Here is a 57,274-nt window from a genome sequence, read left to right as displayed (position 1 = left end):
ACTCACGTATTGCACTGGAGGGGGATCGGCGTTCGCCGTTCGGGACCGTAGGCTTGGCCGAGCGGCCTTGAGCGTGTCCCGAACGGTGAACGCCGATCCCCCGACCAACCACCCTACGTGAGCTTCCAGGAGAGACGATGCTGGTCGCTGGGGCCGTGTTGGGCGATGGCGTCGCGGTGGGCCTGGGTGCCGTATCCCTTGTTGTGCTGCCACTCGTAAGGTTCGTACTTGGGGTCGGATTCGGCGAGTTCGACCATGAGATGGTCTCGGGTGACCTTGGCGATCACGGCGGCGGTGGCCACGACGGCGCAGTGACGATCGCCCTTGACCTTGGTCGTCACCTGCGCGGGGATGGGGACGTCCGGCGCGTCGAAGGTGTTGAGCGCCTTGGTGATGTAGTCGCTCGGCCCATCGAGGATCGCGCCGACGCGGATGGGGCGGGCGAGTCCCAACTTGCGCTCGACATCGGCCAGCGCGCGCAGGGCGGCCACGCCCAGCGCGTACGAGATGCCCCAGTCGTCGATTTCGGTGTTGAAGGCGGAGCCGACGGCGTATGCGGCGGCCCAGTCGGTGAGCTCGTCGTAGATGGCCTCACGACGATGCTCGGTCAGGAGCTTCGAATCGGCGACGCCCGCGGGAACGTCGATGGCCCCGCTGTCGAGATCGTGCGACCGGATCGCGGCGCAGCCGACCATGGCCGGTCCGGCGAGCGCGCCGCGGCCGACCTCGTCGAAGCCGCAGATCAGGTCGTAGCCCTGTGCGGCGAGGTCGCGTTCGAGATCGAGCGTGGGGGTGATCATGCGGCGTTACCGGCCGAACCGTCCGAACCGGCGTCGGGCACGTTGGAGAAGACCTCGTGGTGGGCGTCGAGTCCACTGATGCGGCTGAGGGGCCAGTATCGGGCGATGCCGACGCCGACGACGTCGCTCATCGGCACGAGACCCTTGTCGCCGTCGTCCTGATGGTAGCGGGAGTCGGCGGAGTTGGCGCGATTGTCGCCCATGACGAAGATGTGGTTCGCGCTGACCGTCACGCTGAACGGGAAGGCGCTGGGGTCGACTCCGGCCTTGAGGTAGGCGGTTTCGTTGACGGCGACGCCGTTGACCTTGATCGGCTGGCCGGCACCTTCGCATTCGACGGTATCGCCGGGCAGGCCGATGACGCGTTTGATGAGGTAGTCGCCGGCCAGCGGATTGCCGGACTGTTCGCCCGCGAGCCAGTTGGCGGGGTCGTGGAAGACGACGACGTCGCCGCGTTTGAGCCCGAAGGGCCTGGGCGAGAGTTTGGATGTGACGACGCGGTCGCCGGGTTCGATGGTGCTTTCCATCGAACGCGAGGGAATCTCGTAGAAGCCGACGAGCAGGACGCGGATGAGGATGACGACGAGGATCGGGATGCCGCACCAGATGAGCGTGTCGCGCCAGGAGAAGTTGTCGTCGTGCTCCTCCCTGCGTCTGCCACCGCCTCGGCCGCCGTTTCCGCCGGCGCCTACGGCCGGGTCGACCGGCTGTTCGCTGACGCCGACGACTTCGGCGGTGACGGGCATGTCGGACGGATCGACGCCGTGATTGGCCACGTCGAACGTGTACTGGTCGCGTTCGTCGGATTCGTTGGATGCCATGGTTCCCTTCCTGCTCGTCCATGTACTGCCCACATGCCCATGTGCATGCCGCCCATGCGCTCGGACCAATCATAGTGCGTGGGTATGGAAACGGCCCGGAAACCGGAAGGCTTCCAGGCCGATTTTCACGTGAGTGATATCACTTGGCGCGACGCTCGACGATACGAGCGGCCTTGCCGCGCAGGGCGCGCAGGTAGTAGAGCTTGGCGCGGCGGACGCGACCCAGACGCACGACCTTGATGGAGTCGATGGACGGGGAGTGCAGCGGGAAGCGGCGCTCAACACCGGTGCCGAAGCTGATCTTGCGGACGACGAAGGTCTCGCGCACGCCGGAACCCTTACGGGCGATGACCACGCCAGTGAAGGTCTGGATACGGGAGTTGTTGCCTTCCTTGATCTTGACGTTCACGTCGACGGTGTCGCCCGGACGGAAGGTCGGGATCTCCTCGGCCGGCTTCATGTGCTTGGCGTCAAAAGCGTCAATGGCGTTAACCATGGTGTTTCCTTAGGTGCCGCCGCATATCGGCCACCGGTTGGGGGCATGCGCTTCATGGCCGTTCCCCGGGCATCCCGCCCGATGCGACTCCACGCACGCCGATTCGTTCCCTCGCCGGTTCGCCGACGAAGGGGGTGTCAATCCGCCGGGAGACGCGCCTTGCGGCGGCCCGGCTGGACTTCCTGGGCGAAACGGGTTTATGCGGTGACCCGTCTCACGACACAGCAATCGTCAAGATTATCCCTCGGGCGGGACAGGCGACGAACCCCGGAAGGCGGCCCCGCGATCCGACGAATCACCCCAGTCCATTCCACGAGCCGGACGGCGATCGCCCGGGAGCCGGACGCGCGCATCCGCGCCCGGCACCGCTCCCCTACCATCGTCCATCGGTCATCGGCCCGGAAAAGGAAAGGGGCCGGAAAGGAAGGCGATCGACGATGGTCGACAACGTGATCTTCGACTTGTGCGGGGTGCTGGTCGACTGGCGTCCAAGGCTTGCGCTGGAGGGGCTCTTCCCGGCGGACGAGATCGACGGCATGTTCGCCGAGGACGATCATTGCGGGTTCATGTACTTCGACGACCTGCATGACAGGGGCACGGACTACGTCGACCTGCTGCCCGACTACGAGAACGAGTACGGTCCGCGGCTCGCCGCGATGATGCGCGCCTACGCGGACCACGTCGATCGCACGCTGACCGGTCCCATGCCCGGCATGCCGCAACTGGTCGCCGATCTGAGACGACGGGGCGTGCGCGTATGGGGGCTGACCAACTGGGGGCGCGACACCTGGCCGATCATGGCCGGCCGCCTCCCGCAGCTCATCGGCATGCTGGATGGCGTCGTCGTCTCCGGGCGCGACGGCGACGGCGCCGCCAAGCCGGACCGGGAGTTCTTCGATCTCGCACTCGCGCGGTTCGGCGTTCAGCGCACGTCCACGCTGTTCGTGGACGATTCGTCGTACAACGTGGACGGCGCCACGGCCGCGGGATTGCAGGCGTTTCGCTTCACCTGCGCGGATGAGACACGACGCTGGCTGGCCGACCACGCCCTTCTCTGATTCCACGAGCCGGACATCGCCCTGCCACGAGCCGGACCACCCCCTTCCACGAGCCGGACGGCGGCAACCGGCCGCACACGCCTCCTCTAGTATCGGATGACGATTTCAATAGTCCATATATTGGACTTGCTGAATTCACATACCAAACAAACACAAACACACAATCACATATGTCTTCACCGTCGCAGGACGGCGTGGCGCGGCGCATAACTGAGTGCCCGCGACCCCACGAAACAGCAATCAGGGTGGTGGAGGGTAATCATGGGCACGTTTTCCTTGACGGCCAACAACGAGATCGGACGGAAGGCGGTATGGAGGGCCGTCGCGCTGGGACAGCTGGAATTCCCGCAGGTCAGCGAACCGTACGCCGGTGCGTTCGACGACGATTTCTGGCCGAGCAGGCACGAGGAATACAACCGTCTCGAATGGGACGAGATGGACTGGCGGTCCATCCGCGAACAGATGGATCGGGCGAGCGACCAGCTTCAGCAGCATCCCGAGGCGTCGCCCGAACTCGAATTCGACGTGCCGTCGATACGCGAACGCACGTTCCTGGAGATGTGGTTCGGCTACGGCGATCCGAGCGTGGAGGCCTCGGCCGACGACACCCATTACCGGGTCGGCTACGGGCAGCATCGCATCTGCGCGTACGCCGACTATCCGATGAACGCCCGCGACCGAGACCTGATGCGGATCCCCGCATCCGGATTCCTCCCGACCGGCCCGCTCTCGCCGAACACCAGAATCCCCGTGCTGACGCACTGAATCATCCGCGATTCCCCCACGGGCGCGACACGAGCTTCAACCAAAACGAAGACAAGCAACAACAGGACAGGACGGCAGCGCCATGAAAACGAACAGAGCATACCCACGAGCCGTGATCACCGAGAAGGGCGCACGCGCGCTCGAAAGCGGGCATCCATGGGTATACGAGGGTGAGATCAGGCGGTTCGCGCTACCGTCAGGTGAGGCTTGGGACAACAATGGATCGCTCAAACCCGGCGCGTGGGAAGCGCTCGACGCGAACGCCAGCGGCAACACCAGCGGAACCGCCGAGACCGAAGGCGATTCCGGCACCACCCGCCCGAAACGCGACGACTTCCGCGAGCGCCGTCGCCGCAAGGAGCTGCTCAACGCGCCCCGGACCGAGGATGAGATCATCCCGCTCGACGCCCTGCCGGACGGCTCGATCGTCGACGTCGTGAACCTCAAGGGAACCTATCTAGGCACCGGCCTGCTGTCGCGTCACAGCCGCATCCGCGTGCGTCTGGTGACCCGCAACGCCAACGACGACTTCTCGCCGGCGTTCTGGGAGCGCAAGATCCGCTGGGCGTGGGAGTATCGCAAAACCGTGATGGGCGACGACGACATCACGGCATGCCGTGTGATCTTCTCCGAGGCCGACGAATTCCCCGGGCTGATCGTCGACCGGTTCAACGACGTGCTCGTCACCCAGACCCTGTCAGCCGGCATGGAGCGCCTCAAGCCGGTGATCTTCCCCGCGCTGCTCAGGGTCTTCGCCGAGGACGGGGTGTTGTTGCGCGGCATTTACGAGCGCAACGACGTGTCCACGCGCGCGTTGGAGGGACTGGAGCAGACGACCGGCTGGTGGTCGGCATCGGACACATCCGATTTCGCCCCGACCGTTACCGACATCACCGAAAACGGCGTCAGGTATCACGTCGACTTCGCGAACGGCCAGAAGACGGGGTTCTTCCTCGATCAGAAGTACAACCGCCGCGCCGTGGCGCGACTTGCCCGGGGCCGGCGTGTGCTCGACTGCTGCACGCACACCGGCTCATTCGCCCTCAACGCGGCCCGCGGCGGCGCGCAGTTCGTGCGCGCGGTCGACGTGTCCGAAACCGCCATCGACATGGCGAGGGAGAACGCGCGTCTCAACGGGCCGGACGTCTCCGGCCGCATGGACTTCACCGTCGCGAACATCTTCGATCTGCTGCCCGAGCTGGAGCGCACGCACAATCCCGAGCGATTCGATTTCATCATCCTCGATCCGCCGGCGTTCACCAAGAGCCGCAGCACGATCGGCTCGGCCGCGCGAGGCTATCGGGAGATCAACTACAGGGCGATGCGCATCCTGCCTCGCGGCGGCTATCTGGCGACCTGCTCGTGCTCGCATTTCATGGATCATGAGCATTTCAAGCGCATGCTCACCGAGGCGGCGCGCGATGCGGGCGTGCGTCTTCGTCAGATCGAGGAGCGTCAGCAGGCGCCGGATCATCCGATCGTCTGGAGCATTCCCGAGACCGACTATCTCAAGTGCATGCTGTTCCAAGTGGTGTGATCAGCGCGATGAGCCGCGCGTTGTGTGACCCGTACGGCTTCATCGTGCCGCCATCAACTCGGCGACGGCAGTACGGATGGCTGATTCAGCGGCGAGCGGATCGTCGATCGCGGCCACGGACCGTTCAATCGGGCAGACGCCGGTGTGCGCACGGTTGAGGATCACCGGCACGAGCGTGCCGTAGGAGGCGGCGATGCCCTGCGCCTGCAGGGTGGCCAGCCCGGCCTCGCTCATCGTCTCGCCGTATACGGCGACGACGCCGAGGCGCGCATACAGCAGGGCCGCGCCCTTGCCGACCACGCGGTCGGCGGCCGAATAGCCGAGGAGACTGCGGCCGTCCGCCAGCCATTGCAGCAGCGGGCGCACGCCGCGGCCGAATCCGGTGAGGATCTCGTCGGATTCGCCATTGCGGCCGTGGCGGTCGCCGCGCCCGCCGCCACACCCGCCGCCACACCCGCCGCCACGGTAGGCCACGACCCCGAGCGAGGGGTCGTCCAGCAACATCTTCCTCGCACGTTCCACGTCAGTCGACATGATTTCCCCTTCCCCCTGCATTATTTCCCCTTCCCCCTGCATTTCTTAGGCACATTTTTCACTTCTTAGGCACCTTCCCGTGAGAGACAAGGCCAAAGGCCCGCGGTTTCAAGCCTTTTCCAGTCGCCCCGGCAAGCGCACCTGCCTAAGAAACGAAAAATGTGCCTAAGAAATGCGACGACACCGTTGACAAGAGGTCTCGAATGCCGTGTCAGCGCCTGTGCCCGCGGTCCACGACGGTCATGATCGCGGGGATCGCGATCCACTGCAGGACGAGGCCCGGCAGACCGGTCAGAACCGCGGCCCACACGGAGGCGACGGTCATGGTCGTGTTGCCGAGGAGTGCGACGGCCACGCCGATCGCGAGCGCGTCGACCAGACGGCCGGCGACCTGAGCGCCGAGCAGTTTGACGAGCCATTCGATCGGCGCGGGCAGGGCGGATGCGGCGGAATCGAGCGGCAACCGCACCCCGCGCAGGAGTCCCGCGACCAGACCGTAGGCGGCGAGTTCGATGACCATGAACGGGACCATCGGCGCCATCGGCATGCCGGTGAGCGCGAAGCTCACGACGGGCGCGAGCGCGCCGGTGGCGACGCCGGCGTAGGGGCCGGCCAGCAGGCCGACGAGCAGGACGGGCAGGTGCATCGGCAGCAGCGTCTGGCCGAGGGCCGGGCCGAGGCCGAGCGCGACGCCGCCCAGATGGAAGATCTGCGGCAGAGCGACGGCCGCGATGACGGCGAGCACGGCGGCCAGCGACTGGACCTTGACCGACGGCAGCGCACGGGCGGCGACGCTGGCGACCGTGCGGGTGGATGAAGTGGATTGCATGACAAGCTCCTTATGACGACTGATGGCTGGTCTCCGGCCGGACGGGATTGCGTCCGGACCGGAGACCGGATTTGATTTGTTGCCGGATGACGATGGTCCGATGGCTAGCGGCTCAGCGCGCGTCGAGGTCGATGAGATGGTAGTCGCGCGAGCCCAGCCCCATCTCCACGGCGTGTTCGATGATGTGGATGCCGTGACGGGATTCGATGCGTTCGATGAGCGGCTCCTTGTTGTCGTCGGACACGTAGACCATGTCGACGCACGCCTGGTCGACGGCCACCGGGTCGAGCGAGGCGCAGATGCCGATGTCGTCCATGACGGGCGCGCTCGGGTGTCCGTCGCAGTCGCAGTCGACCGAGAGGTTGTTCATCACGTTGATGAAGAGCATGTTGCCCTTGAGCGCGTTGAACACGGCGGTCGCGGCCTCGGCCATCGCCTCGAGGAAGGCGTCCTGGTCGCCGCTGAACGGCTGGGCGAGGATCTCGTCCTGTCCGGAGTGCAGGCGCTTCTTGCCGCGCGAGGAGGCCATGCCGATCGAGATGTTCTTCAGAGCTCCGCCGAAGCCACCCATCACGTGTCCCTTGAAGTGCGAAAGCACGGCGTAGTAGTCGTAGTTCGGGAAGTGCGATCCGACGATGTCGCCGGTGATGCGCCGGCCGCCTTCGACCGGGATCTCGATCTCGCCCTCCTCGTCCTGGATGTCGCAGGGGGCGATGTCGGTGAACCCGTGCTCCCTGATCGTCTTCCAGTGGTGTTCGGACGTGTCGCGCGTGCCTGCGTAGGCGGTGTTGCATTCGACGATCGTGCCATCGAGCCGCTGGACGAGATCCTTGATGAGGGACGGCTGCAGATAGTGCGTGTTGCCGCCCTCCCCGGAGCTCAGCTTGACGGCGACCTTGCCGTGCGGGCGCGCGCCGAGCGCCTCGTAGACGCGGATCAGTCCGGCGGGGCTGATGTCGCGGGTGAAATAGACCTTTGCGGCCATCGGATAGTCGGTGTGATGCTCAAGCGTCATTGCCATGATGATTGCCTCCTTGCCTTTCCGTTATCCATCGTACAGCTCGATACGGCCCGGAAATGAAACAAACGCCCGGCACCATGCGATGTGGTGCCGGGCGCTTGTCAGTCAGTCAACCGACCGATCGTAGGGATCGGGATCAGAACTCGCGGTTCTCGCGGTAGAACTTGATCAGGCTCTGGGTGGAGGCGTCCTGGGCGGCCAGGGCCTCGTCATCCTTGGAGATGGCCGGGGTGATCTGCTTGGCCAGCTGCTTGCCGAGCTCGACGCCCCACTGATCGTAGGAGTCGAGGCCCCAGACGGTGCCCTCGACGAAGGTGATGTGCTCGTACAGGGCGATGAGCTCGCCGAGCGCGAACGGGGTCAGGGCCACGCCGAAGATCGAGGTGGTCGGACGGTTGCCGGTGAACACGCGGGCCGGGACGATCTCCTCCGGGGTGCCCTCGGCGCGGACCTCCTCGGCGGTCTTGCCGAACGCAAGGGCCTTGGTCTGCGCGAAGTAGTTGCCGAGGAACAGCTCGTGCACGTCCTGGTCGCCGTCCTTGGTCGGGTTCGGGGTGTTGACGAACGCGATGAAGTCGGCCGGGATGAGCTGGGTGCCCTGATGGATCAGCTGGTAGAAGGCGTGCTGGCCGTTGGTGCCCGGCTCGCCCCAGAAGATCTCGCCGGTCTCGGTGGTGACCGGGGTGCCGTCCCAACGCACGGACTTGCCGTTGGACTCCATGGTCAGCTGCTGCAGGTACGCCGGGAAGCGGTGCAGGTACTGGTCGTACGGCAGGACCGCGTGCGAGGCGGCCTTGAAGAAGTTGCGGTACCAGACGTTGAGCATGCCGAGCAGCACGACGACGTTCTTCTCGAACGGGGTGTTGGCGAAGTACTCGTCGATCTCGTGGAAGCCGTGCAGGAACTCCTCGAAGCGGGCCGGTCCGAAGACGACGGCCAGGGAGGTGCCGACGGCGGAGTCGACGGAGTAGCGACCGCCGACCCAGTTCCAGAAGCCGAACGCGTTGGTCGGGTCGATGCCGAACTCTTCGACCTTCTCCAGGTTGGTGGAGACGGCGACGAAGTGCTTCTTGATGGCCTCGGCCTTCTGGGCGTCGTCGTTGGAGTCGATGGCGCCGTTGGCGGCCAGCTCCTCGAGCAGCCAGGTGCGGGCCTCGCGGGCGTTGGTCAGGGTCTCCAGGGTGGTGAAGGTCTTGGAGACGATGATGAACAGCGTGGTCTCCGGGTCCAGGCCCTTGGTCTTCTCGGCCAGGTCGTTCGGGTCGATGTTGGAGATGTAGCGGGCGGAGATGCCGGCGTCCGCGTACGGCTTGAGGGCTTCGTACGCCATGACGGGGCCCAGGTCGGAGCCGCCGATGCCGATGTTGACGACGGTCTCGATCTTGCGGCCGGTGATGCCGGTCCACTTGCCGGAGCGGACGTCGTCGGCGAAGGCGTAGATCTTGTCGAGGACCTCACGCACGTCCTTGACGGTGTCCTGACCGTCGACGATGTACTTGCCCTCATCCTCGACCGGGCGGCGCAGCGCGGTGTGCAGCACGGCGCGATCCTCGGTGTTGTTGATGTGCACGCCGGTGTACATGGCCTTGATGCGCTCGTCGAGCTTGACCTCGCGGGCCAGGTGGACGAACAGCTGGAGGGTCTCCGGCTTGATGAGGTTCTTGGACAGGTCGAAGTGCAGATCGCCGGCGTCGAAGCTCAGCTCCTTGACGCGGTCGCTGTCCTCGGCGAACCACTTCTTGAGGCTGATGCCCTCGGCCTGCAGCTCGTCGTAGTGCTTCTGCAGGGCGACCCACGCCGGGGTCTGGGTGGCGTCAATGGGAGGATTGATGGCCATGGATTCCATTCCTTTCATCATCGATCGAAACGTCGCGCGGGGCCTGCCCGGCGATGCCGGAGTCGGTCACGCGATGTCCCTTATCAAGGAACAGAATACTCACAAAAGCGGACACAATAACACAAAAAGAATAAACGCTAACATATCGGCAACGTAGCAGTGAACGGACGGCGAATCGCCGGGCACGATCCGCCGGCGCGTCATCGCAGGCCTTCGCCCCACTTCCACGATCCGAACCGGCAAATGCAGACGCCCGTAGCCGCGCGCCGCTCGAGTGCATCTCTCCACCACCGCCGCCATCGCCGCAGGCCGCGCGACACGCCGGCCGCCACTCGCGCGACACGTCGATTTTGCGTTTTCCCGACGATGCCCTATACTCTTCTTCTCGTGCATGGATCGCGAATGCTTTCCAAGCACGACGCCACTTTAGCTCAGTCGGTAGAGCGGCTCACTCGTAATGAGCAGGTCGTCAGTTCGATTCTGACAAGTGGCTCCATCACCCCGGATCGCTCGATCCGGGGTTTTGTTTTATCGCAGGCCCGCGCGCACGCGCGCCGCAGGCTGCACGCCGCGATCACACGCCGCACCGCCCGTCCACTCGAAATCAGGGCTTATGATAGATTGTCTCATTGCGCGCGAGTGGCGTAATTGGTAGCCGCGCAGGATTTAGGTTCCTGTGACTTCGGTCGTGTGGGTTCAAGTCCCATCTCGCGCACTGTCTTTTACGAGCTCTCACGAGGTCGTGACACCGTGGCAACCGGCATCGGGACAACACGGAACACGACGATACGCGCCAAGATACACACCAAGACAGAAGACAAGCGGAAGAAGCCATCATGATCGCGCTGCTCAAACCGATCGCGTTCCTGCTCATCATCGCCGCCGCATACCTCGTCAAACGCGCAGGACTGTTCCGTCCGCGCGACTACCGCGTCATGCAGGTCGTCGTCTTCGACTTCACCCTGCCGGCCTCGATCATCGTCTCGTTCGCGACGAACCCGCATCACCTGAGCATGCTGCTCATCTCGCTGTTCGCCTTCGTGTTCGGACTGCTGCCGCTGCTGATCATCTACGCGGCGACGCGGCACCGCCCGGTGGCCGACCGCGCGTTCCTCATGCTCAACTGCTCCGGATTCAACGTGGGCAACTTCTGCTTCCCGGTCATCCAGGCGTTCATGGGCCCGTCAGCGCTGGTGACGGCCGCAATGTTCGACATCGGCAATTCGGTGGTCGTCACCGCCGGATCGAACGTGATGACCACGTCGCTGCTGCACATCGACATGAATCGCACGCTCGCCGAACAGCACGCCGGCTCCGCGCCGACGATGCCGTACACGAAGCCGACCGACCCTGACGCGAGGCGACTCGCCCGCCGCGCGAAGCTCAAGCAGGTCCTCAAGGGCTTCCTCACGTCGGTGCCATTCGACATCTACATGCTGATGATCGTGGTGATGGTCTTCTCGATCCCGATCCCCTCGTTCGTGCCGACGCTGCTGCAGCCGGTCGCGGACGCGAACTCGTTCTGCTCGGTGTTCATGGTCGGCATGCTCATGGATCTGCCGAAGACCCGCAAGGACGTGATGGACGTGCTGCAGGTGCTCGGATGGAGGCTGCCGCTCGGCGTGCTGTTCGCGGCCGCGTGCTGGTTCCTGCTGCCGTTCGACGCGTCGGTGCGCAAGGCGGCGGTCATGCTCTCCCTCGCGCCGACCGCCGTGTTCTCGACGCTGTTCACCGACCGCGTGCTCGGCAACGCGAAGCTCGCCGGGTTCACGCTGTCGATCACGGCGATCATCGCGATCGTGCTGATGACCGCCGTGAACTTCCTGATTCCGGCGTGATCTGCGGGCAGCGCTCCGGACAACGCTAATCGAGGAGGGCCTCGATGGCGGGAACCAGGGCCTTCAAGGCCTTGCCGCGATGCGAGATCGCGTTCTTCTCGGCCGGGGTCATCTCGGCGCTGGTGAGCGGCTCGCCCTCGCAGTCGGGCTCCTCGCTGGTACGACCGGGCTGGTCGTCCGGCACGAAGATCGGATCGTAGCCGAAACCGTGTTCGCCACGCGCCTCACGGATGATGCGACCTGGCATCTCCCCCGTCTCGACCGTCTCGGAGACGATGACGTGATGCGCGGCGAGCGCGGCGTCGGATCCCGCGGCGAGCGTATCGCCGGCGGTCGAGTCGACCTCGTCGCCCGGGACGACGAGCGCGGCGGCGCAGCGGAACCGCGCGGTGCGCTTGTCGTCGGGAATGTCCTCGATCTGGGCGAGCAGCAGCGCGTTGTTGGCCTTGTCGTGGCCGTGCGCGCCGGCCCAGCGGGCGGAAAGGATGCCGGGGGCGGCACCCATCACGTCGACGATCAGACCGGAGTCGTCGGCGATGGCCGGCAGTCCGGTGCGGCGGGCGACGTCGCGTGCCTTGAGCAGCGCGTTCTCCTGGAACGTGACGCCGGTCTCGACCGGGTCGGGCAGGTGGAGCGATCCGGCGGAGACGAGCTCCACCTTCGCGGCGTCGGCGCCGAGATCCTCCTCGAGGATGCGTCGGATTTCGACGAGCTTGCCTTCGTTGTGCGTGGCGACTACGAGCTTCATGGGATGGACGGTCCTTTCTATCAGGTCCTATCAGGTATCGGGCGCGATCAGTCCGCGATCAGTCGAGGGCGAGCGCGGCGCGCTGTGCGGCCTGCAGCTCCTCGTTGCCCTTCTGCGCCAGGTCGAGCAGCGTGTTCAGCTCGGCCCGGTTGAACGGGCGATGTTCGGCGGTGCCCTGGATCTCGATGAAGTTGCCGGAGCCGGTCATTGCGACGTTCATGTCGGTCATCGCCTGACTGTCCTCGACGTACGGCAGGTCGAGCATCGGCGTGCCGTTGATCACGCCGACGGACACGGCGGACACGTAGTCCTTGATCACCTTGTCGGCGGACTTGATGTGGTGGTTGCGTTCGGCCCAGTTGACCGCGTCGACGAGGGCGACGAACGCGCCGGTGACGGACGCGGTGCGCGTGCCGCCGTCGGCCTGCAGCACGTCGCAGTCGAGCTGGATCTGATTCTCACCGAGGGCCTGCATGTCGATGACGCCCCTCAGGCACCGGCCGATCAGGCGGCTGATCTCGTGCGTGCGGCCGCCGATCTTGCCCGCGACCGACTCGCGCGGGGTGCGCTCCTTCGTGGCGCGAGGCAGCATCGAGTATTCGGCGGTGACCCAGCCAAGGCCGGAGTCCTTGCGCCAGCGCGGCACGGTCGGCGTGAACGTGGCGGTGCACATGACGCGCGTGTTGCCGCATTCGATGAGCACGGATCCCTCCGGCGCATCGGTGAAGTGACGGGTGATCCTCACGGGACGCAGTTCGTCGACCTTGCGTCCGTCCTGACGGGTGATGGAGCTGTTGCCCAGCATATCTGTGATTTCGACCATGCACCCCAGCTTACGCCGTGTGCGGCCGGAGAGGATCATCCCACCAGAGGCTTGGGCGGCAGGATCCGGTCGATGACGAACAGCAGAAGACTCAGCGCGAGGAACCCCAACGCGAGTTTGCCGCAGTTGATGCCGAACTGCGCCCATCCGAGGGCCTTCAGGTCGATGAACTGGTACGGGTACGGGTTGCCGCCGGCTGCCGGGCCGGAGGTGGGGAGCAGCGCCGCGCGCACGAGCACGAACGCCAGATAAAGCGGGAAATAGGCGAGCCACGTGAACATGTAGTGCCATTCGAAGCGGCGATGCTGGTCGAAGATCAGGAAGTCGATGCCCGCCATGATCGGGGCGACCCGATGCAGCCACGTGTTCGTCATGAGGCCAAGCACGGCCGGCACGTACGCCGGGTCGTCGGGCGGCATGAGCAGGAACGCGACGAGAGCGGTGACGATCGCGTAGAGCGTCACGCAGCCCTTGAGCCATGCGGGCGGCTCGATGCCCTTGAGGATCGTGGCGGCGCCCGCCCACAGCATCACGAAGCCGAGCACGAATCCGGTCTGGAAGGTGAAATAGGTCCAATATTCAGGCTTGTGCCACGCCTCGTAGGTGCCGACGAAGCACATGGCGGCGATCGCGAGCCGCCACAGTCCGGCGATGAATCTCATGGTCACCAGTCTAGGCGGAGCATGCGAATCGGAGTAGGCTGTTGCCCAGCGAAATCACAGCGAAGCATCCAAACCCAAGGGAGCGATCACATGGACTATTCACCGGCGCTGATGACCGACATGTACGAATACACGATGCTCGACGCATGTCTGAAGGACGGCACCGCGGACCGCAAATGCGTCTTCGAGGTGTTCACCCGCCATCTGCCGATCGGCCGGCGCTACGGCGTGGTCGCCGGCACCGGGCGCATCCTCGACGAGCTCGAGCGCTTCCACCTCGACGACGAGGATCTCAAGTTCCTCGCCGACCGCAAGGTCGTGAGCCCCGAGACGATCAAGTGGCTGGAGAGCTTCCACTTCTCCGGCACGATCAAGGGCTACCGCGAGGGCGAGATGTTCTTCCCGAACTCGCCGATCCTCGAGGTCGAGGGCACGTTCGGCGAATGCACGCTGCTCGAGACGCTCATCCTGTCCGTGCTGAACTATGATTCCGCGGTCGCCTCGGCCGCCTCCCGCATGGCCTCTGCGGCGAAGGACCGCCCCTGCATGGACATGGGCGGACGCCGCACGAACGAGTGGTCGGCCGTCGCGGCAGCACGTGCCGCGGTCGTCGGCGGATTCCAGGGCACCGCGAACCTGCTCGCCGCGCAGATGTACGGCCTCAAGGCGATCGGCACGGCCGCGCACTGCTTCACGCTCGTGCACGACAGCGAGCGTCAGGCGTTCGAATCGCAGATCGCCGCGTTGGGAAGGAACACGACGCTGCTCGTCGACACGTACAACATCGAAGAGGCCGTGAAGACCGCGGTCGAGGTCGCCGGACCGGAGCTCGGCGGCGTGCGCATCGATTCGGGCGATCTCGCGCTCATGGCGCAGCGCGTGCGCAACCAGCTCGACGCGCTCGGCGCGACGAACACGCGCATCACCGTCACCAACGATCTCGACGAGTACGCGCTCGCCGCGCTGCAGACCGCGCCGGTCGACTCGTACGGCGTGGGCACGATGCTCGTCACCGGCTCGGGCGCCCCCACGTGCGCGATGGTGTACAAGCTCACCGAGCGCGAGGGCGCGGACGGCGTGATGGTCCCGGTCATGAAGAAGTCGAAGGACAAGGCCACCGTGCCGGGCCGCAAGGTCGCCTACCGCTCGTACGAGTACGGGCTGGCCGACGTCGAGCATGTGATCTCCGGTTCGGAGGACAAGCTCGCCGCGTTCCGCCCGGAGGAGGGTTGGAAGGATCTCATGGTCGACTTCGTCGATCACGGCGAGATCGACCATGAGTGGCAGGGCCACGACGCGATCCAGCGCGCGCACGACTACCGTGCGAAGGCGCTTGCCGAGCTGCCGATCGCGGCGCAGAGCCTCATGCGCGGCGACCCGGTGATCCCCACCGAAGTCACTGTTCTGTGACTTCGGCCGGGATCCTTCGCGGCTGCCGCCGCGGTGTTCAGCGCTGGGAGATCTCGTCGATCCTGGCGAGCTCTTCGGCGCTGAACGTGGTGTTCTTCAGCGCGCCGATGTTGTCGACGATCTGCTGCGGCTTGGAGGCACCGGCGAGCACGGAGGTGACGGCGTCGTCGTGCAGCAGCCAGGCGAGGCTCATCTCGGCGAGGGTCTGGCCGCGGGCGATCGCGATGTCGTTGAGCTCGCGGATCTGCTGGAGACGCTCCGGGGTGAGGGCGGAGTCCTTGAGGAAGCGCGGGTCGACGGCGATGCGGCTGTCGGCCGGCACGCCGTTCAGGTAGCGGTTGGTCAGCAGACCCTGCTCGAGCGGGCAGAAGGTGATGAGGCCCTTGCCGAGCTTCTTGGCGGTGTCCTTGAGCCCATTCTTTTCGACGGTGCGATCGAAGATGTTGTACTTGTTCTGGTTGATGACGAACGGCACGTGCAGCTCGTCGAGGATCGCGGCGGCCTTCTCCATGGTCTCCCCGTCGTAGTTGGACAGACCCACGTACAGCGCCTTGCCGGAATTGACGATCTGGGCGAGCGCGCCCATCGTCTCCTCGAGCGGGGTCTCCGGGTCCGGACGGTGGTGGTAGAAGATGTCGACGTAGTCGAGGCCGAGACGTTCGAGGGACTGGTCAAGCGAGGCGATCAGGTACTTGCGCGAGCCCCAGTCGCCGTACGGGCCGGCCCACATCTCGTAGCCGGCCTTGGTGGAGATGATGAGCTCGTCGCGGTGGGCCTTGAAGTACTTGTTGAGCAGCAGGCCGCAGTTCTTCTCCGCCTGGCCGGGCTCGGGACCGTAGTTGTTGGCGAGGTCGAAGTGGGTGATGCCGTGGTCGAACGCGGTGAACACCAGCTGCTTCATGTGGTCGAACGGCGTCAGGTCGCCGAAGTTGTGCCAGAAGCCGAGCGAGACGGCCGGCAGCTTGAGGCCGGATTTGCCGCAGCGGTTGTAGGTCATGGTCGCGTAGCGGTCGTCCGCCGGCGTGTATCCGATGATGGGTTCGAGCATCGTTGTTCTCCTTCGGTCGATTCATTCGCCACCATACTCACAGTTCAAGTAGACTTGAATGCAAACAGGCCATGGCCGGACGGCGTGTCGTACGACGCCGCGGCCGCGGGGAAGGACGGACGGGATGAGCGACATGGGTGACGAGCCGATGCGGGACGAATCGACGGGCGGCGAGCCGGCGAACGAACCGAGGACCTACACGATCCGCGAGGTGGCGAGACAGTTCCATATGGAGCCCTCGGCACTGAGATACTACGAGGATCAGGGACTGCTGACGAACGTCAGGCGCAACGCGAGCGGGCAGCGCGAGTACGAGGAGTGCCACATCAACCGTCTGCGCGCGATCTGCTGCTTCAAGAACGCGGGCATGACGATCGGGGATCTCAAGAAGTTCTTCCTCTACGAAAGCAACGAGCCCGAGCACATCGACGAGATCCTCGAACTGCTCGAGTCGCGTCGCGAGGCGCTCGACGAGCAGCGGCGTGCGCTCAACGAGGCCGCATTGCACGTGCAGCGCAAGCTGCACTTCTACGGCGACATCAAGCGCGCGCTCGACGAGCACCGCCCCCTGCCGGACTGGAAGTACTACAAGACCCGCAAATACTCGATCGACTGCTGACGGTCCAACATCCGGCGCAAGCCTCCTCCCCGCACCGAATCCCTTCACCCCGGAATCCTTCACCCCAGGAGCCTTCACCCCGGGAGCCTTCACCCAAGAACTCCTCACCCGCCCCCCCCACACACACCGGAACCCCTCACCTTGGAGACGAAGCCAGCCATTTTGCATCGAGGTCAACTTTCACTCAGCTGTGCCGCTCAATTGTTCCATCTCAACCGCGCCAGCCCAGTCATGTCCCAGTCATGTCACTTATCCGTGCCACTCAACGCAATTATCGGCGATTTTGGCGTTGAGTGGCACGACGATACGTGATTCCCATCTCGCCGCCTTTTTGACATGCTGTCAAAAGGGCCATTTTCCAACGATTCTGCAATAGCCAATATCGCAAGGGCCACCCCTGCTCCCGATGTGTCTGCCACTCAACGTGAAAAAACACCGAAATCGCGTTGAGTGGCACGGTTTTCTGCCACTCAACGAACGTCAACCGATTGACATGCACTGAGTGGCAGGCTCCTCACGCGTCTCATCCCGATCCACCCCGATCGCCGTATCGGATCCTACGGGATCGGACGTTTTCCCGACCCCGCAAGCCCCCATAACGCCGGATCCTACAGGATCGAACGCAAAGGACCCAATCGCCGCCAGGAAACAGGATTATGCGCAGGGTGCTAAAGCTAGAGCTCGCGCGGATTGACGCGGCACTCCTGCGACCATTTGGCCTTGTTCGCATCGTAGTTGGGGTCGGCCATGTCGAGGGGGATCCTGCTGAAGTAGGTGTCCGGACTGGTGGCGTTGAGCTCCGCCTCGATCTGCGCATCGGTCATCGAGTCGTCGACGACGTCGTGCCGGCGCATGCAGTCGATGATCATCGATATGTCGTTCTTGCCGTCCGGATTGGTTTTGTCAATCAGCAGCAAGCCCGCAAGATAGTCGATGCCGGACTCCTTCTCGCACGTGTCGGTATCGCGATGCATGCGGTCGGCCCATGCCTGATCGGTGGTCTGATCAGGGTGATAGATGGTGCTGGTTCCATCGATGGACATGGTGGCGGTGTATCCCTTGTCCGTCATGCAGGAGACATAGCGGTCCGCCGCCTCCTGGACCTCCGCCTCGGCGAGCTTGCCGTCGGAGAGCGCCTGAACTGCGAACTCGCTACCGTCGCGCTTCGCCTGATCGTACGCCCACGAATAGTCCTCCGCATGCGCCCCGGTGAACGTCGGTTCGCTGTTCGATCCGGTACCGCCGTTCCCTCCGCCTCCGCCCGAGGCGAGAGGATTCGAGGCGCATGATGCCAGCGTCATGATCACAATGAGCGTCGCACACGCGACGATCGTCGTACGACGCAGTCGAGAGCTCAGATGATACCGCGCCATGGTCGTCTCCTTCGCCGCTGTCGCCGGTAAGCGCTACACCATCCATCCATCGGATGGTCGTCACATTACGGCATGGACCATCGAACGGCAACGGCATGCGTCATCGCCGTGACTACACGAATCCGTTCATCAAACACTCATCATGTATACAGTATGCAACTGGCCCAAGCACTTCGATATTCGCCATGAAGCAAATGCGAGGAGCCATGGATATGCTGGATGAAGACATATGAAGGTAGGCAGCATGCAGCACTCGAGCAACGCACCAGCATCGGCCTCCGTTGCGCCGATCGCGGTGCTGGACAATGATGCGATCGCGTTGGATGGCCTATGCCGGATCATCGAACGAAATCGCCTCGGGACCGTGGCTTGGCGAGCACAGAACGGTCGCGACGCCGTGCGACTCTGCCTGAATCCCGACACCATGCCCCGTCTGCTGCTGATGGACATGTCCCTCGACGGCATGTCTGGGGTGGATGTGTGCCGACAGATCCGAAGGCGCACTCCCGCGGTGCTGATGCTGGGAGTCACCGCCTTCCCGTTGGATCGCTACTCCCCACGCCTCAAGGAAGCCGGTGCGCAAGGTATCGTGACGAAAAGCGAGGAATCGCAGATCGTCGACGCAGCAAGGACCGTGCTGGGGGGCGGCGTATACCCCAAGGGGTTCGACTCTTCCCGCAATGCCTATATGCGTCTGAAGCACGACAGGAGCCAGAACTTCACTCCTTTATCGGACCGCGAAGAGGAGGTGATGGTCCTGCTCAGCCAAGGATCATCCGTCGCGGATGTCGCAAATAGCATGCACGTTAGCCACGCCACCGCTGCAACGTATCTCAACCGAGCTCGACATAAACTCGGAGCGCAAACGATTCGTCAGGCGATAGCAATGTGGACAGGTGAGTATGAGCAGTGGCACCCAGAGCCCTTCCACAAAGCCGACGCCGAAGTCGGCCGAAGTAAGACATCGCGCTCAGACGCTGCGATGCGGCATCGGTATGCGATCACGTGCAATACGCGCAGCCGTCATACCGATGCCGGCGTCAGTCTCGCATCACCAGCCGCGCATTTCGTCGTAGATGCGCTTGCAGTCGGGGCAGACGGGGTACTTGGACGGGTCGTGCTTGGGGACCCAGACCTTGCCGCACAGGGCGACGACCGGACGGCCCGTCGCCTGCGACTCGGCGATGCGATCGCGCGAGACGTAGTGGGCGAAACGGTCGGCGTCGCCGTCGTCGGCGCGCTTGTTCTCCTCCTTGGTCTCGGGGCGTTCGAGCACCGCGGTGCCGGTCTCGGCATCCGGGTTGGACAGCGGCGAGGACGTGTCGGCGTCGAGATATTCGTCGAGATATGCATCGGCGAGCGCGTTGTTGATCATCATGACGACCTCCTTGTAGGGCATGTTCTGCCTTCCATCATAGTGTTCGCGCAAACGATTGAGGTAACGGCGGCGACGGACGGCGACGAATCGCCGTGGCGCCGGCGCACATCACCGCATCACGCGCATGGGCGCGGTAGTCTAGTGCCTATGACCAAAGCAGTGTGCCCCGGCTCCTATGACCCCGTGACCGCCGGACATCTTGACGTTATCGAACGCAGTGCGCGCTTCTTCGACGAAGTGCATGTGGTGGTGGCGGTGAACGCCGCCAAGACGCCGATGTTCCCCACCGAGACCCGTGTAGACGTGATCCGTCGCGCCCTTGCCAAGGATGGCTGCACGAACGTTGTGGTCTCCTCCACCGACGGGCTGATCACCGATTACTGCAACAAGGTCGGTGCGTCGGTCATCGTCAAGGGCCTGCGTCAGAACGGCGACTATGAGGCCGAGCTCGGCATGGCGCTCGTCAACCGCAAGCTGGGCGGCGTGGAGACGCTGTTCCTGCCCGCCGATCCGGTGCTCGAGCACATCTCCAGCTCGATCGTCAAGGACGTGGCCCGTCACGGCGGCGACGTGACCGGCATGGTGCCCGACTGCGTGGTGCCGATGCTGAACGAGGCGTTGCGTGGGCAGATTTCGCCCGCGCCGTCGACGGACGCGCAGTCCACGGAAAGGAACGCATGATGAGCGATATCACCGATTATTCGAAGCCGGGCGAGCACCCGGAGGGCTACGTCGATCTGACCGCGGGGACGGCGGACGGCGCGAACGCGGCGGACGCGGCTCAGACCGGTACGGCCGCCGGCAACGGCTACGTCGCGCCGGCGGTCGATTTCACCGACATCGCGGGCGCGCCCGAAGCCGCCAGCGATGACACGGTCGACAGCGTGCGTGCGGCTGCGGCCGGCGTCTCCCCCGCACCGCAGTCCGCGACCCAGACCGCGCCGTCCCTGTCCGCGACGATGCCGGCGACGACCCCAAGCCCGACGACTCCCAGCGCGGGCGCGAACGGTGGCGCGGACGCCGACGCCAAGGCAGGCGACGATTCCCGCGTGCTCAAGTCCCCGTTCCCGCTGCCGGATCTGCGCGACGACGACGTCGATGACGATATGGATCAGAGTCGTGAGGAGTTCACGACGGTCTACGACATCATCGACCGACTCGAGTCTGCGCTGAACGAGGCGAAGGGCAGCATCTTCTCCCCCGGTCAGGTGCGCATCGATCGCGACGACTTCTCCGACAACCTGAACGAGCTCAAGAAGATGCTCCCGGTGCAGCTCGAACGCGCCTCCGCGCTGATGCGCGAGGCCGAGCGTCGGCTGGAGGGCGCGCAGACGCAGGCGAACGCGATCGTCGCGTCCGCGCAGAGCCGTGCCGCCGACATCGTCAAGGAGGCCAACGAGCAGGCGCAGTTCCTCGCCGGTCAGGAGAACGTCACCGAACTGGCGCGTCAGAAGGCGCGCACGATCCTCAACACGGCGCAGGCGAAGGCCGATCATCTCACGCATGGCGCGGACGAGTATTCGACGAAGGTCATGGAGACGCTGCGCGCGCAGCTCAACAAGATGGGCGGCGATGTGGACGCGGGCCTCAACGTGCTCTACGAGCGTCGCAAGGCCGCGGCACAGGACCTGCCGCATCTCGACATCAACGATTATCCTGAGGCGCAGTAAGGCAATAAGAAAGGGTTTGCATATTATGGCTCGTCCTGAACTTTCCCCGTGGGCGATTTCGGTGGCGCAGGTCGCCTCCCGCGCCGGGCAGTCCAAGGAGGTGAATGCCGATTTCCCCGCTCCCGGCGGCATCGGCGACGAGGTGATCGGCGTCGATGAGGGTGCGCCGGTGCATGTGGACGGCTCGTTCGACTCGATCGTCGACGGGCTGATCCTCAACGCGCGCGTCACCGCCCCGGTGCATGCCGAATGCACCCGCTGCCTGAAGCCGCTCAAGCGCGACTGGGGCGTGAACGTCACCGCGTTCTTCCCCTACGAGTCCGAAGCGGCCAATAACGCCGGCAAGGACAAGGGCAAGAAGAAGGGCGAGGTCGAGATCATCGCCGGCGAGGAGGAGTCGGAGGACTCCTACCCGCTGCTCGACGGCGGCGCGTTCGCCGACATCGAGGCACTGCTGCGCGACACGCTCGTCGAGGCGCTGCCGCTGCAGCCGCTGTGCCGCGAGGACTGCCTCGGACTGTGCTCGCAGTGCGGCATCGACCTGAACGAGCATCCGGATCATCACCACGAGATCACGGACAGCCGCTTCGACGGACTCGCCGCTCTGAAGGCCCAGCTCGAGGCCGAAGAGAACAGCAACAGCAGGGAGTAGTCGCAGGGGCCCGATTCGGGATTCCGGGATATCACCCGCCGAAGAAACGCCGAGATCCGCTCGGAGTGACATTGTACGGGCATTGCGCTAGAGTACTGAACGCTTAAGCTCAAATGTTCGAACGAAATAGAGGATACTGAAAATGGCACTGCCTAAGTACAAGACCTCGCGCGCCAACACGCACTCGCGTCGCGCGAATTGGAAGGCGACCGCTACGGCCACCGTGAGCTGCCCGAACTGCGGCGCTCCGGCTCTCCCGCACGTGGCCTGCCCGAGCTGCGGTTCCTTCCGCGGCCGCATCTACCGTGAAGCCATCCGCGCCCCTCACGCCAAGTGAGTCGCCGAAACTGATCACGGCATGAACTGCAAGAAAGCCCTGCCATCGACGGGTGGCGGGGCTTTCGCGTAACTATCCCCGACCACATCACCCATCATGACCAATCCCCAGCAGAATCAGCAGAACACCGCAGCCAACACCACCGACGAGAAGGCCTCGCACATCGTGCGCACCGCCGGCCCGTCCAACGCCGCCGCCGAAGCGCTCCTGAAGGAGCTCGACACGACGATCAGCCCCGAGCTGCTCGTCCAGGCGCTCACCCATCGATCCTTCGCGCACGAACACCCCGGCGTCAAGCACTACGAGCGACTCGAGTTCCTCGGCGACGCCGTGCTCGAACTCGTCGCCACCGAGACCCTGTACCGCATCCACCCGGACATGACCGAGGGCCAGCTGGCCAAGATGCGCGCCAAGGCCGTCTCCGAGGAGGCACTGAGCGCGATCGCCCGTGACAAGCTGCACGTCGGCCCGTACATCCTGCTCGGCCACGGCGAGGCGGCGGACGGCGGCGCCGAGAAGAGCTCGATCCTGTGCGACATCGTCGAGTCGCTCATCGGCGCGACGTTCGTCGAACACGGCATCGACGGCGCGCGCAACACCGTCCATCGCCTGATCGACGACACCCTGAAGGAGGTCGCCACCGAGGGCCCGGCGCTCGACTGGAAGACCTCGCTGACCGTCAAGGCGCACAAGATGGGCAAGGAGGAGCCGGTCTACCACATGGCCGTCACCGGCCCGGAGTACGCGCAGGAGTTCATTGCCCGTGTCACGCTCGGCGACGATGAGACGATCATCGGCGTCGGACGCGGCACGAGCAAGCGCAAGGCGCAGCTCGCGGCCGCCGAGGCCGCCTGGCACAAGCTCGACGAGTAGACGTTGCCGTACGGCAAACAGCCCTGCCGTTTGCCGTACGGCAACGTCCCGTCAGAGGGTGCCAAGATAGAATTCCGCCCATTGAGCCATATGGCGCAAACGTCACGTACGCGAATACACTGGAGAAAACACGCGCGAAACCGGCCACGAAACCGGTCTTCGTCGCAATCGAGGCCGACAGGACCGCAGGGCGCGACCACCAGTCGCGGCCGTCCGGCGGCGGCAGGTCGGCGAGAACCAACAGAAGCGAAGTGTGAGAGGATTATGGCTTTACCCACGCCTTTGCAGGCATTCAGCGGCGTGCCCAAAACGCCCGTAAGCGACAAGCAGACCATCGTCGACGGCGAGAAGATGACCGGCGCCCAGGCGCTGGTCCGTTCGCTGGAGGATCTGGGCGTCACCGACGTCTTCGGCATCCCGGGAGGCGCGATCCTGCCCGTCTACCATCAGATCACCGACGATCTGAAGTTCCGTTTCATCCTGATGCGTCACGAGCAGGCCGCGGGTCATGCGGCCGAAGGCTACGCGATCTCCACCGGCAAGGTCGGCGTGTGCATCGTGACCTCCGGCCCGGGCGCCACCAACGTGGTCACCGCCATCGCCGACGCGAACATGGATTCGGTGCCGATGGTCGTCGTCACCGGTCAGGTCGGCGTGCAGGCGATCGGCACGGACGCGTTCCAGGAGGCCGACATCGTCGGCATGACCTACCCGGTCTCCAAGCATTCGTACCTCGTCACCCGCGCGCAGGACATCCCGCGCGTCATGGCCGAGGCGTTCCACGTCGCGTCCACCGGCCGCCCCGGCCCGGTGGTCGTCGACCTGACGAAGACCGCACAGACCGGCGAGATGTACTACTCGTGGCCGCAGCGCATGATCCTGCCCGGCTACAATCCGACGACCAAGGCGCACGGCCGTGTGCTCTCCGACGCCGCCAAGCTGTTCAACCAGTCCTACCGCCCGGTCCTCTACGTGGGCGGCGGCGCGATGCGCTCCGGCGCGAGCAAGCAGGTCAAGGCCCTGGCCGACCTGACCGACTCCCCGATCGTCACCACGCTGCCGGCGCGCGGCATCGTCCCGGACGACGATCCGAAGAACCTCGGCATGCTGGGCATGCACGGTACGATCGCCGCGACCGGCGCCGTGCAGCGCTGCGACCTGCTCGTCGCGATCGGCGCGCGCTTCGACGACCGCGTCACCGGCAAGCTCGACGCGTTCGCGCCGGGTGCCCGCGTGATCCACATCGACATCGATCCGGCCGAGATCGGCAAGAACCGCACGCCGGACGTGCCGATCGTGGGCGACGTGGCCACCGTGCTCGAGGATCTCATCCCCGAGATCGAACGCGCGCAGGCCATCACCCCGAAGCCGAACCGCAAGCCGTGGTGGGATCGCATCAACGGCTGGCGCGCGAAGTACCCGATGACGTGGGACGAGCCGACCGACGGCTCGCTGGCCCCGCAGTGGGTCGTCAAGAAGCTCTCCGAGCTGGCCGATCCGTCGACGATCTGGGTGACCGGCGTCGGACAGCATCAGATGTGGGCGTCGCAGTTCATCGACTTCCACGGCCCGCACGAGTGGATCTCCTCCGGTGGTCTCGGCACGATGGGCTACGGTCTGCCGGCCGCGATCGGCGCGTCCGTGGGTTCGGCGCGCGAGTTCGACGGCAAGAAGCCGGTGTGGCTCATTGATGGCGACGGATCGTTCCAGATGACCAGCGAGGAGCTGGCGGCCGCGTTCTTCGCGCACACGCCGGTCAAGATCGCACTGCTCAACAACTCCGTGTACGGCATGGTCCGCCAGTGGCAGACCCTGTTCTACGATCACCACTACTCGCAGACCAACCTGCTCGACGGTGAGGCGCACGGCGCCGAGGGCGACGCGCAGGCCGCCGCCGGCGAGCTGCCGCTCGAGGTGCCGGACTTCGTCAAGCTGGCCGAGGCGTACGGCTGCGTGGCGATGCGCGTGTTCACCGAGGAGGAGGCCGTCGAGGCGATCCGCAAGGCGAACGAGATCAACGACCGTCCGGTGCTCATCGACTTCCGCGTCTGGAAGGACGCGATGGTCTGGCCGATGGTCGCCGCCGGCAAGTCGAACGACGATGTGACGTACCGCCCCGGTCTGCACCCGTTGAAGGGCGATACCGGCACCGGCCCGATCGAGGACGACGAAGTGGCTACGGCTGGAACCGCCGCCGAGAATGCCGAGAACTCCGAGAACTCCGAGAACGGAAAGGAGAACTGATATGCCCGCCAACTATCCCGCATCCAAGCCGGGCTCCGAGCGTCATACGCTGTCCGTGCTGGTGGAGAACCGCCCGGGCGTGCTGGCGCGCATCGCGGGCCTGTTCGCCCGCCGCGCGTTCAACATCAACTCGCTGTCCGTCTCCCCCACCGAGCGTCCGGACATCTCGCGCGTGACTGTCACCGCCGATGTGGAGGCGGTGCCGCTCGAGCAGATCATCAAGCAGCTCAACAAGCTGCTGCACGTGCTGAAGATCGTCGAACTCGACCCGAACACCACCGTCGAGCGCGAACTCGTGCTCATCAAGGTGGCCGCCGATCAGTCGAACCGTTCCGACGTGCTCGAGATCGTGCGACTGTTCCGCGTGCGCGTCGTCGACGTGAATCCGGAGTCGCTCACCATCGAGGCCACCGGCGCCGAAGGCAAGATCGACGCGCTGCTGGGCCTCTTGGAGCACTACGGCGTGATCGAGCTGGTGCGCTCCGGCGCCGTCGCCGTCACCCGCGGCCCGAAGGCGCTGGCCGAGAAGGTCATCGGTTCGGAGATCACCGGCCGCTGACGCCGGCATCCGGCACACGATAGGGGGCGTTCCTCACCTACAAAGGTGGGGAACGCCCCCTATCGGTATCGGTTGGACCGGTGTCCCGGTCATCAACCCGTGGGGATCACCGGGAATAACGCTTCATCCCACCGGACCGCCCACGTCACCACCCCACATCACCGTTCCATCGCGATGCAATCCCACTCATCGCGCGGTAAACGTCCCATGAAGTAGTGTTTCGCCCATCGCGCGGTGATGCAAAACGGCGGTATTCCGCCATTCCGCAATATCGCCTCACCGCTTCATGGGGATTTCACCGCACGATGGGATACGACACGCGGCCTATATCCGCATGAACGGCCGTGTGAACAGCTCGAGATCGGGGGAAGACAGAAGAAGGCAGGGCTACCGGCCGAGTTGTTCGGACAGGTCCATCCATTCGAGGGTGAGCTCCTCCGACTCGTCGGAGACGGCCTTGAGCTGCTCGTTGAGCTTGTTGAGCCCCTCGTAGTCGCTCGGGTCGTGCGAGGCCATCTGCGCCTCGAGATCAGCCTTCTGTTCCTCCAGCTTGTCGAGTTTGCGCTCGATTGCGGAGACACGCTTCGAGGCGTCGTGGAACGCCTTGCCGGTGAGCTTCGGCGCGGAATCACTGGCAACACCGGAATCACCGGTACCGGAAGCGGAGGACGAGCCGGCAGCGGCGGCGGAAACCGAAGACGACGCATCGGACGCCTGACCGTTCCTACCGGCGGCACCCGCCGAATCCCCGCGTCCCCTCGCCCCGGAACCGGAACCGGAACCCGACCCGGTGCCCGCGATGCCCGCGACCTCCGGAGGCAGTCCCTTGCCGTTCTTGAGCCCCTCGACCATGTCGAGGTAGTCCTGCACGCCGCCGGGCAGATGGCGCACCTTGCCGCCGATCAGCGCGAACTGCTGGTCGGTGACGCGCTCGAGCAGATAGCGGTCGTGGGAGACGACGATGAGCGTGCCCGGCCAGGTGTCGAGCAGATCCTCCATCACGGCGAGCATGTCGGTGTCGAGATCATTGCCGGGCTCGTCCATGATGAGCACGTTCGGCTCGTCGAGCAGGATCAGCAGCAGCTGCATGCGACGCTTCTGACCGCCGGACAGGTCGGCGATCGGGGTCATGAGCTGCGCGGACTCGAAGCCGAGACGCTCCATCAGCTGGCCCGGGGTGACCTCCTTGCCGTCGACGATGTAACTCGGCTTGTAGCGCGACAGCACTTCCTTGATCTTGTACTTGCCGAGCTTCTCGAGCTCGTCGAGGCGCTGCGAGAGCACCGCGAACTTCACGGTCTTGCCGATGTTCACATGGCCTGCGGTGGGGGTGATCGTGCCGTCGATGAGCTTCAGGAGCGTCGACTTGCCGGCGCCGTTCGCACCGACGATGCCGAAACGATCGCCCGGACCGATCAGCCAGGTCACGTCGTCGAGGATCTCGCGCCCGCTCACGGTGACCTTGCGCGCCGCGGACGTGGGCTCCGCCCCGTCCGTCTCGATGCCGCCGCCGATGGTCTCGCCACCGGTGTTCATGCGGCGCACCTCGCGATCGTCGTTGAGCGACAGCGCAGACGAGGCCGACGCCCCGCCTTCCGCCTCGACCCTGGCGCGAGCCTCCTCGGCGGCCGCGACCGCCTCGGGCACGCCGGCGTCGACGAGACGCGGGTCAGTCATGTCGGTAACGGCCACCTCGACCGAACCGTGCACCTGCGGTTCGGCGTACATCGCGTCGACCACATCCACGCGCGACGCGGAGTCGGCGAGCGCGGCGACATCCGGGTCGATGGCGTCGGCGGCCGATACCGTGCCCTGCGCGTGCTCGAAGATCTGAGTGACGTCGACGAGGTCGACGACCTGCTTGCCGAGTCGGGAGGTGGCCATCTGCTTCAGTTCGAGCGTGTTGCGCATCGGAGGCACGTCTGCGATGAGCTCGCGGGCGGCCTTGACGTGGAACTTCTGCTTGGTGGATCGGGCTCGGGCGCCGCGAGAGAGCCACGCGAGCTCCTTGCGGGCGAGGTTGCGGCGCTTGGTCTCGCGCACGTCGGCCTGACGGTCGCGTTCGACGCGCTGGAGCATGTAGGCGGAGTAGCCGCCCTCGAATGGTTCGATGACGCCGTCGTGGACCTCCCACATCGATTCGCACACCTCGTCGAGGAACCAGCGGTCGTGGGTGACGAGCAGCAGCGCGCCCTGTCCCTTGGACCAGCGGTTCTTCAGGTGTTCGGCGAGCCAGTGGATGGTGACGACGTCAAGGTGGTTGGTGGGCTCGTCGAGAGCGAGGATGTCCCAGTCCTTGAGGAGCAGTCGGGCGAGGTCGGCGCGGCGACGCTGGCCGCCGGAGAGTGATCCGATCTTCGCGTCGAGGCTCATGCCGCCGAGGAGCGCCTCGACGATCTCGCGCGAGGAGTTGTCGGACGCCCATTCGTAGTCGGCGCGGCCTTCGAGCGCGGCTTCGCGGATCGTGGCGTCGTCATCGAGCGGATCGCGCTGGTCGAGCATGCCGAAGGTGAGGCCGCCGCGCTTGGTCACGCGGCCGGAGTCGGGTTCCTGCGTGCCGCGGAACAGGTGCAGCAGCGTGGATTTGCCGTCGCCGTTGCGGCCGACGATGCCGATGCGATCGCCTTCGAAGACGCCCTGCGTCACATCGGTGAAGATGGTCTTGGTGGCGAAGGCGAGCGAAACGTGTTCCAGTCCAATATCGTAAGTCGGCATGACTCACCAATGTAGCCTGAGGCCGCAACAGGGGCCGCGGCAGACGTTCCCGGCCGTTTCAGGAGATGACCGGGTCCTTGGGACGTCTTTCCTCCTCGGCCTTGGCGAGGCCCTGCGCGTAGTTGCGGCAGCGCACGGCGAAGCCGGAGAACACCTGTTCGGCGAACGGCTCGAGCAGCGGGTTGCAGCGTTCGAAGTCCTCGCGCAGCTGCGATTTGGAGCCGCCGGCGGCCTTGAGGTCCTTGACCATGCTCGGCTCGGCGAGCCACTCCTCGAGCAGGGATGCGGTGACCTCGAGGTGGAACTGGAGTCCCAGCGCGGATCCGGCGCGGTACGCCTGCACCTTGGTGGCGTTCGACCTGGCGAGCAGCTGCGCGCCCTCCGGCAGACCCACCACGTCGTTGTGCCAGTGGAGCACGTCGATCTGCTTGTCCCACATGGAGAAGTAGTCATGCGTGTCGACGCGCTTGATCGGCCCGAAGCCGATCTCCGGCGCCTCCCCGTGGTGCAGCTTCGCGCCGAGCGCGGTGGCGATGATCTGATGGCCGAGACACACGCCGAGCACCGGCTTGTTCACGGCGATGGCGGCGCGGGCGAGCTTGGCCTCGGCCTTGAGCCCGGGGTGTTTGTCATAGTCAGCGGCGCCCATCGGGCCGCCCATGATGACCACGCCCGCAACCTCGTCGAATTCGGGCAGGTCGGGCTTCTTCTCGTCGATGATGTTGAGGATCTGATAGTCGAGACCGAGGTCCTCGAGATTGGTGAGGATGCGCCCGGGCTTCTCCCAGGGCACGTGTTGGAGCACAAGCACTTGCGGAGTCATGCCATCTATTGTGGCACGAGCTACGTAAACGGCGTTCGCACGCGTCACGGGTGTACTCTTGACGTATGGGAAATAGTCAAGAACCGCATGATTTCAATACTTCCGCGTTGTCGACCGTATTGCCGAGCGCGCTTACGGAGGCGAAGGTCTCCCCGCTCGCCGCAGGGCTCAAGCTCTATGACACCGCCTCGCATACGACGAGCGTGTTCACGCCGATCAAGCCCGGCGAGGTGGGCATCTACGTGTGCGGCGCCACCGTGCAGTCGTCGCCGCACATCGGCCACATCCGCGCGGCCGTCGCGTTCGACATCATCCGCCGCTGGTTTTTGAAGCTCGGCTACAAGGTCACGTTCGTGAGGAACGTCACCGACATCGACGACAAGATCCTCGACAAGGCCGCCGCCGCTGGCCAGCAGTGGTGGGCGCGCGCATACTACTACGAGCGCGAGTTCACGCGCGCCTATGAGACGCTGGGCGTGCTGCCGCCGACGGTCGAGCCGCGCGCGACCGGCCACATGTCCGACATGATCGACCTGATCCAGCGCATCATCGACAACGGCCACGGCTACGTCGTCACCGACGAGAACGGCAAGCCGACCGGCAACGTGTACTTCGACGTCGCCTCCTGGCCGCACTACGGCGAGCTCACGCATCAGAAGCAGACGGGCGCCGCGCAGGTGGACGAGGCGGCTGCCGTCGCCGACCGCATGGGCCCGTCCGTCGACGCCGCGGGCGACGACAAGTACAATCCGGTCGACCCGGCCGACGCCTCCCCCGACAAGCACGATCCGCGCGATTTCGCATTGTGGAAGGCGCCGAAGGACACCGATCCGCTGGACGCGCGCTGGAACACGCCATTCGGCGTGGGCCGCCCGGGCTGGCACATCGAATGCTCGGCGATGAGCCACCGGTACCTGAAGGACGGGTTCGACATCCACGGCGGCGGCCTCGACCTGCGCTTCCCGCACCACGAGAACGAGATGGCGCAGACCCGCGCCGCCGGCTACGACTCGGCCGCGCGCTGGATGCATTCGGCATGGGTCACCGCCAAGGGCGAGAAGATGTCGAAGTCGCTGGGCACCGGCCTGTCCGTGCCGAGCGTGCTGGCCGAGCACTCCGCCTGGGTGGTGCGCTACGCGCTGGGCGGCGTGCAGTACCGTTCGATGCTCGAGTGGTCCGATCAGGCGCTCGTCGAGGCCGAGGCGGCCTATGAGCGCATCGCGAACTTCATCGAGCGTGCCGGCGTCGCGCTGGGTGGACAGCCCACGCGCGAGGAGATCGCGGGCGTTGCCGCCGATCAGCTGCCGGCCGACTTCACGTCCGCGATGAACGACGACGTGAACGTGTCCGGTGCGACCGCGGCGATCTTCTCCGCGATCCGCTCCGGCAACACGCTGCTTTCCAAGCTCACCGACCACGCCGACTCGCCCGAGGCCAGAGCCGAGGTGTGCGCGGCGCTGGTCTCGGTGCGCGCGATGCTCGACACGCTGGGCCTCGACCCGCTGGCCGAGCCGTGGGTGACGCAGGGCGCGGCCGGAGCGGCCGGCGCCGGCGAGGACGAGACGCCGGAGCACAAGGCCCTGGAGGCGCTGATCGGCGAGCAGCTGGCCGCCCGAGCCGCCGCCCGCAAGGAGCGCGACTTCGCCAGGGCCGATGCGATCCGCGACGCGCTGGCCGAGGCCGGCATCGCCATCGAGGACGGTCCGCAGGGCTCGACCTGGTCCCTCAAGTAGGCGATCAGTCGAAGACGAAGTCGACGTCGACGATGTGCAGGCGGCGCTTGAGCTCGCGCTCGAGCGACCGCTTGCACTCGACGAGATCGGCCACGTCGATCGTGTCGCCGGTGCCGGCGAGGTACACGTCGACCGTGTAGTTCATGCCGGTCTTGAAGATCAGGGTCTTGTCGTATTCGGTGTTCGCCGGCAGATGCCGCTGAGCCACCGATTCGACGTACGCGTTCGTCTCGTCGTCGTCATGGACGCCGCCGACCAGCTCGACGAACGCCTCCTTCAGCACGCCGAACGGCTCCTTGATCGTCGCGATGACCAGCGCCACGGTGATGAAGAAGTCGCCGGTGTAGTGCAGGAACCCGAGCGGACCGCCCGCGGGCAGGATCATGAGGATCACCGCCACGGCGCCGACGCCGGCCGACATCACGCCATCGACGAAGGAGCTGTTGGCCTCGGCGTTCAGCATCGTGCTGGAATCGCGGATCGAACGGTTGCGGGAGCGATAGTAGAGGCACAGGCAGAAGCAGGCCGCCACGGCGAAGAGCTCGTAGATGACGACCGGCCCGGTGACGATCGGCTCGCCCTGTCCGAGCGCGAAGTAGTTGTAGGCGACCTGGATGACGTCGAGCAGGGAGTAGAGGAGCAGCGAGAGCGTGAGGATGGCCTTGGCGATCGCGTAGATCGGCTCGAGCGCGAACATGCCGTTGGGGAAGCGTTCGGTGGTGCGCACGGTGCGGCGCGACAGGTAGACCGCGATGAGCCCCGAGAGCACGGAGATCGCGGTGAAGGAGAAGTCGAGGAACATGGCCTTGAGGCCGGTCATGAAGAAGACAACCATGCCGGCCGCGACCTGCGCGATGTTGACGACGATGCCGACGGTGAGCGCGCGGCGTTCGATGGCCTTGTGATTCTTGTTCGTGGTGTGGTTCTGCGGGTGATTCTGATTGGGGGTACTGCTCATTGATGGGCCTTCCGGTGCTTGGCTGTCCGCGTTGGCCCTTGCCCTTCTCGGTATTCGCACCGGCGGGAGTGGCTCACAGCAGTCAGCTCGGTGGTGTCCAGGAAATTGTCAAAACACGGCCGTCATGGCCGCCGTGATCACATTCCACGGATTTTTATTGCCCCTCTATGATACCGGATACCCCCGATGCGGCTATGCTCCGGGCTGAGTCCGCATCGGCCCCGGCCACGCCCGAGCCCGGCGTCCGACCGCCGCCGGTTTTCCCGCGTGGCGGCTAGACTGAACCCATTATGGCAGCATTTAGTTCTTTGACTGACAAGCTCTCGAATGCGTTCAAGCATCTGAAGAGCAAGGGCAAGCTTTCCGAAACGGACATCGACGGCACGATCCGCGAGATCCGCCGCGCACTGCTCGACGCCGATGTGGCGCTCGAGGTGGTGCGCTCCTTCACCGCACGCGTGCGCGAACGCGCCCTCGGCACCGAGGTATCGCAGGCGCTCAACCCGGCGCAGCAGGTCGTCAAGATCGTCGACGAGGAGCTGACCGATGTGCTCGGCGCCGGCGTCGACCGCCCGCTGAACTTCGCGAAGAACCCGCCGACGATCATCATGCTCGCGGGTCTTCAGGGCGCCGGCAAGACCACGCTGGCCGGCAAGCTCGGCTACTGGCTGAAGGATTCCGGCCACACGCCGCTGCTGGTCGCGGCCGATCTGCAGCGTCCGAACGCCGTGACGCAGCTGCAGGTGGTCGGCGAGCGCGCCGGCGTGCCGGTGTACGCCCCGGAGAAGGGCGTGCAGTCGGACGGCGGCGACGAGGTGTCCGCTCCGGGACTGACGACCGGAGATCCGGTGAAGGTGGCGCGCGATTCGATCGCGTTCGCCAGGCAGAAGCTGTACGACACGGTGATCATCGATACCGCCGGCCGTCTGGGCGTCGACGAGGAGCTGATGAAGCAGGCGCGCGACATCCGCGACGCCGTGCAGCCCAACGAGATCCTGTTCGTCATCGACGCGATGATCGGTCAGGATGCGGTCAAGACCGCGAAGGCGTTCGATGAGGGCGTGGACTTCACCGGCGTGGTGCTCTCCAAGCTCGATGGCGATGCGCGAGGCGGCGCGGCCCTGTCGGTGGCTTCCGTGACCGGCAAGCCGATCCTGTTCGCCTCCACCGGCGAGGGATTCAAGGACTTCGAGGTCTTCCACCCGGATCGTATGGCCTCGCGCATCCTCGACATGGGCGACATCATGACCCTGATCGAGCAGGCGCAGAAGCAGTTCGACGAGGAGGAGGCCCGTAAGGCCGCCACGAAGATCTCCGACGGCTCGTTCGGCCTGGACGACTTCCTCGACCAGCTTCAGCAGGTGCGCAAGCTCGGTTCGATGAAGTCGCTGCTCGGCATGATCCCGGGCATGGCCGCGCATCGCAAGGAGCTGGAGCAGTTCGACGAGCGCGAGATCGACCGCACGGAGGCGATCATCCGTTCGATGACGCCGGCCGAGCGTCGCGATCCGAAGATCATCGACGGCTCCCGCCGCGCGCGCATCGCCTACGGTTCGGGTACGACCGTCTCGCAGGTCAACGCGCTGCTGCAGCGTTTCGAGCAGGCCGCGAAGATGATGAAGCGCATGTCCAACCGCGTCGGCGGCGGCATGCCCGGCTTCGGCGGTCCGGCCATGGGCGGCGGCAAGAAGGGCAAGGGCAAGAACAAGCGCAAGGGCAAGTCCGGCAACCCGATGAAGCGCGAGGCCGAGGAGAAGGCGTTGCGCGACAAGCTCGCCGGCAAGAAGTCCGGCGCGTCCGGCGGCTCGGCGTTCGCGAAGAAGCCGCAGAACCCGGCCCTGCCCGCGGGGATCCAGGAGGCGCTCGACGCCAACGGCGGCGAACTGCCCCCGAACTTCGGAGGCGGATTGGCGGGTCTGCTCCACTGATTCGGGAAGGGGTGAACCATGCTGGTGACGGTGTTGTATGCGGTGATGCTGATCGGCGCGATATGGGTGGCGATCGCGAACCTGCCGGCCGGTCTGGAGGCGTGGATGCCGTTGCCGTACATGATCGCGCTGATCCCGTTCCTATGGGTGCCGCTCGGCGCCGCGGCACTCGTCGCCGCAGTGGCGCACGAGTGGGGCGTGATGTGCATGCTGATCGCGGTGGCGCTCGCCTCGACGACGCGTCGCAGCGAGTACTGGTCGAAGAGCCTCAATCCGCGGGGTGGTAAGGGCGGTCCCACAGCCGCCGGCACGTCGCGTGAAACAACCCGTGAAACGTCTCGTGAAACACTCCCGTCCCGGCTCAACCTGATGACGCTCAACTGCCGGTACGGGCGTGCCGACGCGGAGCGGATCGTCGCCGAGGTGCGCGATCGCCATATCGACGTGCTCGCCCTGCAGGAGGTGAACGACGATCTCGTCGCACGCCTCGAGACGGCCGGCATCCAGAGCCTGCTTCCCTACCGACAGTCGGGCGAGCCGAAGGAGAGCAGCGACAACGGCGGATACAACATGCTGTTCTCGGCGCTCGAGCCCGCCGCGGCCGTGGCGAACGTCGTCGCGATCCCCGCGGCCGACGTGCCGGCGATCACGCTGCGTCTGGCCGGCGATCGCACGGCGACGATCGCCTCGGCCCATCCGAAGTCCCCGATGCGCGGCTGCCACGACTGGTCGGCCGGTATCCGCGGCCTTGGCGCGATCGCCGAGGCGAAGCACATCGGCGACCGCAACATCGCGGTCGTCATGGGCGACCTCAACTCCTCGACCGACCACCCGAGCTTCCGCGCGCTGCTCGGCGGGCGCGGGCGGACGGGCGGCCGGTTCCGCGACGCGAGCCTGATGCAGGGCACCGGGCCGTGCCTGACGTTCCCGAGCTGGCTGCCCTGGCCTCGCATCGAGCTCGACCACATCCTCGCCACGCCGGGCGTCACGTTCTCGAACGTCGCACCGGTCCACGTCAGGAACACCGATCATCTGGCGCTGACGGGGACGATCACGCTGGCCTGACCAGCGTGTCGCGCAGTCGCGACGCGACGTTACAATGGCTCAGTTATTCGCGCGTGCGTGGCGCCCTCTACACCCCGTGCCGCGAGGAACACGTGGGCTCGGCGAGCTGCGCCCCACAAAGCGAACCGATTCCACAAACCAACATTTACAAGGAGAGCCGTTTTGGCAACCAAGATTCGTCTCAAGCGCATGGGTAAGAAGTTCTACGCGTACTACCGCGTGGTCGTCATGGATTCCCGTACCAAGCGCGATGGCCGCGCCATCGAGGAGATCGGTACGTACGATCCGAACACCCAGCCGTCGACCATCAAGATCGACTCCGAGCGCGCCCAGTACTGGCTGGGTGTCGGCGCCCAGCCGACCGAGCAGGTCTACAAGCTGCTGAACATCACCGGTGACTGGCAGAAGTTCAAGGGTCTCGAAGGCGCCGAAGGCACCCTGAAGACCGTCGAGGCTGGCCCGGATGCCGCCGCCCGCATCGAGGCCGTCGAGGCCGAGGCGCAGAAGCTCAAGGCCGCCAAGTCCGAAGCCGAGGCGAAGGCCAAGGCTGAGGCTGAGGCCGCTGCCGCCGCCGAGGAGGCCCCGGCCGAGGAAGCCGCTCCGGCCGACGCCGAGTGAGCTTGCCCCAACAGGCATAACGCATAAGGAAGGCTGGTCATGCTCGCACAGGCAGTGGAACATCTCATCAAGAACATCGTCGATTTCCCGGATGACGTGTCCGTCAAGTCCCACGAGAACGCGCGCGGCGAACTGCTTCGCGTGCGCGTGAACCCGGAGGACATCGGCCGCGTCATCGGTCGCTCCGGCCGCACGGCCAACGCGATCCGCACGGTGGTGCAGGCCCTGTCCGACCACAAGGTGCGCGTCGACATCATGGATGTGCGCCGCTGACCCACGCGGGATGACAGCCACGCTGATCGGATGTGACGGCGGTGACGGCCATAGGCTACACTGCCAAGCATGACTGATCAGCACACTATGCAGGACGACCCTCAGCAGCCCGAGCTGCTGAGGGTCTGTCGTATCGGCCGAGCCCAGGGCATGAAGGGCGAGGTCACCGTACAGATCTTCACCGACGAACCGGAATGGCGCTTCGAACCCGGGTCGGTGCTGTATTCCGAGGACGGCGAGACGGAGTACACCGTCGAATCCTCTCGCACGTTCAAGAACCGATGGATCATCAAGCTCGAGGGCTGCGACGACCGCAACGCCTCCGAGGCACTCAACGGCACCATGCTGTACGGCGAGGCCGACGATCCGGACGACATGCTCGAAGCCGACGAATGGTATCCGAAGGATCTCATCGGCCTCGAGGCCCGCATGGACGAGGAGAACGCGCTCGGCGTCGAGGGCGGGCATGTGGTGGGCAAGGTCGTCGACGTGATCGACTCCCCCGCCCAGTCCCTGCTCAAGATCCGCCTTGCCGAACCGGTGACGGTCGGCACCGCCAAGGACGGCACGCCGGTGGTCGAGAAGACCGCGCTCGTGCCGTTCGTCGACGAGATCGTGCCCGAAATCGATCTCGAGGAGGGCTATCTCACCCTCGACCCGCCGGGCGGGCTGATCCCGGGAATGTGATCGATCCGGGGATCATCCACGGATCACAGATCGATCTTCGGCGAGGCGTCGAGCAGCGTCCGCGTGTACTGCGCACGTGGATAGTTGAGCACCTCATCGGTCGCGCCGGACTCGACGACATGCCCGTTGCGCAGCACGGTGATCACATCGGACACCTCCTGCACGATGCCCAGATCATGCGTGATGAACAGACACGCGAACCCCTCCTCGACCTGCAGACGGTGCAGCAGATCCAGCACGCGCCGCTGCACCGTCACATCAAGCGACGACGTCGGCTCGTCGGCGATCAGCAGCGACGGGCTCAGCGCCAGCGCACGCGCGATGCCGACGCGCTGACGCTGACCGCCCGACAGCTGATGCGGGAAACGATCGGCCACATCGGCCGGCAGCTCCACCTGATCCAGCAGCTCCAGCACCCGCTTGCGCCTGTCGGCCTGGGAGAACCCGCCCTGCACGCTCATCGGCTCGCTGATGCTCCACGCGACGCTCTTACGCGGATTCAGCGCCGAACCGCTGTCCTGGAACACATACCCCATATGGGACAGGATCCCGCGCTTGCGACGCCCATGCGCCCTGGCCAGATCCTCGCCGTCGATGAGCACGCGCCCGCGCGTCGGGGAAAGCTGACCGGAGATGACCTTGGCGATCGTGGTCTTGCCCGCGCCGGACTCGCCGACCAGCGCGCGGGTACGCCCCGCCACCAGATCGAACGAAATGTCCTCCACCGCGTACTTGCCGGGGCGATACGCCACCGACACGCCCTCGATCGACGCCGCGACCCTGCCATCGCCCAACGCGGCGCGCTCGCCGGCGTCATCTGACTTTTCCGGCTGGCCGGGCTCGGGCTCGCGCACCGTGGCGATTGCCGGCTCAGCTGATTCCTCGACGTGCAGCCTCGGCACCGCCGCCAGCAGCATCCTCGTGTAGTCGTCCTTCGGGTTGCGGAAGACCTCGCCCACGCTCCCCTGTTCGACGATCACGCCGTCGTGCATGACGTACACGTCCTGCGCGGCCTGCCACACGACGCCCATGTCGTGCGTGATCAGGAGCACCGCGAGATCGAGTTCGGCCGCGAGCGAGGAGATGAGCTTCAAAATGGCCTGCTGGGTGGTCACGTCGAGCGCGGTGGTCGGCTCGTCGGCGATCAGCACCTTGGGGCGGTTGATGATCGCCATCGCGATCATCACGCGCTGCAGCTGTCCGCCGGACAGTTCGTGCGGATACGACGACCAGACGCGTTCGGCGTCCTGAAGCCCGACCTCGCGAAGCTGCTCGAGCACCTTCGCCTTGCGTTCGGCGGCACTGAGGTTCCGCTGATGGTATTTGAGCGATTCGGCGACCTGCATGCCCAGCGTGAACACCGGGTTGAACGCGGTGGACGGCTCCTGGAACACGGTGCCGATGTATTCGCCGCGGATGCGCTGTAGCGGCGCGTCGTCCGCCAGCAGGTCGATGTCATGATCATCACCATCGCCGCCCTCGTCGAGGAACGCGTGGCCCTTGACGCTGGCCACGGACGGGTCGAGTCGGGGCAGCGCCATCGCCGTCACCGACTTGCCGGAGCCTGATTCGCCGACCAGCGCGGTGATGCGCCCCGGGTAGAGCTTCAGGCTCACGCCGTGGGTCACCTCCCGCTCGTCGAAACTGACGGACAGTCCGTCGACGGTGACGATCGCGCGCGGCTCGCTCATTGCTGCTCCTTGGCTGGTCATGAGATCACGAAGACTTGGGAAAAGTATGGGGTGCGCCCCGTGCCCGGGTGGGCTCGCGGGGCGCATTCACTGGTCATTGGCGTGGGATTTGGATATCGGGTCAGTTCGCGCTGGCGAGCGTGACCTGGTTGTAGTCCGGGTATGCCGGGAAGTTGCCGATCACGAAGTTGGTGACGTTCGATCCGTGGATGAACGTGTTCTTCGAGTAGATCAGCGGCACGACGGGGGCGTCGGCCATGATCTTCTTGTCGGTCTCGGCCCAGATCTTGCCGGCCTCGCTCTGGTCGATGGTCTCGGTGGCCTTCTTGATGAGGGCGTCGACCTCCGGGTTGGAGTAGCGGGCGAGGTTGTAGTTGCCGTTGCCGATCTGCGAGGAGTCGAACAGCGGGGAGATGTTCGCGTACGGCGACGGGAAGTCCGGCTGCCAGCCGCCGATGACGAGGTCGTAGTCACCCTCGTTGTTGGTCTCCGCATCGGAGAAGACGTCGTCGTTCAGGGTCTGGATGTCCACCGTGATGCCGGCGCGCTTGAGGCTCGTCTGGATGGAGGAGGCGGTCTCGGCCTGATCGGAGGTGGCGATGAGCTTGAGCTTCGGGGAGGTCTGGCCGGCCTCCTTGAGCAGCTGCTTGGCCTTGTCGACGTCACCGGTGGAGTCGGCCTTGTACAGGTCGTACTTCTCGCGGCCGGCGATGCCCGGGGTGATGAGGGTCGTGGCGAAGTTGCCGGCGATCTCGCCGCCGGAGGCGGTCTGGTAGGCCTTCTTGTCGACGGCGTATTCGATGGCCTGGCGCACCTTCAGGTCCGTCACGCGCTTGGTGTTGATGGCGAGGTATTCGAGGGCGCCGTCACCGCTGGTGGCGAGCAGCTTCTGGTAGGCGGGGTTGGCCTGCGCCTGCGCGAGCTGCGCCGGCGGGACGAAGCCGGAGAGGAAGGAGTTCTTGCCCTCGCCGGTGCCCTGCATGATCGACTGGGCGGCCACGGAGGTGTCCTGGCTCATCTTGAACACGATCTTGTCGGGGCCGGCGGTGCGCACCGGGTCGGTCTTCTTGTCCCAGTACTTGTTGCGCACGTACACGGCCTGCTTGCCGGCCTCGTTCGACTCGACCTTGTACGGGCCGGAGGCGACCGGGGTCTTGCCGTAGCCGGAGGCCGGGCCCTTGCCTTCGGGCACCGGGGTGAAGGCGGCCAGCGAGGCCACCCACGGCCAGTCGCCGAACGGGGCGTTCAGGTGGAAGACGATGGTCTTGTCGTCCGGGGTCTCGATGGAGTCGAGATGCTTGCCGTCGAACGGACCGTGGTAGTCCTGCGCGCCCACGAGCAGCGTCTTGTGGTAGCTCAGCCCGCCGGTCAGGGGGTCGGCGAAGGAGCGCTCGAGACCGTACTTGATGTCCTTGGACGTGATCGGCGTGCCGTCGTCGAACTTGATGCCGTCCTTGAGGGTGTAGGTCCAGGTCTTGCCGTCGTCGCTCGGCTCGCCGGTGGTGGTGGCGAGGTCCGGCACGACCTTGGTCTCGCCGCCCTGCGTGATCTTCCATGCGGTCAGACGGCGGAAGATGTTGCCGTTGGTGGTGATGGGCAGACCCTGGCTCTTGGCCGGGTCGAGGTCCATCTCGGTGCTGGACAGCAGAATGTTCAGCGTGCCGCCGGTGGTGCCGGTCGACTGGCCGTTCGCCGTGCCGTTGGCGGTGTTGTTGCTGGCGCCGCAGCCCGACAGGGCGAGCACCGCCGCGCACACGCCGGCGATCGCGGCGCGCACCACGTGCTTGTTGGTCATGGTTGTCTCCTCTTCTTTTGCGCCGGCCCTCGATCGGTCCGGCAAGTCTTGTGAAATCGGAATGCCGCTGATGGCGTCAGTTCCTGCCCAGCGTGACCCTCGGGTCAAGCAGGCTGTAGCAGATGTCGACGATGAGGTTGGCGATGATCACCAGCACCGCGGCGAACAGCGTCGCCCCGACGAGCACCTGCAGGTCCAGATTCGATACGGAGTCGAGCAGCAGCGCGCCCAGTCCCTGCATCGAGAACACCTTCTCGGTCAGGACCGCGCCGCCGAGCAGGCCGCCCAGATCGAGACCGAACATGGTCATGACCGGCAGCATCGCGTTGCGCAGCGCGTGCTTGAACACGATGACCGACTCGGGCACGCCCTTCGAGCGGGCGGTGCGGATGTAGTCCTGGCTCAGCTCGCCGATCATCTGCGTGCGCGTGATGCGCGTGTAGCCGGCGGCGCTCAGGATCGCCAGCACCAGCCAGGGCAGGATCAGGTGGTAGAGCCACTGCACCGGGTCCTGGCTGAAGTTCACGTATCCGCCGGAGGGGAAGATCTGGATGCTCAGCGCGAACGCGATCACGGCGAGCAGACCGATCAGGTACGACGGCGCGGACACGCCCACGACGGACAGGCCGAGCAGCGTGCGGTCGACGAGCGTATCGCGCTTCAGGGCGGCCCACACGCCGCTGGCGACGCCGATGACGAGCCACAGCACGGCCGCGCCCACCGCGATCGAGGCGGTGACGGGGAAGCGGTCGGCGATCAGCTGGCTGACGGATTCGTTGAGACGGAACGAGTATCCGAGGCACGGCGCGTCGCACACGACCGCGCCGCCGCCGGTGCCGAAGGTGCGCCCTACGAAGATGCCGGCGATGTAGCTGCCCATCTGGATGTACCACGGCTGGTCGGTGCCCATGAACGCCGAGACGCGGCTCAACTGCTCGGGCGTGCAGGGCTTGCCGCAGGACAGCTGCGCGGGGTTGGTGGGCAGCAGGAAGAAGATGAGGAACAGCGCCAGCGTGATCAGGAGGATGACCAGCAGCGAGCTGGCGATGCGCTTGCCGATGTAGGCGAGGATGTTCATGCGCGGACCCCCTTGCGCGGATCGATGGCGTCGCTCAGACCGTCACCGAGCAGGTTGAAGCCGAAGGTGAGCAGGAACAGCGCGCCGCCCGGGAACAGCAGGTACATCGGATCGACGAGCGCCCACTGGACCGCGTCGGAGATCGAACGGCCCCACGACGGGGTCGGCGGGTTCATGCCCACGCCGAGGAACGACAGGCCGGCCTCGGCGCCGATGCGACCCGGGATCGACAGGGTCACGTTGACGATGAGCAGCGGCATGAGGTTCGGCAGGATCTGGTGCCACAGCACGTGGGCCGGGGAGGCTCCCATCACGCGCGAGGCCACGGCGAAGTTGCGTTTGCTCAGGGTCAGGGTCTGGCCACGCACCAGTCGCGCGATGCCCGGCCATCCGAAGAAGCCGAGGACGAGCGTGAGCAGCAGTGGGCGCGGGAAGCTCTGCGGCACGACCACCGACAGGGCGATCGCGAAGATGAGGAACGGGAAGCCGAAGAACACATCCATCGTGCGGGAGATCAGCGCGTCGGCCAGTCCTTGGAAATAGCCGGCGAGCAGGCCGAGCGCCACGCCGATCACCAGCGAGATGACCGAGGAGAACAGGCCGATGCCCAGTGAGATGCGCGAGCCGTACGCCACGATGGAGAACAGGTCGACGCCGCGCAGCGGGGTCACGCCGAACCAGTGGCTGGCGCTGATACCGCCGCCGAATCCGGCCGGCACCGAGCCGGCGAGCGCCTCGGGGTGCTCGGCGTACGGGTCGTTGCCGGTGATCGCGGACAGGGGGCCGGCGAACACGGCGAGGGCCACGAAGAGCAGGACGATGACGCCGCCGACGATGATCGACGAGCGCAGATACGGTGATCTGTCTGCGGATGCGCCTGTGGCCGTACTGCGTGCCGCGGCCGATCCGCGTTTCGTCCCTCCGGCTGGTGCCGTCACTTCCGACATGTCTGTTCGCCTCTTTTCCTAGTCGAACAAACACAGTAACTCGAATCGAACCGCTTCAGGGCCGATTGCCATCAGAGAAACTGATGACCTGCTATCGTTCCCTGATTTGGCGCGAATCGTGAGCGCTATAGGGTTTTCCTACACCCCCGGATTGTCTCGCGTTCAGCGCCAGCATACGAGACGTGGGCGGGTGGCGCTCCGCTACTTCGCCGCGAGGGCGGTGATGCGCGTCATGAACCTCTCGAGGAACTCCGGCACGTCGACGCCGAGGGCTACCTGCGTGCGCTTGTCCGGATCGGTCAGGCGCGCCCGGTCGCCGATCGTGCGACCGCGGAACGCACCGTCCAGATCGACCTTCAAGTTCACGCCGAGCGTCGTGACGAGCGTCGGGTCGAGCGCGGCGGCGACGGCGAGCGGGTCGTGCAGGCCGCATCCGCCGATCTCGGGCTGGTTGGCGAGGTAGAAGTCGATGTAGTAGTCGGTCATGTCGGCGAGGAAATCGCCCGCCGGGGTGCCGAGGGCGCGCCAGACGGCCGTGCCCTTGCGGGTCAGCGCGGTCTGGTGGGTCACGTCGAGGCCGATCATCGTGGTGCGCGCGCCGCAGCGGAACAGGTAGTCGGCGGCCTCGGGGTCCTGGGAGATGTTCGCCTCGGCACCCGGGCTCACGTTGCCCGGCACAGTGAGCGCCCCGCCCATCAGGGTGATGCGCGCGCCGGAGTCCCTGACATCCGGCGCAGTTTTGAGGACGGTGGCCATCGTGGTCATCGCGCCGGTCGGCACGATCACGAGGTTCTCGCCGTACGTGCGCGCCGCGTCGATGATGAAGTCGACCGCGGAGCCGTCCGGTTCGCTCGCGCGCGGCGAATCGGGAATCGTTGCGCCGCCGACGCCGTTGGGCGCGTGGACGGCGACCGATCCGGCGCTCGGCTCCCACGGACCGTTCACCGCGGGATCGTAGGCGAGCGGATGGTCGACGCCCGGGTAGACGGGCACGTCGTCGCGTCCGAACAGGTGCAGCACGGCGAGCGAGTTGCGCACGCCCCGGCGCACGGTGACGTTGCCGTACGTGCCGGTCACGCCGATCAGGTCGACCTCGTCGGCACTGCCCAGCGCGTAGGCGATCGCCAGCGTATCGTCGATGCCCGTGTCCAGATCCAGAATCAGCTTGCGTGCCGCCATCGTCCGCTCCCTTGTCTCGTGTTGCTATCTATCAATAGCGCATGCCGTCACCCGCCCGATGGAACCCGACATGAACAATCCGTGAACCTCGAGTGCGGCCCCGCCGCCCGCACCCCTTGCGATAGGGTGGATGGTTATGAAGATCGATATCGTGAGCGTGTTCCCCGAGTATTTCGACGTGATGAACCTGAGTCTGATGGGCAAGGCGCAGGACAAGGGCCTGTTGCGCATTACGGCGCATAATTTGCGCGATTGGACGCATGACGTGCACCACTCGGTCGACGACACCCCGGTCGGCGGCGGCGCGGGCATGGTCATGAAACCCAGTGTCTGGGCCGAATGCCTCGATGAGCTGCTGGGGCCGGAGCCGGCGGATAGCCCGGTGCTGATCTTCCCGAACCCGTCGGCACCGCTGTTCACGCAGCGCGACGCGACCGAGCTCTCCCACGCCGAGCACCTGCTGTTCGGCTGCGGACGCTACGAGGGCTATGACGCGCGCATCCCCGAGTACTACCGTTCGCGCGGCGTGGACGTGCGCGAGTACTCGATCGGCGATTACGTGCTCAACGGCGGCGAGGTCGCCACCTCGGTGATGCTCGAGGCAATCACCCGCCTGATCCCGGGATTCATGGGCAACTCCGACTCCATCGTCGAGGAATCCTACACGGGAAGCAACGCCCTGCTCGAGCATCGCCAGTACACGAAACCCGCCGAATGGCGGGGTTTGAAGGTTCCGGACATCCTCCTGTCCGGAGACCACGGCAAGGTGGACCGCTATCGTCGCGACGAGGCGCTGGAGCGCACCAGCCAGATCCGCCCCGACCTGATCGAGCGGCTCGACTGCAAGTCGCTCGACAAGGCCGATCGCAAAACGCTGATCGCGCTCGGCTGGGAGGTCTCCTCCGTCCACCCGAGAAGGGTGTGAGCAGGTGGCTGGTTCCCGGGGAACCAGCCACCCATCGATCACAGACCGAACACCTTGACGCGGGCGTCGGCCGGCTGCTTGTCGACCGGGGCGGCCGGCTGGGCGACGACGCCGAACGGCATCTGGGCCTGCAGCTTCCAGCTCTCCGGCAGGCCGAACTCGGCGGTGACGGCCTCGTCGATCAGCGGGTTGTAGTGCTGCAGGGAGGCGCCGAGGCCCTTGTCGGCGAGCGCGGTCCACACGGCGAGCTGCAGCATGCCGGCGGCGTCACGGGCGAAGCCCGGGAAGTTAGCGGCGTAGGCGGGGATGTTCTCCTGCAGCTGCTTGGTGACGTCCTCGTCGTCGTAGAAGAGCACGGTGCCGTGGCCGGCGGCGAAGGCGTTGATCTTGGCCTCGGTGGCCTTGAACTGCTCATCGTCGTTGACGACCTTGCGCAGGGTCTCCTTGACGATGTCCCACAGCTTCTGGTTGGCGTCGCCGAACAGGACGACGGCGCGCTGCGGCTGGGAGTTGAAGGCGCTCGGCACCTCGACGGTGACCTTCTTGACGAGGTCGGCGATCTCCTGATCGCTGATCGGCGAGGCGTCGGTCAGGGCGTACTGGGAGCGGCGCTTTTCGAGTCCCTCGACGAAGTTCGACATGGTTCATGTCCCTTTCATGTGATCGTGTCCCGGCCCGTCACGATCCAACATCATGAGATATCTCGTTTCGAGCCATCGCTTACGGATACCACGATACGAGATATCCCAGACAGCGCGATCTCGCCCGCGAAAAGCCAACGAGCCTCAGCGCTCGATGTAGAACACGGCCGTCTCGCCGTAGTCACGGCGATCGGTGATGTCCCACCCCTCGGGAGGAACGGGGTCGTCGGAGCGCGCGGAACGCTCCAGCACGATCACCGTGCCTTGGCCGGCCATGCCCGACGCAGCCAGATCGGCGAGCAGTTTCTCGCACGCCTCGGTTTCGAACGCGTAGGGCGGGTCGATGAAGATCACGTCGTACGCGGCGGCCGCGGGCGAGGCCGTCACCACGCCGTCGCCGCCATCGCCCGCAGCATCCCGATGCGCCGGCTCCACGAACTTCTCGGCCTTCGCGCGCACCACGCGGGCCTGAAGATCGGCCGTCCACGCGCGATTGCGCTTCAACGCGCCGAGCGTCTTCGCGATCAGCGCGGCCGCCGGACCGTTCGCCTCGACCGCGACGAGCTCGCGGGCCCCGCGCGAAAGCGCCTCGATGCCGAGCGCGCCCGTACCGGCGAACAGGTCGAGCACGCGGGCGCCGGCGAGCACGCCCCACGAGTCGAGACGCGAGAAGATCGCCTCCTTGGTACGGTCGGTGGTGGGGCGGGTCACGCTTTTCGGCGTGGTCAGCGCCATGCCCTTGAATCGTCCGGAAATCACACGCATGATGATCGACCTTAGTTGGAGGTCAGGAAGGTCTCGTTGCCGCGCGTGAAATCGAGCACGGCACCGGCGAGCTGCGGGTTGCCGGACAGATCCGGGTCGTCGGCGAGCAGACGCTCCGCGCGTTCGCGCGCGTCGACGATGAGATCGGCGTCCTTGACGACGCGCAGCAGCTTGAGGCTGGATTTCGCGCCGGACTGCGCGTCCCCGAGCACATCGCCGGCACCACGCAGCTCAAGATCGGCCTTGGCGATCTCGGCGCCGTCGAGCGAACCGCGGATGACGTCCAGTCGCTGCGCGGCGATCGACCCGGCCTCGGCGCGCGAGACGAGGAACGCCCAGCTGTCGGTGCCGCCGCGCCCGACGCGGCCGCGCAGCTGATGCAGCTGGGACAGGCCGTACCGGTCGGCGTCGAAGATGACGATGCAGCTGGCCTGCCTGACGTCGACGCCCACCTCGATGACGGTCGTGGCGACGAGGATCGGCGTCTCGCCGGATGCGAAGTCGGCCATGACGGCGGTTTTGACGTCGTCCTTGTCGCGTCCGGTCAGAGTCGCGAACCGCACGCCCCGGAACTGCGGCAGAGCCTTGAGCCGCGCGGTGATCTCCGCGACCGAATGCAGCGGCGGTCGGGCGACGGCATCGCCGTTCTCGTCCAGCGCCTCGAACAGGTCGTCGATGCCGTCGTCCGCGTCCGGCGCGTCGTCCGCGGCATCGGTGTCACCGGCACCATCCGCGGCATCGGCACCGTCCGCGTCGATGCGGGCGCACACGATGTACGCACGCTCCCCCGCGTCGATGCGCGAGCGGATGTGCGCGAACATGCGGCCCATCGTCGGGCCGTCCGATTCGTCGACGACGATCGTGCGGATCGGCTTGCGCCCGCCGGGCAGTTCGGTCAGCCACGAGATGTCGAGATCGCCGAACCAGGTCATCGCGGCGGTGCGCGGGATCGGCGTGGCGGTCATCACCAGCAGGTGCGGCACGGTGCCGTCGGCCGATTCGGCACTGAGGGAATCACGCTGTTCGACGCCGAAGCGATGCTGTTCGTCGATGACGACGAGCGCGAGGTTCGGCGCCTGGAACGTCTTGGAGAACGCGGCGTGCGTGGCGACGATGATGCCCGGCTCGCCGCTGGCCGCGGCCGCGAGCGCCTTGCGTCGGGCCGCGAGCCGCATGCCGCCGGTCAGCAGCGTGACCGGCACGTCCAGTCCCTCGACCATCCGGCCGATGGAGTCATGGTGCTGTTCGGCGAGCACCTGCGTGGGGGCGACGAGCACGGCCTGATGCCCCGCTCCGACCGCCTGCATCATCGCGGCGAGCGCGACGACCGTCTTGCCGGAGCCGACCTCGCCCTGCAGCAGACGGCGCATCGGGCGTTCGCCGGACATGTCACGGGCGATGTCGTCGACGACCACACGCTGGCCGTCGGTCAGCGTGAACGGCAGCGAGGCGAGGAACCGGTCGCGCAGGTCGCCCTTGTCCTCCCCCTCACCCTCGTTCAGCGGGCAGGGCGTGGCGGGCGACTGATGCGCGCTGTTGCGCGCCTTGAGCAGGGCGCTCTGGCAGACGAACGCCTCCTCGTAACGCAGCGTCTCGATGCCCTTGTGGAACTGCTCGACCGTCTTGGGGTCGTGGATCGCGCGGAACGCGTCGGCCCGGTGCATGAGACCGCGTGCGGCGCGCACGTCCTCGGGCAGCACGTCGGGGATGGCCTTGGCGAGCGTGCCGGTGAACTCCTCCTCGTCGCCGCGCGACTGCAGGATGATGTCGTCGGTGCCGGGCGCGGCGATGTCGCGTCCGCCGAGCGCCCACATCAGGCTCAGGATGGTCTCGTGGATGCGTTCGCTGGACAGTCGCGCGGACGCGTGATAGACGGGTCGCGGCCGGCAGACGCGTGCAAGACCCTCGATCGGCGAGGGCGCATCGTAGGAGGGCTTGCGCTGAGTGCGCGGGGAGCGGTCGCGCACCTTGCGTTCGATGTCGATGTCCGGGGAGAAGGCGAGCCACGGGTCGGCGGCCCGGGCGGCGCGTGCGGCGCGGGTGCTGCCGCCGAGCGGATTGCCCGGCGCCACGGTGAGGATCTGCGGATGCGTGAACTGCAACTGACCCATGTATTCGCCCGCGGTGCCGGCGACGACCACGGTGGCGCCGTTGGTGAGCCGGGCGGCCATCCAGTCGATGTAGCTGCGTTTGCCGGAGAAGAAGACAAGGCGGGCCCTGCCGGAGGCGACGCCGCGCGTCGCCGCATAGATGGCGTCGTCGACGATGACCTCGAGTCGCAGCATCCGACCGGTCGCCACGCGCGACGAGACGACCGTCGCCACGAACGCCATCGGCTCGCCGATACGCGCCTCGCCTACGGCGCGTGCGGGAACGGGATCGGACACGCGGAACGGATAGTAGGTCAGCGCGTCGCCGATGGTTCTGATGCCGAACGATTTGAGCGTGGACGCACGCCGCTTGTTCGCCAGCAGCGAGGCGACCCGGGTAGCCAGCTTGATGCTCATGGCAATCCATTGTTCCCGCATACGCGGACGGCACCGGCAGACGCCACACTGCTCCCGACCACGCGAGCCTACGCTCATAGCAAAAGCCCCCATCGGCGAACCGATGGGGGCTTCGTAACGCTTATGCTATCGCGCACTTCACGCAACCACGCGCTGGACCTTGCCGGCCTTGAGGCACTTGGCGCACACGGCGATACGGACGTTCTGGCCGTCGACGGTGGTGCGCACCGGCTGAAGGTTCGGGCGGAAGCGACGCTTGTTGCGGATATGCGAGTGAGACACGGTGTATCCGACCTGCGGACCCTTGCCGCACACTGCACAACGAGCTGCCATGATGGACTCCCTTTAACCTTGACTGTCAAGTCTTTTCGCGTTCCGGCCGGACGCGTCTACACACATCGGGCATATGACTATAGGTCTATGCAGATATGCGCCGATTGCATCTAGCCGAACACACAACTTCACGAATATATCCTGAAATGGGGACAAACGCAACCACGGCGTGGTATGCTACCCGCCACGAGCCTCCGATCCGGCGTCAAACCGTCATCGAACCCGCCGGAAAAACGGATCAGCGTCGGGATATTGTCCATTGCGCTTCCAGCGTGTTCGCATAGAATCACGGTAGAACTGAAAGCAGGGGCACAGGCGCACGCAAGGATGCGGAACCTGCAGCACCCGACAACATAAAACATTCGGAGGTTCCACGGGCACAAGGAGGACACGATGCTCGGATTGACAGTCAACGAGGAGACCATGCTCGGCAAGCTCATCGCCAGAAGAAAGGCCGAGGCGGAGGAGGAGCTGCGCCGCCACGAGGAGGAGGAACGCAACCGCGAGCGCGAGGCGAAGGACCACACGCCCTCCGTGATCTCGCTCGGTCAGGTGTGGGTCGACATCATGATGGATGTGGACTCGCTGCCGGCGAGCGGCGGATTCACCGTCGCGGACGCCGCGCATCCGGCGATCGGCGGCAGCTACCGCGTACTCGATGCGGTCAGCCGCATGGGCGTGCCCGCCGAGCACGCGGGCGTCATCGGCAACGGCGTATGGGCGTCGATGATCCGCAAGGCGTACGAGGAGGACGGCATCGTCCACGTCGGACCGAGCCGGCTCGACGTGGATTCCGGATTCCGTCTCGTCTTCCACGACGGCGACGGCCGCAAGACGTTCGTCGCGCACTACGGCGCCGAGGCGCGAGGCGACGAACACACGTTCGACACGCTCGAACCGGGCGCCGGCGACGTGGTCCACATCTCCGGCAACACGCTGCTCGACCACACGGCAGCCGGCATCGACGAATTCATGGACCGCGCCGGCAGCGATCCGAGGAAGCGGCCGTACCACCTCGTCATCAATCCCACGAACACGCTCAAGCTCGTCAACGACCATCTGCTCGAGGATCTGGTGCTGGCCCGCCCGATCTGGTCCTGCAACCGCCAGGAGGCGACGACGCTGGCCGAACGCCTCGGCATCGCCCTCGACGAAGGCGACACCCTCACCGTCGGCGGCGGCTTCGACAAAGCGATGAACGCGCTGTGCGACGCGCTCGGCAACACGCTGCGCGCCCCGCTGATCGTACGCGCGGGCGCACGCGGCGCATGGGTGCGCGAGCCGGGCGGCGACGTGCTGCACGTCGAGGGATACCCGACCAAGGGTGTCCACACGCGTTCCGCCGGCTCCTGCCACACCGGCGCGATGTGCGCGATGCTCGCGAAGGGCTGGTCGCTCGCCGACGCAGTGAACATCGCCAACGCGGCCGCCTCGATCGCCATCCAGCGCTCCCACGCCGGCGTGCCGGTCTGCCCGTCCGCCGACGAGGCCATCCAGCTCGCCGGAGTGGATCCCGAATCGCCGTCCGAATCGCCGTCCTCGCACTGACATGACCATTTCCTAGGCACTTTTCTCACTTCCTAGGCAGGCGGGTGGTCGGCGACCGCGGGAGGCACGAAAGAAACCGTTGGTTTTCCGCGCCTCCCGCGCCGGGCACAGGACGTGATCAGGACGCGACCTGCCTAGGAAACGCAAAATCTGCCTAAGAAACGTCTCCTCTATGCGCCTCTATGCGCCTCGACATAAGTTCATCCTGCGTTCACCTATGCACGGCCCACACCGGTGCCACGCATCCGTACGATTAAAGATGGTCTGGACGTTCCGCCGAACGCCCCACGGATTCGTCGAGGAGTGAACATGTCCGAAAGCACCGCTGCGGCCCTGCCCGCCTCCGCCAGGCTCACCGCACGTGAGAAGAAGTGGATCGTCTACGACGTGGGCAACTCCGCGTTCGTGCTGCTGTCGACCGCCGTCATCCCGATCTACGCGAAGTCGCTGATGCCGGCGGACGGCAACATCGTGTCCGCGTGGGGCTACGCGCAGACGATCGCCTCGCTGGTGATCGCCCTGCTCATGCCGCTGCTCGGCTCGATCGCCGACGTGCAGGGCATGAAGATCAAGTTCTTCCTCGGCTTCTTCGGCACCGGTGTGGTGATGTGCTGCGCGATGGCCCTGCCGCTGACCTGGCTGCCGTTCCTCATCGTCTACGTGCTGGCGACGATCGGCCTGAACGGCTCACTCACGTTCTACGATTCGATGCTCATCGACACGACCTCGAACGAGCGCATGGACAAGGTCTCCTCGCACGGCTACGGATGGGGCTACGTCGGCTCGACGATCCCGTTCATCGCCTGCATCGCCCTGATCTTCGGCGGCCCCTCGCTTCTCGGCTGGTCGACGGCCGCTTGCACGCGCGCCGCGTTCATCATCACGGCCATCTGGTAGGTGGCGTTCACGATCCCGCTCATCACCAGCTACACGCAGGTCCACTACCGCGCCACCCGCGACCACGCCGCCGAGGCCGTGCGCGGCACGTTCACCGAATTGGCCGGCACGTTGCGCAAGCTCGTCAAGAACAAGCCGCTGTGGATGTTCATGATCGCGTTCTTCTTCTACATCGACGCGGTCAACACCGTGATCTCGATGAGCACGTCGTACGGCACGCAGCTCGGCATCGACTCGACGCAGCTGGTCGTCGCGCTGCTGGTCACGCAGTTCGTCGCCTTCCCGTGCGCCATCATCTACGGACGACTCGCCGGCCGCTTCGGATGCAAGCCGATGATCATGGCCGCGGTGGTCGCGTACATGGGCATCGTGTTCTTCGCCACGTTCTTCCTCAAGTCGGCCGTCGAATTCTGGATCCTCGCGATCCTGGTCGGCATGTTCCAAGGCGGCATCCAAGCGCTCTCCCGCTCCTACTACGGCAAGATCATCCCCAAGGAGCACGCCAACGAGTACTACGGACTGTACGACATCTTCGGCAAGACGGCTTCGATCCTCGGCACGTTCCTCGTCGCCACGACCACGACCCTGACCGGCAACGCCTCCCTCGGCGTCCTGTCCATCGCGATCCTGCTCGTCGTCGCCCTCGTCTTCCTGACCCTGCAGAAGGACCCGACACGCACGGCCGCGGCCCGGACCGCCTGATATTCCGGGGACGACTATCTTGGCGTCATGAACGTCATGAACGTCATGAGCGTCATGAACATGCTGCGGGCGATCGCGCGGCATTGGAAGGCGCTGGCGGTCGTCGTCGCGCTCGCCGTCATCGCCACGGACGGCACCGGGTTCACGCACGCGCAGATCGACGACGCGATAGACGCCATGCTTGAAAGCAAGCAGTCGTTGCACGGCTGTTCGATCGACAGCGTCACCTTCGACGAGACCCGCTCGGACGACATGATGCGCTCGGAGGTTCGGATGGTCGAGAACTCGGGCGCGGACAGCGGCTCCTCCGTGTACAGCGCCATCAGGAAGTACGGCATCGACCACGTCGCCGTATTCACCACCGACTACGCCTACGCGCCCGGCTCGCCCGACGCCGAGCGCGGCTGGGTGTACATCGACAGCGGAAGCTGACGCATCAACATGACGTCACAGTGTATCGATCCCTTTCTTCCACTCGACCATGGACTTGTGATCGGGGTGGTTCGGGTCGGTATACGCCTTGAGGAACTCGGCGAACCCCCATGGTCCTCCGACGTCTTCAGGAGGTGCGTCACCCTCACTCCCACAAACCGTGGGATGTTCGATCTCGCTTGTTTTGTTGGTCTTGACAAGCTTGATCTCGTGTTCCCAGTTGTCGCCGTAATCGTACGTGTACAACGCGGTGCGGCTGCGCGGGAACACTTCATCAAGACGCACGGTGTCCGCGTCGGCGGGCGTACGCCGGCTCCAGTAGTCGTCGAACGAATTCTCGTTCGACGAGGACTCCAACTGGTATTTCACACCGCGACTGTTCAGCTGGATGTTCCATAGGTGGTAGTCCTTCCAGTCGAACGCATGCTGGATGGCCATGTGCAGGTCGGTGAAGGACGATCCGGCTGGCATCTCGATTTCACGCCAGCACACCAGTGGCTTGCCGTCAGGTGACGTCGCATCGTATAGACGCAAAGTCACGCGTAACAGGAAGGAACGCGGATCATCGACGTCTACGTACTTCGTGTCAATATGTTCGGCGATATCATCCATCGGTGTTGAATCACCGTAGCTGGCGTATCCGCGGAACTGATCGAGGCCCGAACGATCCGCACGGGATTGGTCGCCATCGCTTTCCAGCATCGTCACCAATCCGTGCGGACCAAAGACGTGTTCGGGATCGTTCCGTTCATCAGAGGGATCGAGGTCAGGACGACCTGCCGCGCGTGCCATCAGCGACATCACCACCATCTGCGCTTCTTGCTCGGTGAGAGTGTCGATGTCTTCCATCATCTCCGCGAACATGTCATGATGCGCATGATGCACACCGTTCGCAGCGCCACCACCGGTCATGATCCGATACCGATCGACCAATGCCTTGGCGAGACCAACTCCCTGCTCCGTCAGATAGACGGACTTGTTGCCCTTGCGCCCCTCTACCAGTTGTTCATCACGTAGCGCATCCACGGCGCCCCAGCTGTAGCTGACCCACGAGCGCAGCAAGGGTTTGGCGCCCTCGGTCTTGGAACTCTCATCCCATGATGTCAGCCACAACAGCATCAGGGTGAGATCCTTGATCATCCCGTCACGCCATGCATCCGATTCGACAGGTGTCTCGCTTGAATTGTCCATTTGTTTCTCCCTTGAAATCGTATCACCGATATGCACCACTGTATAAGGTCTTGATGAGCCAGCCGTGACGACCGTGTTTATAGACGTATTCGGTCAGCTGCAGTAGCCACCGCTCTCGAGCGCAAGCAGATGTACCAATCTGCCAGGGACGTCCCCTACATCGAACTCCGACCGGCATACACGCTCACGAATGAACACCTTGACACGCATCGTATGCTTCATACTCTCATCTTGACTCTCACTGCCCAAGCAGCAGGGGGCGCAGCGTCGCCTCGTCGACGAACCGGATGCCGGTCAAGCCCGGTACGGCGGCCGACGCGGCGTCGGCGTTGCGCTGCTTGTCGTCGACGAACGCGGTATGCTCCGGGTCGACGCCGAACCGCGCGACCGCCCGACGGTAGATCTCCGCGTCGGGCTTGTGGATTTTCTCGGCGCTGGAGACGACCACGTCACGCAGGATGTTCAGTTCTGGAAACAGCTCGCGCGCCACGTCCACGTATTTCACGGTGAAGTTGGTCAACCCCCAGCAACGTACGCCGGCCGCGTCCAGATCGCGCAGCAGCGCGGCCATGCCCGGCAGCATGCCGGCGAGCGCGAGTCGCTGACGCCGGAAATACGCGGCGTACGCCTCCAGGCATGATGACGGATCCGCTTCCTGAGTCACCTGCCGCGGCATGTCCTCCCCGATGCCGTGCCGCGACGCGTACTCGGCGAGGACCTGTTCCTCGCTCCAGCCAAGGTCGGACAGGATGTCGTAATGCCAGAAGCCGAACGGATCGCGCCGGTCGAAGAGCGCGTCGAGCACGTCGTCGGGGAACAGGCCCTCGACGGCGCGTCGCGGCCTCCAGTCGACCAGCACGTCGCAGAAATCGAAGATGATGTCGGTGTACATGCCTGTCAGCTTACAGCGAATCGTTCTCAGTAAGAAATGTGTGAGCCAATCACACATTCCCGCACAATCGCACATGTCGAAAAAGCCCGGAATTTCGCCCTTTCGAAGGCAGGCATGTGCGATTCGCGCACTTCGTGGGCTCACACGTTTGCTATTGAGAATGATTCGCTGCACAGCCCGTCCGCGCACAACGCCTCATACATGCGATCAAAGCACTCCCTGAGCAGCGGGTAGGGCATCGCGAAGTTCATGCGCACGCATCCGGCGCCGCACTCGCCGCACTCGCGTCCGTCGGTCAGGGCGACTCCGGCCTTCTCGAGGAAGTATGCAGCCGGATCGCCAATGCCCAGCGGCGAGAAATCGAGCCACGCGATGTACGTGCCCTGCGGCGGAATGTAGCCCACACGCGTGAAGCGCGTACGCATTTCGTCATTGACCAGCGCGATGTTGCGCTCGATGTACTTCAATACCCCGTCGAACCATGCGCTGCCACCGTCGTAGGCCGCGGTGGTGGCGATCGCGCCGATGGTCGCGGTCTGGTGCTCGGACCATTCCGCGTTGCGCATCCACAGGTCGAGGTCGTCGGGGTTGGTGAGGATCACCTGCGCGCACTTGGTGCCGGGGATGTTGAACGATTTCGAGGCGGATGTGGACGTGAACGCCTGCCTCGCGGTCCGCTCGTCGATCGAGGCGAACGGCACGTGCGCGTACCCCCGGTAGACGAACGGCGCGTGGATCTCGTCGGAGAAGATGCGCACGTCGTACTTCTCCGCGAGATCGGAGATGCGCAGCATCTCGTCGCGCGTGAGCACCTTGCCGATCGGATTGTGGGGATTGCACAGCGTGAACGCGTGACAGCCGGCGGCGAACGCGCGCTCGATCGCGTCGAAGTCGAACAGCCACTCCCCTGACACGTCATCGCGCAGCATCGGGATCTCGATGACGTCGACGCCGTACAGGCGCGGCACGCTCAGGAACGGCATGTAGGCGGGCGTCGGCACGATGATCGAGTTGCCGGCGCGTACGATCTCGCGCAGGAACACCTCGAACGCCTCGAGCACGTCGGGGACCGGGCGGATGACCGCCGGGTTGACGTTCCAGTCGTAGCGCAGCTGCCATGCGGCGCAGGATCGCGCGACCTCCCTCTTCCACGGGTCGGGGATGTAGCCGAGCGCTCCGCGTTCGGTCGCCTGTTCGATGGCCTTGGCGACGCACGGCGCAAGTCCGTAGTCCATCTCCGCGATGAACGCCCCGATGCATCCGGGGTGACGGGTCCACTTGTCCGAACCGATGCGTTCGAGTTCCTCGATGCTCTCCGCGTCGATGCGCGCGGCGTCGAAGCCGCCGTCGGTCTCCGTCTCGTTCATGGGACGGTCGATGATGCTGCTCTTCGTATCCATGACGCCCATTGTTCCCGGCGTGGATCGGCCGCTCAACGACGCCGTTCCCCGGAATCGTGATGGCGTTGGCAATATTGCTTATCGACCCCGTGTCCCGTTCTCAGGCCGGTTTGCCGCCGATCAGGTATCTCAACGCGGTACGCTTCAATTCCTCGATGAGCGGCTGCAAAGCGGGCCGCTTGTCACCGGCGCGCGTGACGACGCCGATCTCGCGCGACGCATAATCGTCCGTGATCGGACAGGCGACAAGGTCCTCGCCAAGATTGATATGCGTGTCCAGTGCCGGCACGAGCGAGACGCCCATACCGACCTCCACGAGGTTCTGCGTCGCCCAATAGTCGTCCGTCGCGTGACGGATGTCCGGGGTGAATCCGGCGCGCGCGGCAAGTTTGACGAGGTTCGCGCGGCAGGTCGCGCAGCCGGCGATCCACGGTTCGTCCCTGGCCGCGGACAATGGCACCGGCGTCCCGTCCGATTCATATGCGCGGGCGATGGCGCTCGAACGTCGCACCAGCAGGCGCAGAGGGTCGGTGCCGAGCGAATGGAAGTCAAGATCGTCGCCGATGGGCAGGAATCCGGGGATGCTGCTGTAACGGAACACGACGGCCGCGTCGGCCTTGCCCTGTGCGATCAGGGCGATCGCCTCGGGCGGCTCCATCTGCGTCAGGCTCAGTTCGATGTCGGTGTACATGCCGAGTTTGACGACCGTGCGCGCCGCGATCGTCGAGCAGATCGACGGAGGCGCGACAAGCGTCAGATGCGCGAATCGTCGCTCCCGATAATCCTTCAGCTCACGTTCCGCACGTTCCAGCCGATCCGCGATCGCCTCGCCGTGACGCGCGAGCATCGCGCCCGTGGCGGTCAGTTCGACCCCATGCGGCGTGCGATCGACCAGCATGGTGCCGCATTGCGATTCCAGCTTCTTGATCTGCTGGCTGATGGCCGGCTGCGACCATCCGGTCGCCTTGGCCGTGGCGGAGAACGAACCGTACTGTTCGATGCGCCACAGGGTGACCAGCGACTGCGGATTGAGGTCGGCCATGCCTGGAACTCCTTGTCCGCCCGATAAGGATCAGGCTGCGGATGCTGCCATTGCCTGTCAGCGTACGTTCTTGCGGGTGTTTTCGATCGGTTTCCGGATAACCGTACAGATACCGATTGTAAGCGTACGTCCCCCGGAAGTTCCCCGGGAATGTCCGGATAACCGTGCGCGGACAATCGTGGATGTGAGTCCCGGGGACACCGTCGACGAAAGTATCCGGCCGAACATAAACATGCCCGTATATGTGTGTACGCATCTCCGGGTATTTCCACAGGTCTTCCGGCCAACCGTACTCCTACCAATCGTAAGCGTACGTTCCTCCGGGTGTTTTCAACCCGTTTCCGGCCAACCGTACTCCTACCAATCGTAAGCGTACGTTCCTCCGGGTGTTTTCAACCCGTTTCCGGCCGAACGTACTCCTACCGACCGTGAGTGTACGTTCCTCCGGAAATCCCCCCAAGAACGTCCGATGGAACGTACTCCTGACCGTTATTACCGGGGCCGGATCCTCCCTGGGGCCGGAAAACAAAGGATCCCCGGGGACTGTGTTGTCCTGCCGGGGATTCCTGGTACGTGT

50 protein-coding genes, 2 tRNA genes and 4 pseudogenes are annotated in these 57,274 nt (G+C 65.3%); 26 read left to right on the top strand and 30 right to left on the bottom strand.

What is annotated here, in order from left to right; all coding sequences use genetic code 11:
- Window positions 1-113 precede the first annotated feature (113 nt).
- From BW11_RS09440 to rplS, 3 genes are all read right to left on the bottom strand, one after another.
- Window positions 114-800 carry a ribonuclease HII gene (locus BW11_RS09440; RefSeq protein ID WP_140445434.1) on the bottom strand — a complete coding sequence of 229 codons (687 nt, stop codon included), beginning with the start codon at window positions 798-800 and terminating at the stop codon, window positions 114-116.
- On the bottom strand, window positions 797-1,621 hold the full coding sequence (lepB, locus tag BW11_RS09435) for a signal peptidase I (RefSeq protein ID WP_052119260.1): 825 nt from the start codon (window positions 1,619-1,621) through the stop codon (window positions 797-799). Before lepB ends, BW11_RS09440 begins: the two co-directional genes overlap by 4 nt.
- Before the next feature lie 139 nt (window positions 1,622-1,760).
- Window positions 1,761-2,117, bottom strand: a complete 357-nt coding sequence (gene rplS, locus BW11_RS09430; protein ID WP_043166952.1) for a 50S ribosomal protein L19 — start codon at window positions 2,115-2,117, stop codon at window positions 1,761-1,763.
- 437 nt (window positions 2,118-2,554) lie between these two features.
- On the opposite strand from rplS, the gene BW11_RS09425 reads away from it, so the two are divergent.
- From BW11_RS09425 to BW11_RS09415, 3 genes are all read left to right on the top strand, one after another.
- Complete coding sequence (locus BW11_RS09425; RefSeq protein WP_140445435.1) at window positions 2,555-3,175, top strand: HAD family phosphatase; 621 nt, start codon at window positions 2,555-2,557, stop codon at window positions 3,173-3,175.
- 261 nt (window positions 3,176-3,436) lie between these two features.
- Complete coding sequence (locus tag BW11_RS09420) at window positions 3,437-3,940, top strand: hypothetical protein (protein ID WP_140445436.1); 504 nt, start codon at window positions 3,437-3,439, stop codon at window positions 3,938-3,940.
- Between the two features lie 82 nt (window positions 3,941-4,022).
- Window positions 4,023-5,477: a class I SAM-dependent rRNA methyltransferase gene (locus BW11_RS09415; protein WP_140445437.1), complete on the top strand. Its 1,455-nt coding sequence runs from the start codon at window positions 4,023-4,025 to the stop codon at window positions 5,475-5,477.
- A gap of 39 nt (window positions 5,478-5,516) precedes the next feature.
- Here the strand turns inward: BW11_RS09415 and BW11_RS09410 are convergent, their stop codons facing one another.
- The 4 genes from BW11_RS09410 to pgi form a co-directional block, all read right to left on the bottom strand.
- The gene (locus tag BW11_RS09410) at window positions 5,517-6,011 is read right to left on the bottom strand and encodes a DUF1893 domain-containing protein (protein ID WP_181162573.1); all 495 of its coding nucleotides are present in this window, start codon (window positions 6,009-6,011) and stop codon (window positions 5,517-5,519) included.
- A gap of 211 nt (window positions 6,012-6,222) precedes the next feature.
- Window positions 6,223-6,840 carry an ECF transporter S component gene (locus tag BW11_RS09405; protein WP_140445439.1) on the bottom strand — a complete coding sequence of 206 codons (618 nt, stop codon included), beginning with the start codon at window positions 6,838-6,840 and terminating at the stop codon, window positions 6,223-6,225.
- A gap of 112 nt (window positions 6,841-6,952) precedes the next feature.
- Complete coding sequence (locus BW11_RS09400) at window positions 6,953-7,861, bottom strand: DUF362 domain-containing protein (protein ID WP_140445440.1); 909 nt, start codon at window positions 7,859-7,861, stop codon at window positions 6,953-6,955.
- A 136-nt stretch (window positions 7,862-7,997) separates the two neighbouring features.
- A complete protein-coding gene (gene pgi / locus BW11_RS09395) occupies window positions 7,998-9,698 on the bottom strand; it encodes a glucose-6-phosphate isomerase (RefSeq protein WP_140445441.1) in 1,701 nt (566 codons plus the stop codon).
- Window positions 9,699-10,118: 420 nt separating this feature from the next.
- Here pgi and BW11_RS09390 point away from each other — a divergent pair.
- From BW11_RS09390 to BW11_RS09380, 3 genes are all read left to right on the top strand, one after another.
- Window positions 10,119-10,194: transfer RNA gene (locus BW11_RS09390), tRNA-Thr, on the top strand.
- A 137-nt stretch (window positions 10,195-10,331) separates the two neighbouring features.
- Window positions 10,332-10,413 (top strand) — tRNA-Leu (locus BW11_RS09385).
- A gap of 121 nt (window positions 10,414-10,534) precedes the next feature.
- Window positions 10,535-11,536: an AEC family transporter gene (locus BW11_RS09380; RefSeq protein WP_140445442.1), complete on the top strand. Its 1,002-nt coding sequence runs from the start codon at window positions 10,535-10,537 to the stop codon at window positions 11,534-11,536.
- Window positions 11,537-11,561: 25 nt separating this feature from the next.
- On the opposite strand, the gene BW11_RS09375 is transcribed toward BW11_RS09380, so the two are convergent.
- From BW11_RS09375 to BW11_RS09365, 3 genes are read right to left on the bottom strand one after another with little or no spacing between them, the layout of a single operon-like run.
- A complete protein-coding gene (locus BW11_RS09375; RefSeq protein WP_140445443.1) occupies window positions 11,562-12,284 on the bottom strand; it encodes a non-canonical purine NTP pyrophosphatase in 723 nt (240 codons plus the stop codon).
- Between the two features lie 58 nt (window positions 12,285-12,342).
- Entirely contained in the window at window positions 12,343-13,107 is a 765-nt protein-coding gene (rph, locus tag BW11_RS09370) for a ribonuclease PH (RefSeq protein ID WP_043166941.1), read from the bottom strand.
- A 35-nt stretch (window positions 13,108-13,142) separates the two neighbouring features.
- The gene (locus BW11_RS09365) at window positions 13,143-13,769 is read right to left on the bottom strand and encodes a Pr6Pr family membrane protein (protein ID WP_140445444.1); all 627 of its coding nucleotides are present in this window, start codon (window positions 13,767-13,769) and stop codon (window positions 13,143-13,145) included.
- Between the two features lie 66 nt (window positions 13,770-13,835).
- Here BW11_RS09365 and BW11_RS09360 point away from each other — a divergent pair, with 66 nt between their 5' ends.
- Window positions 13,836-15,179, top strand: a complete 1,344-nt coding sequence (locus BW11_RS09360) for a nicotinate phosphoribosyltransferase (RefSeq protein ID WP_375137657.1) — start codon at window positions 13,836-13,838, stop codon at window positions 15,177-15,179.
- A 37-nt stretch (window positions 15,180-15,216) separates the two neighbouring features.
- On the opposite strand, the gene BW11_RS09355 is transcribed toward BW11_RS09360, so the two are convergent.
- Window positions 15,217-16,227 (bottom strand): aldo/keto reductase, encoded by a 1,011-nt coding sequence (locus BW11_RS09355; RefSeq protein WP_140445446.1) that lies wholly within the window; start codon window positions 16,225-16,227, stop codon window positions 15,217-15,219.
- Window positions 16,228-16,360: 133 nt separating this feature from the next.
- Between BW11_RS09355 and BW11_RS09350 the strand changes: the two genes are divergently transcribed.
- Window positions 16,361-16,846, top strand: a complete 486-nt coding sequence (locus BW11_RS09350) for a MerR family transcriptional regulator (RefSeq protein ID WP_258184640.1) — start codon at window positions 16,361-16,363, stop codon at window positions 16,844-16,846.
- Between the two features lie 674 nt (window positions 16,847-17,520).
- Here the strand turns inward: BW11_RS09350 and BW11_RS09345 are convergent.
- The gene (locus BW11_RS09345) at window positions 17,521-18,219 is read right to left on the bottom strand and encodes a hypothetical protein (RefSeq protein ID WP_140445447.1); all 699 of its coding nucleotides are present in this window, start codon (window positions 18,217-18,219) and stop codon (window positions 17,521-17,523) included.
- Between the two features lie 229 nt (window positions 18,220-18,448).
- Between BW11_RS09345 and BW11_RS12075 the strand changes: the two are divergent.
- Window positions 18,449-19,096 (top strand): annotated as a pseudogene (locus BW11_RS12075) (response regulator); the annotation flags it as partial.
- 174 nt (window positions 19,097-19,270) lie between these two features.
- Here the strand turns inward: BW11_RS12075 and BW11_RS09335 are convergent.
- On the bottom strand, window positions 19,271-19,594 hold the full coding sequence (locus BW11_RS09335) for a DUF3039 domain-containing protein (RefSeq protein WP_140445471.1): 324 nt from the start codon (window positions 19,592-19,594) through the stop codon (window positions 19,271-19,273).
- A 150-nt stretch (window positions 19,595-19,744) separates the two neighbouring features.
- On the opposite strand from BW11_RS09335, the gene coaD reads away from it, so the two are divergent.
- From coaD to ilvN, 7 genes are all read left to right on the top strand, one after another.
- The gene (coaD, locus tag BW11_RS09330) at window positions 19,745-20,278 is read left to right on the top strand and encodes a pantetheine-phosphate adenylyltransferase (RefSeq protein WP_140445472.1); all 534 of its coding nucleotides are present in this window, start codon (window positions 19,745-19,747) and stop codon (window positions 20,276-20,278) included.
- Entirely contained in the window at window positions 20,278-21,267 is a 990-nt protein-coding gene (locus BW11_RS09325) for a cell division protein (protein ID WP_258184638.1), read from the top strand. Before coaD ends, BW11_RS09325 begins: the two co-directional genes overlap by 1 nt.
- A 25-nt stretch (window positions 21,268-21,292) precedes the next feature.
- Window positions 21,293-21,919 (top strand): DUF177 domain-containing protein, encoded by a 627-nt coding sequence (locus BW11_RS09320; protein WP_140445448.1) that lies wholly within the window; start codon window positions 21,293-21,295, stop codon window positions 21,917-21,919.
- 142 nt (window positions 21,920-22,061) lie between these two features.
- A complete protein-coding gene (gene rpmF, locus BW11_RS09315) occupies window positions 22,062-22,256 on the top strand; it encodes a 50S ribosomal protein L32 (protein WP_081887263.1) in 195 nt (64 codons plus the stop codon).
- Window positions 22,257-22,352: 96 nt separating this feature from the next.
- Window positions 22,353-23,129 carry a ribonuclease III gene (gene rnc / locus BW11_RS09310; protein WP_140445449.1) on the top strand — a complete coding sequence of 259 codons (777 nt, stop codon included), beginning with the start codon at window positions 22,353-22,355 and terminating at the stop codon, window positions 23,127-23,129.
- Between the two features lie 264 nt (window positions 23,130-23,393).
- Complete coding sequence (locus BW11_RS09305; protein ID WP_140445450.1) at window positions 23,394-25,373, top strand: acetolactate synthase large subunit; 1,980 nt, start codon at window positions 23,394-23,396, stop codon at window positions 25,371-25,373.
- A gap of 1 nt (window position 25,374) precedes the next feature.
- Window positions 25,375-25,932 carry an acetolactate synthase small subunit gene (ilvN, locus tag BW11_RS09300; RefSeq protein WP_043166926.1) on the top strand — a complete coding sequence of 186 codons (558 nt, stop codon included), beginning with the start codon at window positions 25,375-25,377 and terminating at the stop codon, window positions 25,930-25,932.
- Window positions 25,933-26,319: 387 nt separating this feature from the next.
- Here ilvN and BW11_RS12070 read toward each other — a convergent pair.
- From BW11_RS12070 to BW11_RS09290, 3 genes and pseudogenes are all read right to left on the bottom strand, one after another.
- A pseudogene (locus BW11_RS12070) lies at window positions 26,320-27,414 on the bottom strand (ATP-binding cassette domain-containing protein); the annotation flags it as partial.
- Window positions 27,415-28,251: 837 nt separating this feature from the next.
- Window positions 28,252-28,647: pseudogene (locus BW11_RS12065) on the bottom strand (ATP-binding cassette domain-containing protein); the annotation flags it as partial.
- Window positions 28,648-28,705: 58 nt separating this feature from the next.
- On the bottom strand, window positions 28,706-29,470 hold the full coding sequence (locus tag BW11_RS09290; RefSeq protein WP_140445452.1) for a type 1 glutamine amidotransferase: 765 nt from the start codon (window positions 29,468-29,470) through the stop codon (window positions 28,706-28,708).
- Window positions 29,471-29,535: 65 nt separating this feature from the next.
- Here BW11_RS09290 and cysS point away from each other — a divergent pair, with 65 nt between their 5' ends.
- Complete coding sequence (gene cysS, locus BW11_RS09285; RefSeq protein ID WP_140445453.1) at window positions 29,536-31,203, top strand: cysteine--tRNA ligase; 1,668 nt, start codon at window positions 29,536-29,538, stop codon at window positions 31,201-31,203.
- Window positions 31,204-31,207: 4 nt separating this feature from the next.
- On the opposite strand, the gene BW11_RS09280 is transcribed toward cysS, so the two are convergent.
- On the bottom strand, window positions 31,208-32,161 hold the full coding sequence (locus BW11_RS09280) for a cation transporter (protein WP_140445454.1): 954 nt from the start codon (window positions 32,159-32,161) through the stop codon (window positions 31,208-31,210).
- A gap of 290 nt (window positions 32,162-32,451) precedes the next feature.
- Here BW11_RS09280 and ffh point away from each other — a divergent pair, with 290 nt between their 5' ends.
- From ffh to rimM, 5 genes are all read left to right on the top strand, one after another.
- Complete coding sequence (gene ffh, locus BW11_RS09275) at window positions 32,452-34,089, top strand: signal recognition particle protein (RefSeq protein ID WP_043166921.1); 1,638 nt, start codon at window positions 32,452-32,454, stop codon at window positions 34,087-34,089.
- A 21-nt stretch (window positions 34,090-34,110) separates the two neighbouring features.
- Window positions 34,111-35,154, top strand: coding sequence for an endonuclease/exonuclease/phosphatase family protein (locus BW11_RS09270; protein ID WP_140445474.1), 1,044 nt, complete (start codon window positions 34,111-34,113; stop codon window positions 35,152-35,154).
- A 162-nt stretch (window positions 35,155-35,316) separates the two neighbouring features.
- Window positions 35,317-35,772 carry a 30S ribosomal protein S16 gene (gene rpsP, locus BW11_RS09265; protein ID WP_043166919.1) on the top strand — a complete coding sequence of 152 codons (456 nt, stop codon included), beginning with the start codon at window positions 35,317-35,319 and terminating at the stop codon, window positions 35,770-35,772.
- A gap of 39 nt (window positions 35,773-35,811) precedes the next feature.
- A complete protein-coding gene (locus BW11_RS09260; RefSeq protein ID WP_003828241.1) occupies window positions 35,812-36,045 on the top strand; it encodes an RNA-binding protein in 234 nt (77 codons plus the stop codon).
- 69 nt (window positions 36,046-36,114) lie between these two features.
- Window positions 36,115-36,732: a ribosome maturation factor RimM gene (rimM, locus tag BW11_RS09255; protein WP_043166916.1), complete on the top strand. Its 618-nt coding sequence runs from the start codon at window positions 36,115-36,117 to the stop codon at window positions 36,730-36,732.
- A 23-nt stretch (window positions 36,733-36,755) separates the two neighbouring features.
- Here rimM and BW11_RS09250 read toward each other — a convergent pair whose 3' ends face one another.
- From BW11_RS09250 to BW11_RS09230, 5 genes are all read right to left on the bottom strand, one after another.
- Window positions 36,756-38,423: an ABC transporter ATP-binding protein gene (locus tag BW11_RS09250; protein WP_140445455.1), complete on the bottom strand. Its 1,668-nt coding sequence runs from the start codon at window positions 38,421-38,423 to the stop codon at window positions 36,756-36,758.
- A gap of 121 nt (window positions 38,424-38,544) precedes the next feature.
- Window positions 38,545-40,218 carry an ABC transporter substrate-binding protein gene (locus BW11_RS09245; protein ID WP_140445456.1) on the bottom strand — a complete coding sequence of 558 codons (1,674 nt, stop codon included), beginning with the start codon at window positions 40,216-40,218 and terminating at the stop codon, window positions 38,545-38,547.
- A gap of 76 nt (window positions 40,219-40,294) precedes the next feature.
- Window positions 40,295-41,296, bottom strand: coding sequence for an ABC transporter permease (locus BW11_RS09240; protein WP_140445457.1), 1,002 nt, complete (start codon window positions 41,294-41,296; stop codon window positions 40,295-40,297).
- Window positions 41,293-42,243, bottom strand: a complete 951-nt coding sequence (locus BW11_RS09235; RefSeq protein ID WP_043166908.1) for an ABC transporter permease — start codon at window positions 42,241-42,243, stop codon at window positions 41,293-41,295. The genes BW11_RS09240 and BW11_RS09235 overlap by 4 nt, the downstream gene beginning before the upstream one ends.
- A 201-nt stretch (window positions 42,244-42,444) precedes the next feature.
- Window positions 42,445-43,422, bottom strand: a complete 978-nt coding sequence (locus BW11_RS09230) for a nucleoside hydrolase (RefSeq protein WP_140445458.1) — start codon at window positions 43,420-43,422, stop codon at window positions 42,445-42,447.
- 136 nt (window positions 43,423-43,558) lie between these two features.
- Here BW11_RS09230 and trmD point away from each other — a divergent pair, with 136 nt between their 5' ends.
- The gene (trmD, locus tag BW11_RS09225; protein WP_107044527.1) at window positions 43,559-44,347 is read left to right on the top strand and encodes a tRNA (guanosine(37)-N1)-methyltransferase TrmD; all 789 of its coding nucleotides are present in this window, start codon (window positions 43,559-43,561) and stop codon (window positions 44,345-44,347) included.
- Window positions 44,348-44,385: 38 nt separating this feature from the next.
- On the opposite strand, the gene BW11_RS09220 is transcribed toward trmD, so the two are convergent.
- From BW11_RS09220 to rpmB, 4 genes are all read right to left on the bottom strand, one after another.
- A complete protein-coding gene (locus BW11_RS09220; RefSeq protein ID WP_140445459.1) occupies window positions 44,386-44,988 on the bottom strand; it encodes a nitroreductase family protein in 603 nt (200 codons plus the stop codon).
- A 144-nt stretch (window positions 44,989-45,132) separates the two neighbouring features.
- Window positions 45,133-45,753: an RsmD family RNA methyltransferase gene (locus BW11_RS09215; protein ID WP_140445460.1), complete on the bottom strand. Its 621-nt coding sequence runs from the start codon at window positions 45,751-45,753 to the stop codon at window positions 45,133-45,135.
- An 11-nt stretch (window positions 45,754-45,764) separates the two neighbouring features.
- Window positions 45,765-48,260, bottom strand: a complete 2,496-nt coding sequence (locus BW11_RS09210) for an ATP-dependent DNA helicase RecG (protein ID WP_140445461.1) — start codon at window positions 48,258-48,260, stop codon at window positions 45,765-45,767.
- Between the two features lie 138 nt (window positions 48,261-48,398).
- Window positions 48,399-48,593, bottom strand: coding sequence for a 50S ribosomal protein L28 (gene rpmB, locus BW11_RS09205; RefSeq protein WP_043166896.1), 195 nt, complete (start codon window positions 48,591-48,593; stop codon window positions 48,399-48,401).
- Window positions 48,594-48,986: 393 nt separating this feature from the next.
- Here rpmB and BW11_RS09200 point away from each other — a divergent pair, with 393 nt between their 5' ends.
- The 3 genes and pseudogenes from BW11_RS09200 to BW11_RS09190 all read left to right on the top strand — a co-directional run bounded on the left by BW11_RS09200 (window position 48,987) and on the right by BW11_RS09190 (window position 52,172).
- Complete coding sequence (locus tag BW11_RS09200) at window positions 48,987-50,141, top strand: PfkB family carbohydrate kinase (protein WP_258175664.1); 1,155 nt, start codon at window positions 48,987-48,989, stop codon at window positions 50,139-50,141.
- A gap of 309 nt (window positions 50,142-50,450) precedes the next feature.
- A pseudogene (locus BW11_RS09195) lies at window positions 50,451-51,740 on the top strand (MFS transporter).
- A 27-nt stretch (window positions 51,741-51,767) separates the two neighbouring features.
- Window positions 51,768-52,172 carry a hypothetical protein gene (locus BW11_RS09190; protein WP_140445462.1) on the top strand — a complete coding sequence of 135 codons (405 nt, stop codon included), beginning with the start codon at window positions 51,768-51,770 and terminating at the stop codon, window positions 52,170-52,172.
- A 15-nt stretch (window positions 52,173-52,187) separates the two neighbouring features.
- Here BW11_RS09190 and BW11_RS09185 read toward each other — a convergent pair whose 3' ends face one another.
- From BW11_RS09185 to BW11_RS09170, 4 genes are all read right to left on the bottom strand, one after another.
- Window positions 52,188-53,363: a DUF6429 family protein gene (locus BW11_RS09185; protein WP_140445463.1), complete on the bottom strand. Its 1,176-nt coding sequence runs from the start codon at window positions 53,361-53,363 to the stop codon at window positions 52,188-52,190.
- Between the two features lie 238 nt (window positions 53,364-53,601).
- The gene (locus BW11_RS09180; protein WP_140445464.1) at window positions 53,602-54,255 is read right to left on the bottom strand and encodes an HAD family phosphatase; all 654 of its coding nucleotides are present in this window, start codon (window positions 54,253-54,255) and stop codon (window positions 53,602-53,604) included.
- Window positions 54,256-54,395: 140 nt separating this feature from the next.
- A complete protein-coding gene (locus BW11_RS09175; RefSeq protein WP_140445465.1) occupies window positions 54,396-55,655 on the bottom strand; it encodes an aminotransferase class I/II-fold pyridoxal phosphate-dependent enzyme in 1,260 nt (419 codons plus the stop codon).
- A gap of 100 nt (window positions 55,656-55,755) precedes the next feature.
- Window positions 55,756-56,697: a LysR family transcriptional regulator gene (locus tag BW11_RS09170; protein ID WP_140445466.1), complete on the bottom strand. Its 942-nt coding sequence runs from the start codon at window positions 56,695-56,697 to the stop codon at window positions 55,756-55,758.
- Between the last annotated feature and the right edge of the window lie 577 nt (window positions 56,698-57,274).

It is taken from the genome of Bifidobacterium sp. UTCIF-38, assembly GCF_006454495.1.
GTDB lineage: Bacteria > Actinomycetota > Actinomycetes > Actinomycetales > Bifidobacteriaceae > Bifidobacterium > Bifidobacterium callitrichos.
Note: the sequence above shows the minus strand (reverse complement) of the source record. Positions and strands in the feature narration are given on the sequence as shown.

Coding starts and splice junctions, on each gene's coding strand:
- BW11_RS09440 (WP_140445434.1), bottom strand. CDS start 800: ATGATCACCCCCACGCTCGATCTCGAACGCGACCTCGCCGCACAGGGC.
- lepB (WP_052119260.1), bottom strand. CDS start 1,621: ATGGCATCCAACGAATCCGACGAACGCGACCAGTACACGTTCGACGTG.
- rplS (WP_043166952.1), bottom strand. CDS start 2,117: ATGGTTAACGCCATTGACGCTTTTGACGCCAAGCACATGAAGCCGGCC.
- BW11_RS09425 (WP_140445435.1), top strand. CDS start 2,555: ATGGTCGACAACGTGATCTTCGACTTGTGCGGGGTGCTGGTCGACTGG.
- BW11_RS09420 (WP_140445436.1), top strand. CDS start 3,437: ATGGGCACGTTTTCCTTGACGGCCAACAACGAGATCGGACGGAAGGCG.
- BW11_RS09415 (WP_140445437.1), top strand. CDS start 4,023: ATGAAAACGAACAGAGCATACCCACGAGCCGTGATCACCGAGAAGGGC.
- BW11_RS09410 (WP_181162573.1), bottom strand. CDS start 6,011: ATGTCGACTGACGTGGAACGTGCGAGGAAGATGTTGCTGGACGACCCC.
- BW11_RS09405 (WP_140445439.1), bottom strand. CDS start 6,840: ATGCAATCCACTTCATCCACCCGCACGGTCGCCAGCGTCGCCGCCCGT.
- BW11_RS09400 (WP_140445440.1), bottom strand. CDS start 7,861: ATGGCAATGACGCTTGAGCATCACACCGACTATCCGATGGCCGCAAAG.
- pgi (WP_140445441.1), bottom strand. CDS start 9,698: ATGGCCATCAATCCTCCCATTGACGCCACCCAGACCCCGGCGTGGGTC.
- BW11_RS09380 (WP_140445442.1), top strand. CDS start 10,535: ATGATCGCGCTGCTCAAACCGATCGCGTTCCTGCTCATCATCGCCGCC.
- BW11_RS09375 (WP_140445443.1), bottom strand. CDS start 12,284: ATGAAGCTCGTAGTCGCCACGCACAACGAAGGCAAGCTCGTCGAAATC.
- rph (WP_043166941.1), bottom strand. CDS start 13,107: ATGGTCGAAATCACAGATATGCTGGGCAACAGCTCCATCACCCGTCAG.
- BW11_RS09365 (WP_140445444.1), bottom strand. CDS start 13,769: ATGAGATTCATCGCCGGACTGTGGCGGCTCGCGATCGCCGCCATGTGC.
- BW11_RS09355 (WP_140445446.1), bottom strand. CDS start 16,227: ATGCTCGAACCCATCATCGGATACACGCCGGCGGACGACCGCTACGCG.
- BW11_RS09350 (WP_258184640.1), top strand. CDS start 16,361: ATGGGTGACGAGCCGATGCGGGACGAATCGACGGGCGGCGAGCCGGCG.
- BW11_RS09345 (WP_140445447.1), bottom strand. CDS start 18,219: ATGGCGCGGTATCATCTGAGCTCTCGACTGCGTCGTACGACGATCGTC.
- BW11_RS09335 (WP_140445471.1), bottom strand. CDS start 19,594: ATGATCAACAACGCGCTCGCCGATGCATATCTCGACGAATATCTCGAC.
- coaD (WP_140445472.1), top strand. CDS start 19,745: ATGACCAAAGCAGTGTGCCCCGGCTCCTATGACCCCGTGACCGCCGGA.
- BW11_RS09325 (WP_258184638.1), top strand. CDS start 20,278: ATGAGCGATATCACCGATTATTCGAAGCCGGGCGAGCACCCGGAGGGC.
- BW11_RS09320 (WP_140445448.1), top strand. CDS start 21,293: ATGGCTCGTCCTGAACTTTCCCCGTGGGCGATTTCGGTGGCGCAGGTC.
- rpmF (WP_081887263.1), top strand. CDS start 22,062: ATGGCACTGCCTAAGTACAAGACCTCGCGCGCCAACACGCACTCGCGT.
- rnc (WP_140445449.1), top strand. CDS start 22,353: ATGACCAATCCCCAGCAGAATCAGCAGAACACCGCAGCCAACACCACC.
- BW11_RS09305 (WP_140445450.1), top strand. CDS start 23,394: ATGGCTTTACCCACGCCTTTGCAGGCATTCAGCGGCGTGCCCAAAACG.
- ilvN (WP_043166926.1), top strand. CDS start 25,375: ATGCCCGCCAACTATCCCGCATCCAAGCCGGGCTCCGAGCGTCATACG.
- BW11_RS09290 (WP_140445452.1), bottom strand. CDS start 29,470: ATGACTCCGCAAGTGCTTGTGCTCCAACACGTGCCCTGGGAGAAGCCC.
- cysS (WP_140445453.1), top strand. CDS start 29,536: ATGGGAAATAGTCAAGAACCGCATGATTTCAATACTTCCGCGTTGTCG.
- BW11_RS09280 (WP_140445454.1), bottom strand. CDS start 32,161: ATGAGCAGTACCCCCAATCAGAATCACCCGCAGAACCACACCACGAAC.
- ffh (WP_043166921.1), top strand. CDS start 32,452: ATGGCAGCATTTAGTTCTTTGACTGACAAGCTCTCGAATGCGTTCAAG.
- BW11_RS09260 (WP_003828241.1), top strand. CDS start 35,812: ATGCTCGCACAGGCAGTGGAACATCTCATCAAGAACATCGTCGATTTC.
- rimM (WP_043166916.1), top strand. CDS start 36,115: ATGACTGATCAGCACACTATGCAGGACGACCCTCAGCAGCCCGAGCTG.
- BW11_RS09250 (WP_140445455.1), bottom strand. CDS start 38,423: ATGAGCGAGCCGCGCGCGATCGTCACCGTCGACGGACTGTCCGTCAGT.
- BW11_RS09245 (WP_140445456.1), bottom strand. CDS start 40,218: ATGACCAACAAGCACGTGGTGCGCGCCGCGATCGCCGGCGTGTGCGCG.
- BW11_RS09240 (WP_140445457.1), bottom strand. CDS start 41,296: ATGAACATCCTCGCCTACATCGGCAAGCGCATCGCCAGCTCGCTGCTG.
- BW11_RS09235 (WP_043166908.1), bottom strand. CDS start 42,243: ATGTCGGAAGTGACGGCACCAGCCGGAGGGACGAAACGCGGATCGGCC.
- BW11_RS09230 (WP_140445458.1), bottom strand. CDS start 43,422: ATGGCGGCACGCAAGCTGATTCTGGATCTGGACACGGGCATCGACGAT.
- trmD (WP_107044527.1), top strand. CDS start 43,559: ATGAAGATCGATATCGTGAGCGTGTTCCCCGAGTATTTCGACGTGATG.
- BW11_RS09220 (WP_140445459.1), bottom strand. CDS start 44,988: ATGTCGAACTTCGTCGAGGGACTCGAAAAGCGCCGCTCCCAGTACGCC.
- BW11_RS09215 (WP_140445460.1), bottom strand. CDS start 45,753: ATGCGTGTGATTTCCGGACGATTCAAGGGCATGGCGCTGACCACGCCG.
- BW11_RS09210 (WP_140445461.1), bottom strand. CDS start 48,260: ATGAGCATCAAGCTGGCTACCCGGGTCGCCTCGCTGCTGGCGAACAAG.
- rpmB (WP_043166896.1), bottom strand. CDS start 48,593: ATGGCAGCTCGTTGTGCAGTGTGCGGCAAGGGTCCGCAGGTCGGATAC.
- BW11_RS09200 (WP_258175664.1), top strand. CDS start 48,987: ATGCTCGGATTGACAGTCAACGAGGAGACCATGCTCGGCAAGCTCATC.
- BW11_RS09190 (WP_140445462.1), top strand. CDS start 51,768: ATGAACGTCATGAACGTCATGAGCGTCATGAACATGCTGCGGGCGATC.
- BW11_RS09185 (WP_140445463.1), bottom strand. CDS start 53,363: ATGGACAATTCAAGCGAGACACCTGTCGAATCGGATGCATGGCGTGAC.
- BW11_RS09180 (WP_140445464.1), bottom strand. CDS start 54,255: ATGTACACCGACATCATCTTCGATTTCTGCGACGTGCTGGTCGACTGG.
- BW11_RS09175 (WP_140445465.1), bottom strand. CDS start 55,655: ATGGATACGAAGAGCAGCATCATCGACCGTCCCATGAACGAGACGGAG.
- BW11_RS09170 (WP_140445466.1), bottom strand. CDS start 56,697: ATGGCCGACCTCAATCCGCAGTCGCTGGTCACCCTGTGGCGCATCGAA.